At 67.4% G+C, this 56923-nt stretch carries 53 protein-coding genes (1 of these 53 cut by a window edge); 16 read left to right on the top strand and 37 right to left on the bottom strand.

Annotated elements, in window-relative coordinates:
- A protein-coding gene (locus tag BR47_RS0126595) for an ABC-F family ATP-binding cassette domain-containing protein (RefSeq protein WP_029121353.1) crosses the window boundary here: on the top strand, window positions 1-593 show its 3' end. Its footprint begins 1201 nt before the window's first position; 593 of the gene's 1794 nt are visible here — the last part of the coding sequence; the start codon falls outside the window, past its left edge; its stop codon occupies window positions 591-593.
- On the opposite strand, the gene BR47_RS0126590 is transcribed toward BR47_RS0126595, so the two are convergent.
- Genes BR47_RS0126590 through BR47_RS0126575 form a run of 4 tightly spaced genes read right to left on the bottom strand, consistent with a single transcriptional unit; the run spans window position 587 to window position 3285 of the window.
- Complete coding sequence (locus BR47_RS0126590) at window positions 587-952, bottom strand: DsrE family protein (protein WP_020103343.1); 366 nt, start codon at window positions 950-952, stop codon at window positions 587-589. The two genes, BR47_RS0126595 and BR47_RS0126590, sit on opposite strands and share 7 nt — an antisense overlap.
- Window positions 949-1347, bottom strand: a complete 399-nt coding sequence (locus BR47_RS0126585) for a nuclear transport factor 2 family protein (RefSeq protein ID WP_020103342.1) — start codon at window positions 1345-1347, stop codon at window positions 949-951. The genes BR47_RS0126590 and BR47_RS0126585 overlap by 4 nt, the downstream gene beginning before the upstream one ends.
- 52 nt (window positions 1348-1399) lie before the next feature.
- Window positions 1400-2959 carry an HD domain-containing phosphohydrolase gene (locus BR47_RS0126580; protein WP_029121352.1) on the bottom strand — a complete coding sequence of 520 codons (1560 nt, stop codon included), beginning with the start codon at window positions 2957-2959 and terminating at the stop codon, window positions 1400-1402.
- A 26-nt stretch (window positions 2960-2985) separates the two neighbouring features.
- Window positions 2986-3285 carry an HNH endonuclease gene (locus tag BR47_RS0126575; RefSeq protein ID WP_020103340.1) on the bottom strand — a complete coding sequence of 100 codons (300 nt, stop codon included), beginning with the start codon at window positions 3283-3285 and terminating at the stop codon, window positions 2986-2988.
- A gap of 231 nt (window positions 3286-3516) precedes the next feature.
- Between BR47_RS0126575 and BR47_RS33360 the strand changes: the two genes are divergently transcribed.
- A complete protein-coding gene (locus BR47_RS33360; protein ID WP_141772323.1) occupies window positions 3517-4032 on the top strand; it encodes a hypothetical protein in 516 nt (171 codons plus the stop codon).
- On the opposite strand, the gene BR47_RS32315 is transcribed toward BR47_RS33360, so the two are convergent.
- From BR47_RS32315 to BR47_RS0126520, 10 genes are all read right to left on the bottom strand, one after another.
- Window positions 4014-5969 carry a DUF5677 domain-containing protein gene (locus BR47_RS32315; RefSeq protein WP_081831411.1) on the bottom strand — a complete coding sequence of 652 codons (1956 nt, stop codon included), beginning with the start codon at window positions 5967-5969 and terminating at the stop codon, window positions 4014-4016. The genes BR47_RS33360 and BR47_RS32315 overlap by 19 nt on opposite strands.
- 257 nt (window positions 5970-6226) lie before the next feature.
- Window positions 6227-7648 (bottom strand): argininosuccinate lyase, encoded by a 1422-nt coding sequence (gene argH / locus BR47_RS0126560; RefSeq protein WP_029121350.1) that lies wholly within the window; start codon window positions 7646-7648, stop codon window positions 6227-6229.
- 93 nt (window positions 7649-7741) lie between these two features.
- Complete coding sequence (locus tag BR47_RS0126555; RefSeq protein WP_029121349.1) at window positions 7742-8941, bottom strand: argininosuccinate synthase; 1200 nt, start codon at window positions 8939-8941, stop codon at window positions 7742-7744.
- Window positions 8942-8967: 26 nt separating this feature from the next.
- Window positions 8968-9441 (bottom strand): arginine repressor, encoded by a 474-nt coding sequence (locus BR47_RS0126550; RefSeq protein WP_029121348.1) that lies wholly within the window; start codon window positions 9439-9441, stop codon window positions 8968-8970.
- Complete coding sequence (argF, locus tag BR47_RS0126545; RefSeq protein WP_020103336.1) at window positions 9438-10367, bottom strand: ornithine carbamoyltransferase; 930 nt, start codon at window positions 10365-10367, stop codon at window positions 9438-9440. Before argF ends, BR47_RS0126550 begins: the two co-directional genes overlap by 4 nt.
- Window positions 10364-11551, bottom strand: coding sequence for an acetylornithine transaminase (locus tag BR47_RS0126540; RefSeq protein ID WP_029121347.1), 1188 nt, complete (start codon window positions 11549-11551; stop codon window positions 10364-10366). Before BR47_RS0126540 ends, argF begins: the two co-directional genes overlap by 4 nt.
- Entirely contained in the window at window positions 11548-12432 is an 885-nt protein-coding gene (gene argB, locus BR47_RS0126535) for an acetylglutamate kinase (RefSeq protein ID WP_029121346.1), read from the bottom strand. Before argB ends, BR47_RS0126540 begins: the two co-directional genes overlap by 4 nt.
- The gene (gene argJ / locus BR47_RS0126530) at window positions 12429-13643 is read right to left on the bottom strand and encodes a bifunctional glutamate N-acetyltransferase/amino-acid acetyltransferase ArgJ (RefSeq protein ID WP_029121345.1); all 1215 of its coding nucleotides are present in this window, start codon (window positions 13641-13643) and stop codon (window positions 12429-12431) included. The genes argB and argJ overlap by 4 nt, the downstream gene beginning before the upstream one ends.
- On the bottom strand, window positions 13640-14689 hold the full coding sequence (argC, locus tag BR47_RS0126525) for an N-acetyl-gamma-glutamyl-phosphate reductase (protein WP_177127435.1): 1050 nt from the start codon (window positions 14687-14689) through the stop codon (window positions 13640-13642). Before argC ends, argJ begins: the two co-directional genes overlap by 4 nt.
- Before the next feature lie 25 nt (window positions 14690-14714).
- Window positions 14715-15392: a TIGR03086 family metal-binding protein gene (locus tag BR47_RS0126520; protein WP_231506790.1), complete on the bottom strand. Its 678-nt coding sequence runs from the start codon at window positions 15390-15392 to the stop codon at window positions 14715-14717.
- 174 nt (window positions 15393-15566) lie between these two features.
- On the opposite strand from BR47_RS0126520, the gene BR47_RS0126515 reads away from it, so the two are divergent.
- Window positions 15567-16595, top strand: coding sequence for an alcohol dehydrogenase (locus BR47_RS0126515; protein ID WP_029121342.1), 1029 nt, complete (start codon window positions 15567-15569; stop codon window positions 16593-16595).
- Between the two features lie 43 nt (window positions 16596-16638).
- On the opposite strand, the gene BR47_RS0126510 is transcribed toward BR47_RS0126515, so the two are convergent.
- Genes BR47_RS0126510 through BR47_RS0126490 form a run of 5 tightly spaced genes read right to left on the bottom strand, consistent with a single transcriptional unit; the run spans window position 16639 to window position 21410 of the window.
- Window positions 16639-18051: a dihydrolipoyl dehydrogenase family protein gene (locus BR47_RS0126510; protein ID WP_036427837.1), complete on the bottom strand. Its 1413-nt coding sequence runs from the start codon at window positions 18049-18051 to the stop codon at window positions 16639-16641.
- Complete coding sequence (locus BR47_RS0126505; protein ID WP_225433779.1) at window positions 18048-18971, bottom strand: NADP-dependent oxidoreductase; 924 nt, start codon at window positions 18969-18971, stop codon at window positions 18048-18050. The genes BR47_RS0126510 and BR47_RS0126505 overlap by 4 nt, the downstream gene beginning before the upstream one ends.
- Window positions 18972-18976: 5 nt before the next feature.
- Window positions 18977-19807 (bottom strand): alpha/beta fold hydrolase, encoded by an 831-nt coding sequence (locus BR47_RS0126500; protein WP_029121339.1) that lies wholly within the window; start codon window positions 19805-19807, stop codon window positions 18977-18979.
- A 10-nt stretch (window positions 19808-19817) separates the two neighbouring features.
- Window positions 19818-20537: a hypothetical protein gene (locus tag BR47_RS0126495; RefSeq protein WP_029121338.1), complete on the bottom strand. Its 720-nt coding sequence runs from the start codon at window positions 20535-20537 to the stop codon at window positions 19818-19820.
- Window positions 20538-20546: 9 nt separating this feature from the next.
- Window positions 20547-21410 (bottom strand): alpha/beta fold hydrolase, encoded by an 864-nt coding sequence (locus BR47_RS0126490; protein ID WP_051635028.1) that lies wholly within the window; start codon window positions 21408-21410, stop codon window positions 20547-20549.
- Between the two features lie 160 nt (window positions 21411-21570).
- Between BR47_RS0126490 and BR47_RS0126485 the strand changes: the two genes are divergently transcribed.
- On the top strand, window positions 21571-22392 hold the full coding sequence (locus tag BR47_RS0126485) for an alpha/beta fold hydrolase (RefSeq protein WP_029121336.1): 822 nt from the start codon (window positions 21571-21573) through the stop codon (window positions 22390-22392).
- Here the strand turns inward: BR47_RS0126485 and BR47_RS0126480 are convergent.
- Entirely contained in the window at window positions 22379-22834 is a 456-nt protein-coding gene (locus tag BR47_RS0126480) for a winged helix-turn-helix transcriptional regulator (protein ID WP_029121335.1), read from the bottom strand. The genes BR47_RS0126485 and BR47_RS0126480 overlap by 14 nt on opposite strands.
- Window positions 22835-22888: 54 nt before the next feature.
- On the opposite strand from BR47_RS0126480, the gene BR47_RS0126475 reads away from it, so the two are divergent.
- The gene (locus tag BR47_RS0126475) at window positions 22889-25600 is read left to right on the top strand and encodes an ATP-binding protein (RefSeq protein WP_231506789.1); all 2712 of its coding nucleotides are present in this window, start codon (window positions 22889-22891) and stop codon (window positions 25598-25600) included.
- A gap of 24 nt (window positions 25601-25624) precedes the next feature.
- Here BR47_RS0126475 and pheT read toward each other — a convergent pair whose 3' ends face one another.
- From pheT to BR47_RS0126460, 3 genes are read right to left on the bottom strand one after another with little or no spacing between them, the layout of a single operon-like run.
- Window positions 25625-28111, bottom strand: a complete 2487-nt coding sequence (pheT, locus tag BR47_RS0126470) for a phenylalanine--tRNA ligase subunit beta (RefSeq protein WP_029121333.1) — start codon at window positions 28109-28111, stop codon at window positions 25625-25627.
- Complete coding sequence (gene pheS, locus BR47_RS0126465) at window positions 28111-29154, bottom strand: phenylalanine--tRNA ligase subunit alpha (RefSeq protein ID WP_029121332.1); 1044 nt, start codon at window positions 29152-29154, stop codon at window positions 28111-28113. Before pheS ends, pheT begins: the two co-directional genes overlap by 1 nt.
- Before the next feature lie 57 nt (window positions 29155-29211).
- Window positions 29212-30114 carry an adenylate/guanylate cyclase domain-containing protein gene (locus BR47_RS0126460; RefSeq protein ID WP_029121331.1) on the bottom strand — a complete coding sequence of 301 codons (903 nt, stop codon included), beginning with the start codon at window positions 30112-30114 and terminating at the stop codon, window positions 29212-29214.
- A 203-nt stretch (window positions 30115-30317) separates the two neighbouring features.
- Between BR47_RS0126460 and BR47_RS0126455 the strand changes: the two genes are divergently transcribed.
- Together BR47_RS0126455 and BR47_RS0126450 are read left to right on the top strand one after the other, a co-directional pair.
- Window positions 30318-31346, top strand: coding sequence for an oxygenase MpaB family protein (locus BR47_RS0126455; protein WP_029121330.1), 1029 nt, complete (start codon window positions 30318-30320; stop codon window positions 31344-31346).
- A gap of 4 nt (window positions 31347-31350) precedes the next feature.
- Complete coding sequence (locus tag BR47_RS0126450) at window positions 31351-32592, top strand: acyl-CoA dehydrogenase family protein (protein ID WP_020103315.1); 1242 nt, start codon at window positions 31351-31353, stop codon at window positions 32590-32592.
- 1 nt (window position 32593) lies between these two features.
- On the opposite strand, the gene BR47_RS0126445 is transcribed toward BR47_RS0126450, so the two are convergent.
- Window positions 32594-33211: a TetR/AcrR family transcriptional regulator gene (locus tag BR47_RS0126445; protein ID WP_029121329.1), complete on the bottom strand. Its 618-nt coding sequence runs from the start codon at window positions 33209-33211 to the stop codon at window positions 32594-32596.
- Between the two features lie 148 nt (window positions 33212-33359).
- Between BR47_RS0126445 and BR47_RS0126440 the strand changes: the two genes are divergently transcribed.
- A complete protein-coding gene (locus BR47_RS0126440; RefSeq protein ID WP_029121328.1) occupies window positions 33360-34394 on the top strand; it encodes an aldo/keto reductase in 1035 nt (344 codons plus the stop codon).
- Window positions 34391-35257 (top strand): LLM class flavin-dependent oxidoreductase, encoded by an 867-nt coding sequence (locus tag BR47_RS0126435; RefSeq protein ID WP_029121327.1) that lies wholly within the window; start codon window positions 34391-34393, stop codon window positions 35255-35257. Before BR47_RS0126440 ends, BR47_RS0126435 begins: the two co-directional genes overlap by 4 nt.
- Window positions 35258-35261: 4 nt before the next feature.
- On the opposite strand, the gene BR47_RS0126430 is transcribed toward BR47_RS0126435, so the two are convergent.
- From BR47_RS0126430 to infC, 4 genes are all read right to left on the bottom strand, one after another.
- A complete protein-coding gene (locus tag BR47_RS0126430) occupies window positions 35262-36032 on the bottom strand; it encodes a TrmH family RNA methyltransferase (protein ID WP_029121326.1) in 771 nt (256 codons plus the stop codon).
- Window positions 36029-36418, bottom strand: a complete 390-nt coding sequence (gene rplT, locus BR47_RS0126425; RefSeq protein WP_029121325.1) for a 50S ribosomal protein L20 — start codon at window positions 36416-36418, stop codon at window positions 36029-36031. The genes BR47_RS0126430 and rplT overlap by 4 nt, the downstream gene beginning before the upstream one ends.
- A 42-nt stretch (window positions 36419-36460) precedes the next feature.
- Complete coding sequence (gene rpmI, locus BR47_RS0126420; RefSeq protein WP_020103309.1) at window positions 36461-36655, bottom strand: 50S ribosomal protein L35; 195 nt, start codon at window positions 36653-36655, stop codon at window positions 36461-36463.
- A gap of 70 nt (window positions 36656-36725) precedes the next feature.
- Entirely contained in the window at window positions 36726-37325 is a 600-nt protein-coding gene (gene infC, locus BR47_RS0126415; RefSeq protein WP_081633522.1) for a translation initiation factor IF-3, read from the bottom strand.
- Window positions 37326-37585: 260 nt separating this feature from the next.
- On the opposite strand from infC, the gene BR47_RS0126410 reads away from it, so the two are divergent.
- The 3 genes from BR47_RS0126410 to BR47_RS0126400 all read left to right on the top strand — a co-directional run bounded on the left by BR47_RS0126410 (window position 37586) and on the right by BR47_RS0126400 (window position 42827).
- On the top strand, window positions 37586-37957 hold the full coding sequence (locus BR47_RS0126410; RefSeq protein WP_020103307.1) for a DUF1844 domain-containing protein: 372 nt from the start codon (window positions 37586-37588) through the stop codon (window positions 37955-37957).
- 51 nt (window positions 37958-38008) lie between these two features.
- A complete protein-coding gene (gene lysX / locus BR47_RS0126405; protein ID WP_029121324.1) occupies window positions 38009-41341 on the top strand; it encodes a bifunctional lysylphosphatidylglycerol synthetase/lysine--tRNA ligase LysX in 3333 nt (1110 codons plus the stop codon).
- 109 nt (window positions 41342-41450) lie between these two features.
- Window positions 41451-42827: an alpha/beta hydrolase gene (locus tag BR47_RS0126400; RefSeq protein ID WP_051635023.1), complete on the top strand. Its 1377-nt coding sequence runs from the start codon at window positions 41451-41453 to the stop codon at window positions 42825-42827.
- 1 nt (window position 42828) lies between these two features.
- Here BR47_RS0126400 and BR47_RS0126395 read toward each other — a convergent pair whose 3' ends face one another.
- The 5 genes from BR47_RS0126395 to BR47_RS0126375 form a co-directional block, all read right to left on the bottom strand.
- Window positions 42829-43899, bottom strand: coding sequence for a hypothetical protein (locus tag BR47_RS0126395; RefSeq protein ID WP_029121322.1), 1071 nt, complete (start codon window positions 43897-43899; stop codon window positions 42829-42831).
- Complete coding sequence (locus BR47_RS0126390) at window positions 43896-45188, bottom strand: hypothetical protein (protein ID WP_051635020.1); 1293 nt, start codon at window positions 45186-45188, stop codon at window positions 43896-43898. Before BR47_RS0126390 ends, BR47_RS0126395 begins: the two co-directional genes overlap by 4 nt.
- On the bottom strand, window positions 45188-46390 hold the full coding sequence (locus BR47_RS0126385; protein ID WP_029121320.1) for a CHAT domain-containing protein: 1203 nt from the start codon (window positions 46388-46390) through the stop codon (window positions 45188-45190). The genes BR47_RS0126390 and BR47_RS0126385 overlap by 1 nt, the downstream gene beginning before the upstream one ends.
- On the bottom strand, window positions 46372-48096 hold the full coding sequence (locus BR47_RS0126380; RefSeq protein ID WP_029121319.1) for a hypothetical protein: 1725 nt from the start codon (window positions 48094-48096) through the stop codon (window positions 46372-46374). The genes BR47_RS0126385 and BR47_RS0126380 overlap by 19 nt, the downstream gene beginning before the upstream one ends.
- A 66-nt stretch (window positions 48097-48162) precedes the next feature.
- Entirely contained in the window at window positions 48163-48648 is a 486-nt protein-coding gene (locus tag BR47_RS0126375; RefSeq protein WP_090563030.1) for a lipoprotein LpqH, read from the bottom strand.
- A gap of 112 nt (window positions 48649-48760) precedes the next feature.
- On the opposite strand from BR47_RS0126375, the gene BR47_RS0126370 reads away from it, so the two are divergent.
- Window positions 48761-49048 (top strand): hypothetical protein, encoded by a 288-nt coding sequence (locus BR47_RS0126370; protein WP_029121317.1) that lies wholly within the window; start codon window positions 48761-48763, stop codon window positions 49046-49048.
- Between the two features lies 1 nt (window position 49049).
- The gene (locus BR47_RS0126365; RefSeq protein WP_029121316.1) at window positions 49050-50225 is read left to right on the top strand and encodes a winged helix DNA-binding domain-containing protein; all 1176 of its coding nucleotides are present in this window, start codon (window positions 49050-49052) and stop codon (window positions 50223-50225) included.
- Window position 50226: 1 nt separating this feature from the next.
- Here the strand turns inward: BR47_RS0126365 and uvrA are convergent, their stop codons facing one another.
- Entirely contained in the window at window positions 50227-53127 is a 2901-nt protein-coding gene (gene uvrA, locus BR47_RS0126360) for an excinuclease ABC subunit UvrA (RefSeq protein WP_029121315.1), read from the bottom strand.
- 86 nt (window positions 53128-53213) lie between these two features.
- Here uvrA and BR47_RS0126355 point away from each other — a divergent pair, with 86 nt between their 5' ends.
- Window positions 53214-53888, top strand: coding sequence for an MBL fold metallo-hydrolase (locus BR47_RS0126355; RefSeq protein ID WP_029121314.1), 675 nt, complete (start codon window positions 53214-53216; stop codon window positions 53886-53888).
- Window position 53889: 1 nt separating this feature from the next.
- On the opposite strand, the gene BR47_RS31550 is transcribed toward BR47_RS0126355, so the two are convergent.
- From BR47_RS31550 to BR47_RS0126340, 3 genes are all read right to left on the bottom strand, one after another.
- Window positions 53890-54681, bottom strand: coding sequence for a MarP family serine protease (locus tag BR47_RS31550; protein WP_286154356.1), 792 nt, complete (start codon window positions 54679-54681; stop codon window positions 53890-53892).
- A 71-nt stretch (window positions 54682-54752) separates the two neighbouring features.
- Window positions 54753-55196, bottom strand: coding sequence for a universal stress protein (locus BR47_RS0126345; protein ID WP_020103294.1), 444 nt, complete (start codon window positions 55194-55196; stop codon window positions 54753-54755).
- Window positions 55197-55436: 240 nt separating this feature from the next.
- On the bottom strand, window positions 55437-56297 hold the full coding sequence (locus BR47_RS0126340; RefSeq protein WP_036427835.1) for an acyl-CoA thioesterase: 861 nt from the start codon (window positions 56295-56297) through the stop codon (window positions 55437-55439).
- Window positions 56298-56432: 135 nt separating this feature from the next.
- On the opposite strand from BR47_RS0126340, the gene BR47_RS31545 reads away from it, so the two are divergent.
- Window positions 56433-56923, top strand: a 491-nt coding sequence (locus BR47_RS31545) for a DUF222 domain-containing protein (protein WP_036427833.1), incomplete at its 3' end; no start/stop codon positions are given.

Genomic DNA, 56923 nt, shown 5'->3' with positions numbered 1-56923 from the left:
GCTTCGCCAGCGCGCAGCTGTCCACGCCGGTGCAGGATCTGTCCGGCGGGCAGCAGCGCCGGCTGCAGCTGCTCCTGATCCTGCTCGAACAGCCCAACGTGCTGATCCTCGACGAGCCGACCAACGACCTGGACACCGACATGCTGGCGGCCATGGAGGACCTGCTGGACTCCTGGCCGGGAACGCTGATCGTGGTCAGCCACGACCGGTACTTCCTGGAGCGCGTCACCGATCAGCAGTTCGGCATCCTCGGTGGCCGGTTGCGGCACCTGCCCGGCGGTGTCGACGAGTACCTGCGCCTGCGGGCGACGCACGCGGCCCAAACCGGTACCGCCGCAGCCAAACCCGCCGCGGCGGCGCCTGAGGGGTTGTCTGGTGCCGAGCTGCGCGCGGCGCAGAAGGAACTCACCGCCATCGAACGCCGGCTGGAAAAGCTCGCCGGCCAGATCGACACCGCACACCAGCGTCTCGCCGAGCACGACCAGGGCGACTACGAAGCTCTGCAACGTCTTACCGGCTCGCTGCGCGAGCTCGAAAGCGAAGTCACCGAGCTGGAGGAACGCTGGATGGAACTGTCCGAAGAAGTTCAGTAGCTGAACGTGGTGGCCGGCTCGTCGCCGATCCACTGCCACAGCGGGATGGTGCCGCCCAGCTCGGCATTGGCGAGGATTTGTTCTGCGTCAAGGGCTTTGGCGTTGAAGCAGATCGGGCAGATAAGGAACCTGCCGCCGGCGGCTTCGTAGCGGGCCATGAGGTCCGGCAGCGGCGGGCAGCCGTCGCAGGCGACGCCGAGCGCGAATCCGGGCTGGCCCAGCCGCACGGCTTCTTTGGCCAGGAACATCATCGTCGGATGTCCCTGTTCGGCTGCGCCGACCGCCATCAGCAGGGCGATGGTGACCTTCTCGGCGTCCTCCAGACCGGTAGTGAGGCTGATCGCCACTTTCGAGCTCATGAGCGGTTCTCCTTCGGTTCGGACTGAAATCCTGAGCACAGCAAGTCGATTGAATGGATGCGGTCATCGGCGGCGGCGAACATGCGTTGCTCGACGATCTTGACGGCGGTCGGGTCACCGGGCGGCGAGGTGCGGACCCGCCAACTCAACGCGACGCGGTCTCCCACGCGGCCGACGGAGGCGTCGACCAGTTCGAAGTTGTCGGCACCGAACCAGTGCCGGAAGCGGCCGACGGTGTCGTCGGCCCCGGTCACGTCGACGAGGCCGGGCGGAATCAGGGCGCGGAAATGTACGTCGGGATCAAGGCATTCGGCCAGCGAGGCGAAATCCTGGCCGGCGAAGGCCTCCAGGAATGCGCCCGCCACTGCCCATCCTGTGCCGGTGTCGTTGTTCATGTATCGGTTCTACGGCCCGCCGACACCGGGGCGCATCGGGTGAATACCCGATCTATTCAGCCGCGCTGACCAGCCCGTGGCGCATGGCGAACATGGCGGCGGCGCCGCGGGTCGACACCCCGATCTTGGTGTAGATGTGTTCGACGTGGGTGCCGACGGTGCGCGGCGTGATCGAAAGGTGTTGGGCGATCTGCCGATTCGACGACCCACGGACCAGTAGCTCGAGCACCTCGAGTTCGCGGCCGGTCAGGCCGGCGACCAGCCGGGGACGGCGACCCGGCCGGCAGCCCGCGGCGGCGAGCACGGCGGCGACGGCTTCGGCATCGAGCCGTCCTGCCGTCACCTCGGCATGCATGGCCGCGGTGCGGTCGGCCGGTGCGAACGCCGTCCGGTGCGGGCGATCCTCGCCGAGCGCCTGGTAGACCGCGGCGGCGGCCAGCAGCCGCGCGGGCGCGGGAATGGCCGTGCCGGTCAGCCCGCGTGGGTAGCCGCTGCCGTCCATGCGTTCGTAGCCGGCCGCGGCGACCGCGCCGATTTCGCACAGCCGCGGTTGGCGGCACAGCACCCGTTCGGTGAGATAGGGGACGGTGCGGACGCGTTCGCGTTCGGCGACGGTCAAGGGCCCCGGCTTGTTCCAGATGCCCGTCGAGACGCCAATGGCTCCGATGCGATGCACCAGCGCCGCACGCTCAGCGAGGGCGACGTCGTCAGCACCGAGGCCGGCCGCTGTGGCCGCCGCCGCGGTGAGTTCGGCGACGCGGCGTGAATAGCCGAGGAACCAGGGCGATTTCAGGTCGGCATAGTCGGCGAAGACCCGCAGGACCGCGGTCAACTCAGCCTCCGGGACAGTGCGATCCAGCGGTGTGCAACCCCGGATCACCGAACCCCAGGCGTCGACGGTGTCGAGTCCCCCGAAGATCTCGTCCGGACGGCTGCAACACATGTCGACGAGTTCCGGGTCGAATTCGGTCCCCCGGCGGCTGCGCAGCATCTCCAGTGCCCCGTCGACACCGGCGGCGCGGTGGTGCACTTCGGCGTCGTCCGCGATGTGGACGACGCGCATCACCGGTTGGATCTCCGCACCCCGCGCCCGCCCCGGCACGCCCTTGCCGTCCCAGCGCTCGAAGGCGTCCAGCAGCGCGGTGCGCACCTCGGGCGGCAGGTCCAGGCGGTCGGCGATGTCGCTGGCCGTCTGACAGTGGCTGACAAAGAGTTTCGGCATATCGGCGACGCCCTGGGCCAGGAAGCGCCCGACCATGGTGATGCGCTGCAACGCCGGCTGCCCCTGTGCGAGGTGCCCGAGCAGAAACCGCGCCATGCCGGGGCCCGCCTTGTCCACTTGGTAGCTGTCGGCACGCATCTGGAGGTCGTCGGCGAACCAGTGCGCCAGCTCGTGCGAGTCGGCGACGCATCCCATCCAGGCCAGCAGCGACACGTAGAAGGCCGCGGCCTGATGCTCGGGTGCCATGCCTGCCGCGGCGGCCAGGCGCGTCGCGATGACCGTCTGGCGCAACACGTGCTCCTGCGGCTGCCCCAGTCCGAGATCGGTGGCCAGCGAGAGCGAGGCAATGAGCTCCGCCAGGCGCACTTCGGGCGTCTGGGTACCGGCCATCGGCTCAGCGTAGGTGCCGGGCGGCGTCAGGATCCGGTGTATTGCGCCAGTTCCCTGGCGATGGTGGCCTTCCTGAGCAGAAACCTGCCCTCATCCAACTTCTTTCGACGCAGCCAACCCGTCACCTCGGCGTTGCACTTGCTGGCATTGCAGGACCGGCAGGCGGGCACCACATTGTCGAGCGTGTACCGACCGCCGCGGGAAATGGGCTGCACGCAGTCCTTCTGCAGATCGGCGTCGTCCGCGCCGCAGTAGGCGCAGCCGCCCCAAATCTCTTGCAGGACAGCCCACTGCTGCGTCGTCAGGTCGTGGTCGACCTTCGCCATCCGACGTTTGCGACGTCTGGCGTAGACCGCGGCACGGCTTCGGGCAGGCACCGCCCGAGCCTAAGGCCGCCGACGGCCTCAGCCCTGCAGGCGGGCCCGCAAGCGGTCGGCGGTGTCGCGCACGGTGACGAGCTGCTCGGCAGCCCGAGCCAGTCCTCGAATGGAGCTTCCTACGTCCCGGAACAAGCAAACATCAAGCGGGGCGTGAGTACTCAGGACAACAATGGACCCATGGCTGACTTTGAGCCCCCAATGACGCTTCACGCGATGCGTGAACGGCTTGCGGCACAATCCCGCTGGGCCTCGGTGCACCAATCAATCGTGCTCCGCCGACAAGCTGATACCTCCTACTCCCATATCGTCGAGCGAAGGTCGGACGGAAGCCGTGTCCTCTCTTGGGATCCGAAGAGCAGCTTTGGAGAGGAGTTTTCTGAGGCGTGGAAGCACGCCGAACGCAAATTCGAAGAACGATTCGGCCGGAAGCCCGGACCAGACGATCCGATTCTCCCCTCGCCGTCCGCGGTAGAACCCGAGCCGATGTCAATCGATGAGTTGGACGCCGCCATCGACGAAGTCATCGAGGGCGCTGTGGAGGCCGGCCTCCGGACAGAGCCGCTGCTCGCATGGCGCAAACTCGGCTACATCGTGACGGAGATGAACATGCACCTATTCAGCCCGCAGGAGGTTCGAGATTTCCTAGACGTAGTGCAGCAGTTTGAGGCTGAGAACTACTCGAACCCGGAGTGACCAAAAGCCCTTTCATTGACGAGTCCATGCATTGCGGTCACCGCTAGCGTCTGCACCTCCAACCAATAGAGGACTTCCGGGTCTCCACTCGACCGGTATACCGCACGCAAGAACGTCTCCGCCACTTCATGTACGTCCCAAAGACAGTCAGTAGCAGGCTCCGCAAATCCGACCGGTCGGGGACCGAGAACGAGGTGCCCTGGAGTGTCCGTAGCGAGCGACTTGACAGTGCCAAGGTGCACCGCATGAACGTAGTGGCTGGCGGATCTATAGCGCCACTTGCGTTCGGTCTCATTGACACGTTCTTCGATCTCAGCGAATGTGATTGCCTTCCGTTTCCGCGGACGACCGCCTTCTTGATTGGCAAAGGCAGGCCAGGCCCAACCATTGACGAAACCCATTTCTTCACCGTGAGTTGCGATAACGCGAGCGTGTCGGCGGTCGAGTTCCGACCACAGAGCGCGGACCTCAGGATCTAGTTCATCGATCCGGTCGGCGCGTTCCTCGTCCTGACGTCGATGCATCTCGACGATGTGACTGAGCAGATAGCGTTGAGCGAGCGCGGCCGGACCTGCGGCGATGAACTTCGCGACGATCCCGAGTTCGTAGAGGGTCCGAGAGAGCGCCTGCGCTCCTGCGGGGTAGCCAGAAAACAGCAAGGTGAACACCTCATCGGCAACAAGCAGACTCCGCGCATGGATCTGCGCAAGCGCCTCGACGATCACCTTCGGGCGACCGCGGCGTCGCCACTTACCGATCGCGAAATTATTCACCTGCACGCCAACGGCGATGTACCCCTGCAGGATAGGAGCAAGCTCCTGGAAATTTCGCTGCACCGTCTCGATGATCGGTCGAGTGGCAGAATTCCGCGCAAATCCGAGCTGGAAAATATCCTCGAGCAATCCCTCATGCCGGCGGACAACGAACTGCTCCAGAGCCGGAACCGGATCGTCACGAAAGCCCGGGAATCGCTGCTCATAAGCAAGACTTCCAGTAATTCGCCGTCCGATACGTCGGAGGATCTCATTCTCGGACGCCTCCGAATCGACCCTATCCTTGCCATCTCCCGTCGGTTCCTCATCGGATTGCGCAGGGTAGTCACGATGCGTCTCAGAGCCTGGCCCTGATTCTCCATGAACTGGCTCTCCACGATGCCATTGGCTGTTAGCGAAGCAGGACACGATCCACGTCGCCTCCTCCATGTTGAGGATGATGCTGTCATTGAGCAGTGGCACGTTCTCCAGGAGTTCGTGAGGAATCAGCTCCTCATGTCGCTGGCTGCCGGGCAGCGCGAGGGATTCCATAGTGATCTCGATCGGGTACGGCTCGAGATCTTCGTGGATCAGCAGCGCGTGATCGGCACCGAACGGCTGGATGAACGCCATCCGCTCGCCAAAGATGTTCGGTGCATAGGCGACGTAGTCTCTCGGACCGATCGCGATGCCAGCCAATTCTTCAATGGCGTTGTGGATGTCCCGAGAACCATCGATGTAGCCCCGCATCTCCGCAACGAAGATCGGCAGGCTCGCTTCATTCAGCGGCGATTCATTTGAGACCGCAATCGAGCGAATCTCCTGCATCGTCAGCTTTGCATGACGGAGCTGCTTGCTCGCGTTGGCCCAGAAAAACGACCGCCTCTCTGGGTCATGAACGACGCATGCGACCGGAAGATTGCTCTCGACCCAGTTACTGCCGTGATGCCCCACAGGAACTCGATATCCGTGTGCGCTGCGAAGCGAACGTCCGCTCTTGACCTGGATAGAGACGATGTAGCCGGTGCGTTCCCGTCCATTGCCTAGTGTTACGCGCAGGTCTTCACCGAAGTCGCTGGCGCCGGGAACCTCTTCCACGATGTGCCCGTGTTCCTCGAGCAGTAGCCGGAGTGAGTTCACAGCATTACGGGACTTAACGTGCGAGGCGGAGATGCGGGGGTTCATCCGTCACATCTTCATTTATGCGGGCGCCCAACAGACCGCGATCAGGAATGCTGTCTGGCGCACCGGCGGAGAGCTGTCCGACAAAGTCGGTAGCTGGCGCTACGGCATTTCTCCTCGACCGACGACTATCGGTCGGCCACCGCGCCGAAAGAGAAGTTTGTCGTTGATATTTCGTGCTTTCGGATCAGCAGACGCCACATTCAACACAGGTAAGCAGCAGGCTACGAGGCCGCCCGAGCCTAAGGCCGCCGACGGCCTCAGCCCTGCAGGCGGGCCCGCAAGCGGTCGGCGGTGTCGCGCACGGTGACGAGCTGCTCGGCAACCCGAGCCGGCGACGTGCCGCCACGGGCATCACGCGAGTCGACCGAACCGGCGATGGTCAGCACGTCCCGCACCTCGGCGGTGAGTCCCGGATGGATGCCGGCCAGCTCGTCGGCGGCGAGTTCTTCCAGCCCGACTCCCCTGGCCTCGGCGGCCTTGACCGCCGCACCCGCTGCCTCATGCGCGACGCGGAACGGAATACCTTGGCGCACCATCCATTCCGCGATGTCGGTGGCCAGGGTGTAGCCGAGCGGCGCCAGCGCGGCCATCCGGTCAGTGTCGAAGGTCAGGGTGCCGACCAGGCCGGCCATTGCCGGCAGCAACAGCTGGAGCTGGGCGACCGAATCGAAGACCGGCTCCTTGTCCTCCTGCAGATCCCGGTTGTAGGCCAGCGGCTGGGCCTTGAGGGTGGCCAGCAGGCCGGCCAGGTTGCCGATCAGGCGGCCGGACTTGCCGCGGGCCAGTTCGGCGATGTCGGGATTCTTCTTCTGCGGCATGATCGAACTGCCGGTCGACCACGAGTCGTGCAGCTTGACATAGCCGAATTCCGTTGTGCTCCAAAGGATGATGTCCTCGGACAGCCGGGACAAATCCACGGCGATCATCGCGAACACGAACGCCGCCTCGGCGGCGAAGTCACGCGACGAAGTGGCGTCGATCGAATTGTCCGCAGCCGCAGCGAACCCCAGATCTGCCGCGATGGCATCGGGGTCCAGGCCCAGCGAGCTACCGGCGAGCGCGCCGGATCCGTACGGCGACACCGCCGCCCGCTTGTCCAGATCGAGCAGCCGGTCGGCGTCGCGCAGCAGCGGGTGCGCGTGCGCGAGAAGGTGGTGGGCCAACAGCACGGGTTGCGCCGACTGCAGGTGCGTCTTGCCGGGCATGATCGCCGTCGGGTACGCCGCAGCCTGGCCGGCCAGCGCGGCCGCCACATCGAGCACGCCGTTGCCGACGGCCTTGATGGCGTCGCGCAGCCACATGCGGAACAGCGTCGCCACCTGGTCGTTGCGAGACCGGCCCGCGCGCAGCCGACCACCGAGGTCCTCACCGACACGGTCGATCAGGCCGCGCTCCAGCGCACCGTGCACGTCCTCGTCCGTCGGCAGCGGCCCGAAGGACCCGTCGGCGACGTCGTTCCCCAGGCTGTCGAGCCCGGCCAACAGCCCATCGCGCTGCTCGTCGGTGAGCAGCCCGGCGTTGTGCAGCACGCGAGCGTGCGCCTTGGATGCCGTGACGTCATATGGCGCCAGCGCCCAGTCGAAGTGCGTCGACTTGCTCAGTGCGGCAAGCGCGTCGGACGGGCCGGAGGCAAACCGGCCACCCCACAGCGAACCTTCGTTGGTCCCACCGGTGCTCATTAACGTGCCCCTCGTCGAGTGCGAGCGGCCGCTTTTGTACAGCTGAACACGGTGTGTCGGTGTACAAACACGGCCGCTCGCGGGAAGTGGTTGTTACAGGCCCAGATCGCGCTTGGCGGAGATCTTGGAGCTCAGGCCGTGCAGCTGGACGAAGCCCTTGGCGGCGCTCTGGTCGAAGCTGTCGCCCTCGTCGTAGGTGGCGAGGTTGAAGTCGTAGAGCGACTCAGCCGAGCGACGGCCGTTGACGGTGATGTGACCGCCGTGCAGGACCAGGCGGATGTCGCCGGAGACGTGCTGCTGGGTGTGCTCGACGAACGCCTCCAACGAGGCCTTCAGCGGGCTGTACCAGAGACCGTCGTAGGTGAGCTCGCCCCACTTGCGGTCGACGCCGCGCTTGTAGCGGCCGAGCTCGCGCTCCAGGGTGACGTGCTCGAGCTCGGTGTGCGCGGTGATGAGCACCATGGCGCCCGGGGCCTCGTAGATTTCGCGAGACTTGATGCCGACGAGGCGATCCTCGACGACGTCCAGGCGGCCGACGCCCTGCGCACCGGCGCGGCTGTTGAGCTCCTGGATGATCTGCAGCACGCTCAGCGGGCGGCCGTCGATGGCGACCGGGCGGCCCTTGTCGAAGCTGATGATCAGCTCGTCGGGGGTGTTGAAGTGGACCGTCGGGTCCTCGGTGTAGTCGTAGACGTCCTTGGTCGGGGCGTTCCACAGGTCCTCGAGGAAGCCGGTCTCGACGGCGCGGCCCCACACGTTCTGGTCGATCGAGAACGGCGACTTCTTGGTGACGTTGATCGGGATGTCGTTCTCCTGCGCGAAGGCGATGGCCTTCTCGCGGGTCCAGGCGTAGTCGCGGACCGGAGCGATGACCTCCAGCTCGGGGGCCAGGGTGTTGAAGCCGACCTCGAAGCGGACCTGGTCGTTGCCCTTGCCGGTGCAGCCGTGCGCGACGACGGTGCCGCCGTGGCTGCGGGCGGCCTCGACGAGGTGCTTGACGATCAGCGGCCGCGAGATGGCCGACACCAGCGGGTACCGGTCCATGTACAGCGCGTTGGCCTTGATGGTCGGCAGGCAGTACTCGTCGGCGAACTCGTCGCGGGCGTCGACCACGACGGCCTCGACGGCGCCGCAGTCAATGGCACGCTGCCGGACAACCTCCATGTCCTCGCCGCCCTGGCCCAGGTCGATGGCCACGGCAACGACTTCCTTGCCGGTCTCCTTGCCGATCCAGCTGATCGCGACCGAAGTGTCCAGACCGCCGGAATACGCCAGGATGACGCGCTCGGACATGTGTCAATCTCCTTGTTCTCGTACTGCTACAGGTTCTCGAAGGTGGCGGCGAGCTCAGCGCCGCTCATCGGTTCGCGGGCGACGACGAAAATGGTGTCATCACCGGCAATCGTGCCCACAACATAAGGCAGAGCCGCCCGATCTATTGCACTGGCCAGGTACTGCGCCGCCCCAGGTGGCGTACGTAACACCGCCAGGTTGGCGCTGGCGTCGGTGGACACCAGCAACTCGCCCAGCAGCCGAGACAACCGCTCGGTGCCGCCGGACACGCCTTTGACGGGACTGCCGTCCTCGGGGACGACGTAGACGCCGGTGCCGCCGTCGGCGCCCCTAAGCTTGACCGCACCCAGTTCCTCCAGGTCGCGCGACAGCGTGGCCTGGGTGACCTCGATGCCCTCGGCGGCGAGCAGGGCCGCGAGTTCGGTCTGGCTGCGCACCGGGTTCGACGACAGCAGCGCCACGATGCGCGACTGCCGTCCGGCCCGGGTCGGCGCTGTCATCGGCCGTTACGTTCCAGCAGCCACACCAACATGGCCTTCTGGGCGTGCAGGCGGTTCTCGGCCTCGTCGAACACCGCGCTCTGCGGGCCGTCGATCACCTCGTCGGTGATCTCGTCCCCACGGTGCGCCGGCAGGCAGTGCAGCACGACGGCGTCGTCTGCCGCCCGGCCGAGCAGCGCGGTGTTGACCTGGAACGGACGGAACGGCCGCACGCGGTCCAGGCCGTCGTTCTCCTGGCCCATCGAGGTCCAGGTGTCGGTGACGAGGACGTCGGCGCCGTCGGCCGCGGCCTGCGGGTCCGTGGTGACGGTGACGGTCGCGCCCGTCTCCGCCGCGCGCTTCTTGGCCGCCTCGACGAACTGCGGGTCGGGCTCGAACCCCTTCGGCGCGGCGATGGTCACGTTGATGCCCGCGGTCACGCCGCCGACCATCAGCGAGTGCGCCATGTTGTTGGCGCCGTCGCCGAGGTACGACATGTTGAGCCCGGCCAGCTTGCCCTTGCGCTCGGCGATGGTCTGCAGATCGGCCAGCACCTGGCAGGGGTGGAACTCGTCGGACAACGCATTGACGATCGGGACGGTCGCGCCCGACGCCATGGCGGTCAGGCGTTCCTGCGCGAAGGTACGCCAGACGATGCCGTCGACGTAGCGCGACAACACGGCACCGGTGTCCTCGAGCGTCTCCTCGCGACCCAGCTGGGTACTGCGGCCGTCGACGACGACGGCGTGCCCGCCGAGCTGGGCGATACCCATCTCGAACGAGAAGCGGGTGCGGGTGGAGTTCTTCTCGAAGATGACGGCGATGCCCCGCGGACCCTCGAGCGGCCGACGGCTGAACGGCGCCTTCTTGAGTTCGGCGGCGAGCGCCAGGACCTCGGCCTGCTCCTCGGGGGTCAGGTCGTCGTCACGGAGGAAATGGCGGATCACTGGGACTCCCCTGCTGCGGTGTCGAGAACGGTGGGTAGAGCGGTCAGGAACGCGTCGATCTGCGCGTCGGTGATGACCAGCGGCGGTGCGAGCCGCACGACGTCCGCGGCCGCGGCGTTGACGAGGAAACCCGCGTCGCGCGCGGCGTTTTCGACGGCCTTGGCCTGCGGCGCGGTCAGGACGACGCCGAGCAGCAGCCCGCGGCCCCGCACGTGATCGACCAGTGGGTGGCCCAGTTCCTCGATGCCGTGCGCCAGCGTCTTGCCCGCGGCGTCGGCGCGGTGCACGAGATCGTCGTCGGCCAGCGTCTTGACGACCGCCAGGCCCGCGGCGGTGCACACCGGGTTACCGCCGAAGGTGCTGCCGTGCATGCCCGGCTGCAGCAGGTCGGCTGCCGCCCCGATGGCGATGCAGGCGCCGATGGGCAGGCCGCCGCCGAGCCCCTTGGCCAGCGTGATGACGTCGGGCGTGATGCCGTCGTGCTGATGGGCGTAGAAGGCGCCCGTCCGGCCGATGCCGGTCTGCACCTCGTCGAGCACCAGCAGCGCACCGTGTTTCGCGGTGAGCTCCCGCGCCTTGGCCAGGTAGCCGGCGGGCGGGGTGACGACGCCGCCCTCGCCCATGATCGGTTCGAGGAACACGGCCGCGGTCTCGTCGGTGACGGCCGCTTCGAGCGCGTCGACGTCGCCGTACGGCACGTGGGTGACATCACCGGGCAGCGGCAGGAACGGCTCCTGCTTGCCGGGCTGGCCCGTCAGCGCCAGCGACCCCATGGTGCGGCCGTGGAAGGCACCTTGGGCCGCAACGATTTTGGTGCGGCCGGTGAGCCGGCTGATTTTGAAAGCGGCTTCGTTGGCCTCGGCACCGGAGTTGCAGAAGAACACCCGGGCCGGGGCACCCAACTGCGCCACGAGGGCCTCGGCGAGCGCGATACCCGGTTCGGTGGCATACAGATTCGAAGTGTGCCCCAACGTGTTCAGCTGGGTGGTGACCGCCTCGATCACCGCGGGATGCCGGTGGCCCAGCACGTTGACCGCGATGCCGGCCAGGAAGTCGACGTAGCTCTTGCCGTCGGCGTCGGTCACCACGGCGCCGTCGCCGCTGACCAGGGCGACCGGCGGCGTGCCGTAGTTGTTGGTCATCACTGCCTGCCAACGGGCTTGCATTGCTTCGGTTTCCTTCATGCGGGTGATACGACCTTGGTTCCGGTGCCCTCGTCGGTGAACAGTTCGACGAGGACGCAGTGTTCGACGCGGCCGTCGATGACGTGCGCGCTCGGGACGCCGTTCTGCACGGCGCGCAGGCATGCCTCGATCTTGGGCACCATGCCGGATTCGAGCTTGGGCAGCAGTTGCGCCAGTGCGGCCGTGTCGATTTCGGTGACCAGCGAGTTGCGGTCCGGCCAGTCGGTGTACAGGCCTTCGACGTCGGTGAGCATCAGCAGCTTCTCGGCGCCGAGCGCCTCGGCCACGGCGGCAGCGGCGGTGTCGGCGTTGATGTTGTGCACCACGCCGTCGGCGTCGGGAGCGATGGTGGACACCACCGGAATCCGGCCCGCATCAATGAGATCCAGGATGGCGTCGGCGTTGACGTGCTCGACGTCGCCGACCAGTCCGATGTCGGTGGGAACCCCGTCGACCGTCACGCTGCGCCGCACCGCGGTGAACAGCTGCGCGTCCTCACCGGTGATGCCGACGGCGTAGGGGCCGTGGGCGTTGATCAGCCCGACCAGCTCGCGGCCGACCTGCCCGAACAGCACCATGCGCGCGACCTCGAGGACCTCCGGTGTGGTGACCCGGAAGCCGCCCTTGAAATCACCTTCGATACCAAGGTGTTTCAGCATGGCGCTGATCTGCGGACCGCCGCCGTGCACGACGACGGGCTGGATGCCGCAGTTGCGCAGGAACGCCATGTCGGCGGCGAAGGCCGCCTTGAGGGTGTCGTCGGTCATGGCGTTGCCGCCGTACTTCACCACGACGATCTTGCCGTGCAGTTGCTTGAGCCACGGCAGGGCCTCGGCAAGGACTGCGGCTTTGACTGCAGTGGTGAGCCCGGCGGTGCTCACGAGCTGTACGCCGAGTTCTCTTCGACGTACGCGTGTGACAGGTCGGTGGTCCGGATGGTCGCCTCGTGCTCGCCGATCTTCAGGTCGACAATGACCTCGATGTCGGCGCCCGACAGGTCGACGTCGCGGGCACCCGGCGCACCGGCGCCGTCGATGCACACCGCGGAACCGTTGAACGACACGCTGATTCGGTCGGCGATCAGTTCGATGGGCGCGATGCCGATCGCGGCCAGGACCCGGCCCCAGTTGGGGTCGGACCCGAACAGCGCGGTCTTCACGAGGCTGTCGCGCGCGAGCGCCCGCGCACCCACGAGGGCGTCGTCCTCAGTGGCCGCGCCCTTGACGGTGATCGCGATGCGCTTGGTGACGCCCTCGGCGTCGGCCTGCAGTTGCGCGCACAGATCGTCGCAAACCGCCAGGACGGCCTCGTCCAATTCGCTCTGGCTGGGCCGGATTTCACTGGCCCCGGACGACAGCAGCAGCACGGTGTCGTTGGTGGAGCAGCTGCCGTCGATGTCGAGCCGGTCGAACGTCTTGCCGGCGGCGTTCTTCAGTGCCAGTTTGAGCGCCTCGGCGTCCGCGACGGCATCGGTGGTGATGACCACCAGCATGGTCGCGAGCGACGGGGCCATCATGCCGGCACCCTTGGCCATGGCACCGACGGTCCACTTGCCCGGATGGTGCAGCGCAACCTGTTTCGGCACCGTGTCGGTGGTCATGATGGCCCGCGCGGCCTCGTCACCGCCGGAGAGGCCACCGGCCATCTCGTGCACGATCTCGGTGACGCCGGCGAGCACCTTGTCCATCGGGAGCCGGTCACCGATCAGCCCGGTCGAGCACACCGCGACCTCGATGGCACCGGTCTCGGTACCCCAGTCGCTGAGTGCCGCGGCGACGGCCTCGGCCGTCTGGTGCGTGTCCTGGAAACCGCCCGGACCGGTACAGGCATTGGCGCCACCGGAATTCAGGATCACCGTCCGCAACCGGCCGGACTTGAGAACCTGCTCGCTCCACTGCACGGGGGCGGCCCGCACCTTGTTGCGGGTGAACACCCCGGCCGCCGACAGATCGGGGCCTTCGTTGAAAACCAGGGCCAGGTCCGGTTTCCCGGAAGCCTTGATGCCGGCGGCGATTCCGGCTGCCCGGAAGCCTTCGGGCGCGGTGACGCCCTGGTTGCGATGCAGGGACGGGGTCGGCGAGGTTGAAGTCACGGTGCTACTCCCACGGTGGATAGTCCTTCGGTTTCCGGCCAGCCGAGCGCGATGTTCATGGACTGTACTGCCGCGCCGCCGGTGCCCTTGGTCAGGTTGTCGATGGCGCACAGGGCGACGAGAGTCCTCGCATCCTCGTCGACGGCGACGGCGATCTGCGCGGCGTTGCTGCCGATGACCGAACCGGTCTTGGGCAGCTGCCCTTCCGGCAACAGGTAGATGAACGGCTCACTGGCGTAGGCCTTTTCGTACGCGGCCCGGATCTCCTCGACGGTCGCGGTGGTGCGCGCGGTGCAGGTGGCCAGGATGCCGCGCGACGTGGGGATCAGCACCGGGGTGAACGACACCGTCACGTCCTTGTCGGTGACGGCACGCAGGCCCTGCGCGATCTCCGGGGTGTGCCGGTGCGCGCCGCCGACGTTGTAGGCCCGGGCCGAGCCGATGACCTCGGCAGCCGACAGGTCGACCTTGGCCGACTTGCCGGCACCCGAGGTGCCACTGACCGCCACCACGGTGACGTTGGGTTCGACGAGCCCAGCGGCGACGGCAGGCACCAAGGCCAGCAGGGCCGAGGTCGGGTAACAGCCCGGTACCGCAATACGTTTCGTGCCGACCAGCTTGTCGCGACCGCCGGGCAGCTCGGGCAGACCGTACGGCCAGCTGCCGGCGTGCTCGGAGCCGTAGAACTTCTCCCACGCGGCGGCATCGGTGAGCCGGAAGTCGGCGCCGCAGTCGACGATCAGGGTGTCCGGGCCGAGTTGCTGCGCGAGCGCGGCCGAATGTCCGTGCGGCAGACCCAGAAACACGACGTCATGCCCGGCGAGGACGTCGACCTCGGTGGGCTGCAGCACCTGCTGCGCGATAGGCAGCAGGTGCGGGTGGTGGTCACCGACCGTGGTTCCGGCATTACCCGCGGCGGTCAGGGCACCGATGGTGAGGCGACCGTCCGCATAGGCCGGATGGCCCAGCAGAAGCCGCAGAATCTCGCCGCCGGCATACCCACTGGCGCCGGCCACTGCCACAGAAGTCATGACCCGATTCTGCATGGTTATGCATCAACTTGCAAACCAATTAGCGTTGCGGGTGGCGTCCGGTGAACGCGACCAAACGATCCATCGCTTCGGCGTCGGTGGTGATCGCCACCGGCTGTTCGAATCCCGCAGTACGCCGGCTGTCCGGGGTAATGATGCGATGCGCAAGAGAGAGCACGAAGTCGGCGTGCGCAGCTGTGATCGGCAGCGGGCGCGCCAGGGCCTGCGCGAAGTCCCAACCGTGTACCACCAACTCGACCGACAACACACCCAACGCAAGATGCGCGGGCATGACCCTGCCGGCGAACACCGCGTCGCCACTCGTGCCTCGTCTGCGCCAGGCCTCGATCACCGAAGTCGCAGCCTGCGAGATGCGCGCCTCGACGTCCAGGTTCGGGCTGACGAACACGTGCGCGCCGGCGGCGTCGCCCACCATCGTCACAGTCCCCACCAGGTGGTCCGCCAGCTCGGCGACATCGAATCCCGGGCACGGAGTCGGCAAACGCAGGTTCTCGCCGACAGCGGCGGCAAGTACCGGGCCAACTGCGTTCAATGCCGTTTCAGCGCTCGACAGCTCGTTCACAAGAGGCGATTCTTGCCTTGCCTCGCTGCGCCCGGCATCAGCAATCTGACTGCGGGTCCACGCTGCCGGCCCGCGTCGACCTGGACAATTCACCTGGAGGCGCGTCGCGTCGGTGGCGCGCCAAACGACGGTCACCGTGCGGATACCGCAAACCGGGCCGAGTTGGTGTCCTGATTCGGTGACGACGTATCGGGCGCCGGCAGGTCGGCGACCGCGTCGGCCGGATGAGGTCTGGGCGCGCCCGGTTTCGCGTGGTGCTCGATATCGCCACCCCCGCGTAATCCGCTCTACAGAAAGGGAAATTCATCCATGTTCGCCACCTACCGCAGCGTCGAGGTCACTGAGCCCGGCGGTGCAATCACACTCACGGATCGGCCGGTGCTCGAGCCCGCCGACGGCGAGGTGCGAGTCCGTGTCGAAGCCTGCGGCGTGTGTCATTCCGACTCGCAGATCGCCGCGGGTTACCTGCCCGGCACGGTCTTTCCGGTGACGCCAGGCCACGAGGTCGCCGGCCACATCGAGGCGGTCGGCCCCGGAGTGCTCGACTGGCAGGTCGGCGACCGAGTCACGGTCGGCTGGTTCGGGTACTACTGCGGGAGCTGTTTCCGCTGTCGGCGTGGCGATTTCGTGCACTGTGTGCGCTCGAAGGTGACCGGGGCCGGGTTTCCCGGCGGCTACGCCGAAATGCTGCTCGTGCACCAGTCCGGACTGGCGCGCATTCCAGACGCCCTCACCGCCGTCGACGCTGCCCCACTCGCGTGTGCCGGAGTGACGATGTTCAATTCGCTGCGCCACAGCGGCGCACGCCCCGGCGATGTGGTGGCCGTGTTGGGTATCGGCGGACTGGGTCACCTGGGCGTGCAGTTCGCCGCCCACATGGGATTCCGGACGGTGGCCATAGCGCGCGGTGCCGAAAAGGCCGATATGGCTTACCAATTGGGCGCCCACCATTACATCGACTCGACCGCCACCGACGTGGCCGCCGAACTGCGCAAGCTCGGTGGTGCGCGGGTGGTGGCGGCGACGGCCACCAATCGGGCCGCGATCAGCGTCGCCGGCGACGGCCTCGCTCCACACGGTGAGGTACTCACGCTTGCCGTGCTCGCTGAACCACTCGACATCACACCGCTGCAACTGATCAACAGTTCGGGCACGATTCACGGACATCCCGCCGGCACCTCAGCAGATACTGAAGACACCCTGGAATTCGCTGCCCTGCACGGTATCCGGCCGTGGGTTGAACCGATGCCGTTGCGGGAAGCGGCCACCGGATACGACCGGATGATGCGCAACGAAGCGCGTTTTCGGGTGGTCCTGACGATGACCGACGCTGAATAAGCGGTCGCGGCGACGCCTCAGGTGGTCGTCCGGAAAAATGCGCTCAGGCCAATAGTCCCAGCAGTTGGTTGAAGCACTCCGACATCGAAGGGTGGGTGTAGATCTCGTCGCGCAGTGCGCCTGCGGTGATACCGTGCCGCATCGCCAATGCGACGATGTTGATCACTTCGTGGGCGTCATGGCACCACAGTGTGGCGCCGAGGATCTCGTCGGTGGTGGCGTCAACGACAACCTTCATCATTCCCTCGGCCTGTTCGACTATGCGTGCACGGGCCACGGTTGCGAGATTTGCCACCGGACTTGCGGCGACGAGTACGTCGTAACCCGCACTGCGCGCCTGCGACTCAGTCAAACCCACCCGTGCCAGCGGCGGGGTGAGGAAAAGACAGGTGGGTACCGCCGTGCGTTGCGACGCCCGTCGCGGCTCATCGACCCCGGACAGTTGGTCGGCGACGATGCGATAGTCATCGAGTGAGATATAGGTGAACTGCGGCCCCCCGGTGACGTCACCGACGGCGAAGATGTGGGGCACGCTGGTGCGACGGTGGTCATCGACGACCACGGCACCCTTGTCGGTGGTCTGTACGCCCGCCCGGTCGAGGCGCAGGGCGCTCGTGTTCGGCATGCGGCCGAGCGCGACCAAGACCGTGTCGGCGTCCACACTGACCGATTGTCCATCGCTCAGGTACTGGACGCGAGCCATCGGCGCGGCTCCGGGACGGAGGACCGTCTGCACGTCAACGACGTCGGCACCGGTTTGGATGTCCACGCCGCGCGCGGCCAGCAGTGAGCGTGCCAGGTCCGCGATGTCTGGTTCCTCGCCTGCGAGTACCGCCGGATGCTGCTCAAGTATGGTGACCGAGCAGCCGAACGCGGCATACATCGACGCGAATTCCAGCCCGATGAATCCGCCCCCGAGAACGACCAGGCGTTCGGGGCGTGCGGTCTGGTGCAACAGCTCGACGTTCGTCACAGCGACCGGGCAATCAGCCAGCCCGGGTATGTCTGTGGTGCCGGCGCGTGCCCCGGTTCCGATGACAATCTGGCGGGCGCTGACCGTCACGGCACCTGCATCGCTGCCGACCTGCACCGTGTTGGCATCGAGGAACGTCGCGGTGCCGATGAGCACCGTGACTGACGGAATGCTCTCGAGTGCAGCAAGATTGGCTGAGCGCAGACCTGCAGTCAACCGCTCGGTCGCGGCAACCGCTGCGGCATAAGCCAATTCGCCCGACAGGTGGGGCGCTGTGTGCTTCTCACCCTGATAGACCATCGATTTCGTCGGCACGCAACCGGTGTTGATACAGGTGCCACCGAACATCTGCGCCGACTGTTCGACCAGGACCACCCGTTGTCCTGCCCGGCCGACGTCGCCGGCCAGCGTCTTGCCGCCTTTACCGAAACCAATGACGAGGAGGTCAGCCTCGATCGCTGTGCTTTCCACGATGTGCGTCATGCGAGGGTCAGCACCACCTTGCCGGTCGCGGCGCGGTGGGACTGCGCCTGCCCGGCCTGCTCCAGCGGGAAGGTTGCCCCGATCGTCGGAACCAGCGCGCCGCGGCCGGCCAGCTCGGCCAGGGCTGTCATCCCGAGGCGGTCGGCCTCGACGAGCAACTCGGCCGGCCGAATACCGCGGGCAACGGCATCGGCGGTGACCGCAGTCAGGGACTGCGGTTGCGTCGACACCAGCAAGCCGCCGGGTTTGAGCACCTGCAGCGCCTTCGCCGGATAGTCGTGCCCGATGAGGTCGAACACCACATCCACATCGCTGATAAATGCCGTGAAATCGGTTGTGGTGTAGTCGATCACCTCATCTGCACCGAGGCCGGCGACGATCTCGACCTTGTCGGGTGCCACCAGCCCGATGACGTAAGCGCCGTAGGCTTTGGCGATCTGCACGGCCAGATGCCCCACCCCGCCGGCCGCGGCGGTGATCAGCACCCGACTACTCTCGCCGATACCGGCGGTGTCCACCAGCGCCTGCCAGGCCGTCAGCCCGGCCAGCGGCAACGCGGCAGCCTGAATGTGGTTCAAGTTGACCGGTTTTCGCACGAACACCCGGGTTGGTGCGACGACGTATTCGGCGTAGGCACCATGACCCTGCGGGAACGGCAACAGGCCGAACACGTCGTCACCCGGCTGGTACAGGGTGACACCGGTACCGACGGCCTCGACGGTACCCGACACATCCCAGCCGAGAACGAACGGTGCCGCCCCGACCAAGACCCCGCTCCGACGGTTCATCGCGTCGACCGGGTTCACTCCGGCGGCCTGCACCCGAACCAGGATCTGCCCGATCCCCGGTGTGGGACGGTCGATCTCGACGAGCTGCAGCACCTCGGGGCCGCCGAGTTCGTGCTGGCTGATGGCTCTCATGCCGCTCATCCCAGGAACCGGTTGACGTCGTGCGCGAAATCCGCGATGTGCTGGAATAGGAATCCGTGTCCGGCGGCGCTGTAGAGCACCACCTTGGCGTCCGGCAGCTGCTGCGACATCGCATAGGTGGCATAGGAATTGATCATCACGTCGTGGGCGCCGTTAGCAACCAGCACGGGCAGCTTCAGCTCGGCCAGGCGTGAGTAGTAGCCGCCGAAAGCAGCGATGGCACCCAGTTGCGCGCGGTAAGTGTCTCCCTGCACCGCGGCCCCGGACTGAGCCAGCCGAGTATCCAAGCGCCGCAACGACGCCAGCCCGGCGGCGCGACCCTGATCGGTCTCCGGGAAGAACAGGTACAGGTAGTCCTCATCGTCATTGACGGCATGGCCCAGGACCTCCCCCACCCGCGGTCCGGGCGGCGGCTGGTCCGGCACTCCGGCCGGGGTGCTGCCCGCCACCACCAGGCGACGCACCAGTTCTGGTGCCCGCAGTGCAATGCCTTGGGCCACAATGCCACCCAGAGACCAGCCGAGCACGTCGACCTGCGTGAGACCCAATGCCCCGATGAACGCGATCCCACCATCCGCGAGCCCGTCGATGGAAGTCGGCGCATGGCCACTGGACAGGCTGGTGCCGCGGTTGTCGAACACGATGACCTCCCGCTCGGCGGCCAGCGCATCGAGCAGTTGCGGGTCCCAGTGGTCGACGGTGCCACGCAGACGCATGCACAGCACCAGGGGCACCCCGCCGGTGCTCCCGAATCGGCGGTAATGGAACCGTTCGCCGCCGGGGCCGCCGACGAAGCGGTCCTCGGCCTGATCGGACAGGTATGCCATGGTTTTCCCTTCAGTTGACAGTGATGTCGGTCAGTTCGATGGACACCACGAGTTGCTCTGGGATCGGGTGGTTGTCGGCGTCGCGGACGTAGATCATCCGGGTACGTGGGATCACCAGACCATCGATCTCATCGAAATCCGAGATATAGTGCGCGCCCGGGGATCCCCCGGCAATGTCGACCTGGTAGTCGCGTCGCCGGATCAATCCGTCGGCATCGACGTAGAGGATCTGGTGCGGGCTGTGGGTGGCGATGGTGTCGGGATAATCGACGTGCAGTGTGCGCCACCGCTGCCCGTCCTCGGTCCAGGGTTCGCCCTCCTCGGTATGCACTCCAGGGAAGGTCAGGTTGAACGGTTCGGCGGTGTAGGTCCACATGGCGTATCCGGTGAAGTACGCCAACTGCAATGTGGACCAGGGCGTTTCGAGGCTGTGTCCGGCAAACGAGGCGCGCGGGTCGTCGAGTACCTCCACGACGTCCCCATCTGTCGTCTCGATACCCACCCGCTGCGGGGTGTAGGCGGTCTTCAGATCGGGTGCGGTGAAAGGCCGCAGCGACGTACGTTGGTCTTTGATCCAAACGGTGATCTCGCCGTCGTCGACGATCCCGGGGACGGCCTTGATGTCCCAGATGGCGCCGCCGAACCGCTTGTGCGCGGTGACCGAGCTCAGTTCGCGCCAACGGTCGACTCCGCCGTACGTGTTCAGAACGGTGGTGAGCAGGTCTGTCATGAATTCTCCTTAACGGCCGAGGAATTGGCGGATGTGCTGGCCGAACTCGACCGGGTACTGGTCGAGAAATCCGTGGCCTGCGTCGGGGTAGACGCGCAGCTGGGCACCCCGGATCTTCTCCGCCAGCAGATAGCTGTTCTTGGTGGACATCATGGTGTCGTTGTCGCCGTTGGCGACCAGCGTCGGCTGGGTGATGGCCGAAAGACGTTCCAGTTTTGACGATTCCGGGATACCCCAGGTCATCAGGGCCTGGTACTGCGCATCTCGGCAGGCCAGGGTGGTCTCGGGATCTCGGTCCGTGCTGCGGGCATGTGTGCGGGCCAGGTATTCCCAGCCCCGCTGGACACTCTGTTGCGAGCCGGAGAAGAACAGCGCGATGAATCCCTCAGCGGTGATCTCGTCGGCGCACGCGTAGGTGTAAACGTCTTCGGACCAGCGGTGCAGATCGGGAGCACCCTGCGGGGCCGTGCCGGCGAGCACCAGCCTGCGCGGCAACCGTGGACGCACCAGAGCGATCTCCTGGGCGATGTGGCCGCCCAGCGAAAACCCCAGCAGGTCAACGGATGTGAGCCCGAGGGCATCGATGAACTGCAGGGCGTCGCGCGCCATATCCGTGACGTTGTCGGGGGTGGTCCCGGTGGAGCCACCGACTCCACGCAGGTCGACGGTGAGCACCTCACGGTCGGCCGCCAGAACGTCGAGCAGTGCCGGGTCCCAGTAGTCCAGGTTGCCGCGAAAATGCTGCAGCAACACCAACGGGGGCAGGGTGACTGATGGGTTACCAATGCGCCGGTAGGCGAACCGTTCGCCGGCGACCTCGATTTCGAGATTGGCGGCGCGCGCTGCGTCCGCCACGGTGACGACCTCCGTCATGTGTTGCCTCTCCGCTGTTGTCGATGGCACCAGCCTGCGATCTCGACCGGTCCCCGGGGTATCCGTCAATTGACTACGGAGCCATGCGGACGCCGCTGGCGGGTCGCAATGGTCGTTTGACGGATGGCCCGATCCGGCACCTGAGGTCAAACTGGCAGCCATGCCGTATATGGAGGGCTCCGACGGGGCGCAGCTGTACTACAAGGACTGGGGCAGCGGGCCGGCGGTGGTCTTCAGTCATGGCTGGCCGCTCAGTGCCGACGCCTGGGATGTGGAGCTGAAACTGCTTGCCGACAACGGTTTCCGTGCCATCGCTCATGACCGGCGGGGGCATGGCCGGTCCGAGCAGACGTGGTCGGGCAACGACATGGACACCTACGCCGCAGACCTGGCGGCTCTGATCGACGGACTCGGATTGTCCGATGTCGTCGTGGTGGGGCACTCCACCGGAGGTGGCGAGGTGGTGCGGTACGCAGCGCGCCACCGCACGGGCCGGGTGCGCAAGGTGATCACTGTCGGCGCGGTACCACCGGTGATGCTGGCATCAGCGGAAAACCCTGAGGGCACACCGCTGTCGGTGTTCGACGACATCCGGGCCCGGGTCCTGGCCGACCGGTCCGCGTATTGGCGGGAACTCGCGGTGGCGTTCTACGGTTTCAACCGGGACGGTGCCGCTGTCTCACAGGGATTGATCGACCATTTCTGGCTGCAGGGCATGCAGGCAGGGCTGGCATCGGCGTACGACTGTGTCAAAGCGTTCTCGGAGACCGACCTGGCCGAGGACCTTCGAGCCCTCGATGTGCCGATCCTGATTGCCCACGGTGACGATGATCAGATCGTCCCGATCCACGATGCAGCGTCGAAGGCGATCGAGCTGGTGCGGTACGGCACCCTACGCGTGTATCCGGGTGCCTCGCACGGGATTCACGGTGACTATCAGCAGCAGTTGGGTCGCGACCTGCTGGACTTCATCCGGAGTTGAGCGTGTCGATGAGGGTGACGTCCCGGGTGGTTACGCCGACGCCGTCACGCCGCCGGAATACCACCAGTGCATGCTCACCGGTGGATTTCTCGATGAACCGGTAGCTGCGGCGTTTGGTGGTGGCCCGGTGTTTGTGACCCCACTGCCCCATCGCGGCGAGCACCGGCACCAGATCATGCCCGGCGTCGGTGAGCACGTAGCGACTGCGCGTTCGCTCGCCGGGCTCCCGGTAATCCTCGACCGCCAGGATGCCGGCGTCCACCAGCTCGGCCAGTCGCGCGCTCAGCACATCAGAGGCCACCCCCAGCCGTTCCCGGAACTCGGAGAACCGGGACCGGCCCAGCAATGCCTCACGGATGATCAGGATGGCCCACCGCTGCCCCAGCACCGCCATGGTGCGGGCGATCGGGCAGGCGTCGTCGGACCACGGGTCGGTGCGCATCCTCACACTCTACCTGGGTTGGCAATGCCAATTCAGCCTGCTAACTTGGCGAGGGTGATAATCGGTCGGTCAGCCGAGTTGGCCAGCGTCACCGACACGCTCGCCACGATCTCCACCACCGGCACAGCGCTGGTCGTCGATGGTGAGGCCGGCATCGGCAAGTCCACGTTGCTATCGGCGATCGCCGACTGGGCGGTGGCCAACGGCTACCGCAGACTTGGCTGTTCGGGCCTGCAAAGCCAGAGCGAGGTGGGCTTCGCCGGCGTCCACGAACTCATCCACCCGGTGCTCGACCACACCGCAGCACTGCCACCCCGCCAACGCACGGCCCTGCTGACCGCCTTCGGGCTGGACGACGGTCCGACACCGGACCGGCTGCTGGTCAGTCTCGCGGTGCTCGGTCTCCTCGAAGAAGCCGCCAGCCGACGCCGAATCATCCTGATCATCGATGACGTGCAGTGGCTGGACCAATCCTCACTGGAGGTTCTGGCGTTCGTCGCGCGCCGACTCGGTAACGCACCGCTGATGATGTTGTGTGCCGAACGCACGGGACTCGACGGCGCCGCACCGTATCTGGACGGTCTACCTCGATTGTCACTGGGCCCACTGGCTCCCGAACACGCCCGACAACTGTTGAACACCACCGCACAGCACGCGGACACCTTGCTGCAGCAGCGGGTGCTCGACCAGGCGGGTGGCAACCCGCTGGCAGTCATCGAGCTGTCCGGCGCCGCCGACGAGCGCGGCAACAGCGCGGTTTTCTCCGGTGAGCCGCTGCCCACCACCCGCCGGGTCGAACGGGCCTTCCTGTCCCAGCTCGACGGGCTGACCGACAACAGTCGCCTGCTGCTGTTACTGATCGCGTCCAGTGATGGGCAGCTGCGTGACATCGACGTCGCAACCGATCTTCTCGGCCTGGCACTCACCGATGAACTGGCCCCACTGGAGCGGGCGGGTCTGATCACAGCGAGCGGCGGCCGGCTCCACATGCGCCATCCGCTGATTCGGTCGACGGTCTATGGCTCGGCCCCACTGGCCGCGAGGACCGTCGTTCACCGGGCACTCGCCGATGCGACGGTCGACCCGGTCCGTGCAGCGTGGCACCGCGCCGAAGCCACCTTCGGCACCGACGAGCAGGTGGCCACGGACCTCGAAGCCGCCGCCCGCCAGGCCCACGCGCGCGGTGCAGGCGCCGAATCCGCCGCCGCCCTGCGCCGGGCAGCCGTATTGTCCCCCGATCCCGCCGCCCGGGTGCGGCGGTTGGCCGAAGCTGCCGAGATCGCCCGTAGCTCCGGGCTGACCGCCGAGTCCATCAGCATTCTCGGCGAAGCCGAGAGTCTGGGTGACCAGCATTGCAGCACAGGGCAATTGGTGCTCACCCGATTCGTCCTCAACGTCACCGCCGCGATACCGGGCCAGTCGGCCACCGAACTCGTCGCGCTCGCCGGCAAGTTCAGTGACGGCGACATCGAACAGCGTCGGTTGCTGTGGGCTGCAGCCATCGAGTGCCGCCTGCACGGCCTCGCCGAGGAACCCCGTCGCGACGTCGTTGCGGCCCTTCGCCACCTCGATGACGGCGCAGACGATCCGGTGGTGCGCATGGCATTGGCGTTGGTGGACGACACCGGCGCCGGTCAGGACCTGCGCACACGCCTGCCCCGGCTGATCGACGAAGTTGCCGACGACCCCCTGTTGCTGATGGCGCTGGGGTTCGCCGCCGAGGCGGTCGCCGACCGCATACATGCGCTGCAGTGCTGGAACCGCGTGCAGAGCTTATCCAGGACATCAGGGTCAGCTGCCGACGAATGCGAAAGTCAACGCGGTGCAGCGCAACTGCTGTTGGGAGAAGGCCGCATCCAGGCCGCGGCAATCGCTGCCGAGAATGCGCTGCGGCTGGCTCAGGACATCAACCTGCCGATGACCGCGGCCTCGGCGGCGGCCACTCTCGCCCGGGTGCAGGTATGGCAGGGCCGGTTCGATCAGGCCCGCGAGACGGTTGCCACGGCGCGCCGACTGCTGGCGCCCGACCCGGCGATCCTGTGGCATGACGACGTGCACTGGGCGGCGGGCCTGCTGGCGCTTTGCACCGCCGACCCAGCCGACGCATTGGGACATCTGTTGAAGATGACTGGGCACCGGACCTCACGGCGGTGGGCCATCGCCGATCTCGCCGAGGCTGCGGCCGGCAATGACCGCGCCGACCTGGTGCGACCGCTGCTCGCTGACATCGAAGACCAGGCCCGTCAGCTCGGAACAGGTCTGGAGTTGATGCTCGCACATCGCGCACACGCGCTCCTGGCACAGACTGCTGCCGAAGCGCACGAGCATTTCTTGGCAGCCCTGGCCGCCGGCGATGACGCGGATGCCGAACTCGAAACGGCCCGAACACATCTGGCATACGGGCAGTGGCTGCGTAGGCAGCGCCGGATCACCGAGGCACGCACCCACCTGTCATCTGCGCTGGCCGTGTTCGACGCCGCCGGTGCAGCGCCGTTCGCCGACCGGGCCGCCGCCGAACTGCGTGCCGCAGGCGTGGCCACCCCTGCCGGGACACCCCGTCACGGGCCGGTTTCCGAGCTGACCTCCCAGGAACTTCAGATCGCCCAACTGGCCGCCGCCGGCCTGACCAACCGGGAGATCGCCGACCGCATCTACGTTTCCCACCGCACCGTCGCGGCCCACCTTTACAAGATGTTCCCCAAGCTGGGCATCACCAACCGCAATCAACTGCACACCGTCTTGGACGACCGAACAGTAGTCATTTGACCGATAGTCGTCCTCAGCGCAGATCTACCTGCGATGGATCGCTCCGACGCGGTCCGCAGCAGCCGCGATCGCCGCGTCGCGGGCCGCGCTGGCCTCGTCCTCGGTCAGCGTCCGGTCGGGCGCCCGGAACCGCAGGGCCAGGGTCAGGGACTTGCGGCCCTCCCCGATCTGCGGGCCGGTGTAGACGTCGAACAGCCGTGCGCCCTCCAGCAGGTCGCCGGCACCTTCACGCACGACGTCGACCACGGCCTGGGCCGCCACGTCGTCGGCGACGATCAGGCTGACGTCCTGGAAGACCGCCGGGTACGGCGACACCGACGGCACGATGGCGCGCTCGACGACCGGGATGGCATCGAGGTTCAGCTCGACGGCGCACGTGCCCTTCGGCAGGCCGGTGCGCTCGATGACGGCCGGGTGCAGCTGGCCGGCGTAGCCGACAACGGTGTCACCGACCAACACCTCGGCGCAGCGCCCCGGATGCCACGGCAGCTCCTGGGCCGCGCGCAGCGTCACCTCGACGCCGCAGGCCCGGGCGATGATCCGCACGGTCTCCAAGGCGTCCGTGGCCTCGACCGCACGACCCGCGCCCCACGGCCCGGCAGGTTCGCGAAGGCCGGTGAGCACCGCGGCGACGTGCAGCGGCTGATACGGCAGGGCCTGGTCGATCTCGGCCAGCTCAGCCTCGGTCGGACGACGATCCACCGGGATCGGCGCGAGGGCCTTGGTCTGCGGTGTCGCCTGCACGACCTGCTCGATACCGAACAGCGCGACGTCGGCCGCGCCGCGAGACACGTTGCGCACCAACGCTTCCAGCAGTCCCGGCAGCAGCGTGGTGGCCAACGCCGGCCGGTCGGCTTCGAGCGGGTTGAGCACCGAGATGGTGGCGCGCCGCGGGTCGTCGGCCGGCAGGTCCCAGGCGTCGAGCACCCCAGCAGGCAGGAACGGCGTCGGCAGCACCTCGACGAAACCATTGAGTGCCAACGACTTACCGATGGCACGGCGACGCTGCTGGGCTGCCGTCAGGCCGCGGCCGGCCGGCGCCTGTGGCAGCACCGACGGGATGGCGTCGAGGCCTTCGAGCCGCAGCACCTCCTCGACCAGATCGGCGGGCTGCTTCATGTCGGGACGCCAGCTCGGCGGAACGACCGTGGCGTTCGCACCCGACACCGTGACATCGGCACCGATCTGCGTGAGGCGACGGGCCGTGGTGCCGGCGGGGTAGCTGACGCCGGCGACGCGGTCGGGCAGGTCGACGGCGATGGTCACCGGCGGCTGCGACCAGTCCGGCGCGGTGTGCTCGGCGCGCCAGTCGGTGAGCGTGGGTTCGACGGTGCCACCGGCGATTTCGGCCAGCAGCACGGCGCAGCGGTCCAGCGCGGCGCGAGAGATCGCCGGGTCGACAGACCTCTCGTACCTGCGGCTGGCCTCGCTGACCAGGTGCAGGCGGCGCTGAGTGCGTGACACTGCGGCCGGATCCCAGACCGCCGCTTCGAGCAGCACGTCGGTGGTGGTGTCGCGGACCTCGGTCGTGCCGGCACCCATTACGCCGCCGATGGCCGCGGTGGCCACGTCGTCGACGATCAGCACGTCGCCCGGATCCAGTTTGCGCTCGACGTCGTCGAGGGTGACGACAGTCTCCCCCGGCTTCGCGAAACGCACGTCGAATCCGCCGGTGATCAGCTTGCGATCGTGGGCGTGCATCGGGTGGCCGAGCTCGAGCATCACGTAGTTGGTGACGTCGACGGCCGGCGAGATGGCGCGGATGCCGGACAGCAGCAGGCGGCGCTGCAGCCACCACGGCGACACCGCGGCCGGGTCGATGCCGACGACCGGGCGCAGCCCGAAACGCTGCACGCCGGTGCCCGGCTGGACCGTCAGCGGCCAGGCCTCACCCTCGGCGGGCAGCGGCGGCACGTCGGCGGGGTCGACGAAATCCAGGTCGAAGGCGCAGGCGATCTCGCGCGCCATGCCGCGGATCGACAGGCAGTAGCCGCGGTCCGGGGTGATGGCGAGGTCGAACACCACGTCGTCCAGCCCCAGCACCTCGGCGCCCGAGGCACCCGGCTCGGCAGTGCCCGGCGGCAGCACGATGATGCCGGAATGGTCGGAGCCGAAGTTCAATTCGGCCGCCGAGCAGATCATGCCGTCGGAGACCCGGCCGTACGTCTTGCGGGTCGCGATCTTGAAGTCACCGGGCAGCACGGTGCCGGGCAGGGCCGCGACAACGAGGTCGCCGACGGCGAAGTTCCGCGCCCCGCAGACGATGTCGCGCGGCTCGGCTTCACCCACGTCGACCTTGCAGGCGCGGATGGGCTTCTTGAACTCGGTCAGTTCCTCGATCTCGACGACGCGGCCCACCGTCAGCGGACCGGTGACCGGTCCGGCGGCGATGACGTCCTCGACCTCGTGGCCGATCCGGATGAAGGCCTGTTCCAGTTCCTCCGGAGACACGTCCCAGCCGGGGGCACCGGCCTGGACGGCTTCCCGCAGCCAGCTGTAGGGAATACGCATCAGGCACCCACCCCGAACGGCAGGGAGAAGCGCACGTCGCCCTCCACCATGTCGCGCATGTCGGGAATTCCGTTCCGGAACTGCAGGGTTCGCTCCAATCCCATGCCGAAGGCAAATCCGGAGTATTCGTCGGGGTCGATGCCGCAGGCCCGCAGCACGTTCGGGTTGACCATGCCGCAGCCGCCCCATTCCACCCAGCCGGGGCCGCCCTTCTTGTCCGGGAACCAGACGTCGACCTCGGCCGACGGCTCGGTGAACGGGAAGAAGTGCGGACGGAACCGGGTGCGGCCCTCGGGGCCGAACTGGGCACGCGCCAGCGCATCCAGGGTGCCGCGCAGATTGGCCATGGTCAGGCCTTTGTCGACGGCCAGTCCCTCGACCTGGTGGAACACCGGGGTGTGGGTGGCGTCGAGTTCATCGGTGCGGAAGGTGCGGCCGATCGACACGATGTAGACGGGCAGTTCGCGTTCCAGCAGGGCGCGGATCTGCACCGGCGACGTGTGGGTGCGCAGCACCTGACGCGACCCGTCGGGCGCGATGTGGAAGGTGTCCTGCTCGCTGCGCGCGGGATGGTCCGGCGGGAAGTTCAGGGCGTCGAAGTTGAACTGTTCGGTCTCGACCTCGGGACCTTCGGCCAGTTCCCAGCCCATCGCCACGAAGGTGTCGGCGACGTTCTCGGCCAGGATCGTGATGGGGTGCCGGGCACCGATGGGTTGCCGCGTAGTCGGCAGCGTCACGTCGATGCGCTCGGCCACCAGGGCGGCGGCGTCGCGCTCGGCCCGCAGGACCACGATGCGGTCGTCGTACGCCTGCTGCGCGGCGCTGCGCGCGACATTGACGCGCTTGCCGGCGTCGGCCCGGTCTTCCTTGGCCAGGGTGCCCAGTGCCTGACGGGCCAGCGCGATGGGCGCCTTGTCGCCGAGGTGCTCGGTCTTGGCGCGAGCCAGGGCGTCGAGGTCAGCGGCCTGGTCGAAGGCGAGACGGGCGGCCTCGACCGCCGCGGTCAGTGCTGCTTCCGATAGTTCTTCACCCTGCTCAGCCACCCGGAGATCATAGCGACGGGCGTCGCGCCCACCGCACTCGCAGGGACCCGGCAGACCCTAGGCTTCGGCGAGCTCCCCGTCATCGGGTTCGGTTCCGGCGTCCTTGCGCGGCCTGATCCAGTACATCGCCAGGTCCTCGGGCACGCCGGATGCCTTCGGGCCGAACAACTGCTTGCGCACCTTCTTGGGGGTCACGCCGAGGGCGTCGAGGTACTGCTGGTCGATCCGGTCGAGCGTGGACTGCGAGATGATCAGCCCGCCCTTCGTGGCCCGCTCCATGACGCGCGCCGCGATGTTGACGTCGACGCCGAGCAGGTCCGACCCGATGCGCTGCGGCCGCCCGGTGTGGATGCCGGCGCGCATCTTGGGGTGATACCCGTCGATCTCGACCTCTTTGAGGGCATCGAGCGCGCGGATGACGGACCGCAGGGCTGTCACCGGGTTGCTGAACACGGCCATGGACCCGTCGCCCATGCGTTTGACGATGTGGCCGCCCGATTCCAGCAGCGGCGGTTCGAACACCTGGGCCACGCGGCGCAGCAGCCGGAGCGTGGTCTCGTCACCCACGCTCAGTGACCATTTGGAGAAGCCGACTAGATCGGTGAAGACGATGGTCACTTCGGGATTCGCGGGCCGGCCCGACACGCGCTCGGTCAGGGCCTGCCACACCTGCAGGCCGGCGAGGCTCACCTCGTGGGACGCCCCGCCGCGCGACAGCAGCCGATCGGCGGCCCGGGCCGCGGCGCTAGGCCCGCCCACGCCGGCCACCGACAGCGGGTCACCGAACTCCGGGTCCCCCGGCAGGGCACGGCGCGCCCGCCTGATGAATCCGATTACAGCCGGGCTGTGATTGGTGTTCTGCAACCACCCCAACGGTCCACTTGATCCTGGCCCCGCGTGTGACGCCGGGCCGATCTCTCCCACACCGTCGGATCGTTCTTCGAACGATTCGACTTCCACGACGCCACCCTAGGTGGCGGCCCGCGGCACCGGCAACGACAACCCCGGTCCGGCGCAAAAGTGGCTGGTCACCGAGTTGTGGCGGGCTGATAGCCGCTCTGTAACGGTCGCCGCGACACTGGCGTCAAACCGTGGACAACATACGTTGTCACGATTATCGTGGCGACACAGAACCCTCGGTATCAACGTTGAGCGAGGACACCATGACCCCACGAACGACGCCCGCCGCCGAACCGCTCGGCCCGGATTCGCTGACCTGGAAGTACTTCGGCGACTTGCGCACCGGCATCCTCGGCGTGTGGATCGGTGCGATCCAGAACATGTATCCCGAACTCGGGGCCGGCGTGGAGGATCATTCGATCCTGCTGAGGGAGCCGTTGCAGCGCGTCGCGCGCTCGGTGTACCCGATCATGGGCGTGGTCTACGACGGCGACCGCGCCGCCGACACCGGCGCCCAGATCCGTGGCTATCACCAGACCATCAAGGGCGTCGACCACGACGGCCGGCGCTATCACGCGCTCAATCCCGAGACGTTCTACTGGGCACACGCGACGTTCTTCATGCTGATCCTCAAGACCGCCGAGTACTTCTGCGGCGGGCTGACCGAGGCCGAGAAGCGCCAGTTATTCGACGAGCACGTGCAGTGGTACCGGATGTACGGCATGAGCATGCGGCCGGTCCCGGAAACCTGGGAGGACTTCCAAACCTATTGGGAGCACAAATGCTCCGAGGAGCTGGAGATCAACCGGGCCACGCTCGACATCTTCACCATCCGCATCCCCAAGCCGTGGTTCGTGCTGATGCCCACCCCGGTGTGGGACCAGATGTTCCGGCCGCTGGTGGCCGGGCAGCGCTGGGTCGCCGCCGGTGTGTTCGACCCCGCCGTCCGGGAACGGGCCGGCATGCGCTGGACGCCCGGCGATGAAGTGGTGCTGCGGCTGCTGGGCAAGGCCGTCGAACTGGCCTTCCTCGCCGTCCCCGATGAAATCCGTTTGCACCCAAGGGCATTGGCGGCATACCGCCGGGCCGCCGGACGCGTGCCGGCCGATGCACCACTGGTCGAGGCGCCGGGATTCATGGCCCCGCCGAAAGACCGCTGGGGCCTGCCGATGCATTATGTGCCACGTCACAAGTCGTTGATGGAACGCGCCGGATCACTGGTGCACACCACGTTCTCGTTGGCCGGTTTGCGTCCGCGCGCGGGCCGCTCAGTGTCCGGAAAGGCTGCCTGAATACATGCTTGATTGGTCCGACGTCGATATTGCCGTGCGCGACGCCGTTCGCGAGTTCGTGGACAAGGAAATCCGCCCGCACCTCGACGAGCTCGAGGGCGGCGACATGGAGCCCTACCCCATCATCCGAAAGCTGTTCGCCACCTTCGGCATCGACGTCATGGCGCGGGAGGCACTGGAGCGGCGGCTGTCCCGGCTGCGGTCCGGCGAAGTCTCGGACGGCAAGCCACGGGCGTCCGGCGGGATGTTCGGCGGCGGACCGGACCAGGCCGGCATGGGCATGGTGCTGATCAGCGAATTGTGCCGGGTCAGTTCAGGTCTGGTGACGGGCGTGGGCGTCAGCCTCGGCCTCACGGTGCCCACCATCCAGAGCCGCGGCACCCTGGCCCAACAGGAGCGCTGGCTGCCCGGCCTGGTGACGTACGAGAAGGTCGGCGCGTGGGCCATCACCGAACCCGACTCGGGCTCGGACGCGTTCGGTGGCATGAAGTCGTACGTCGTGCGTGACGGCGACGACTACATCCTCAACGGCCAGAAGACCTTCATCACCAACGGCCCCGACGCCGACGTCGTCGTCGTGTACGCCAAGCTGGACGAGGGCGACGGGGCCGACAAGCGCGACCGCAAGGTGCTGACCTTCGTGCTCGACCGCGGCATGGAGGGCTTCGTCCAGTCGAAGCCGTTCCGCAAGATGGGCATTCACTCGTCACGCACCGGCGAGCTGTTCTTCAATAACGTCCGGCTCGGCCGCGACCGGCTGCTCGGCGAGACCGAGGAGAACAAGGCCGGCGACGGCCGCGACAGCGCCCGGTCGAGCTTCTCGGCCGAACGCGTCGGCGTTGTGTCCATGTCGCTGGGCATCATCGAGGAATGTCTGCGGCTGTGTATCGACTACGCCAAGACGCGCACGTTGTGGGGCAAGGAGATCGGCCAGTTCCAGCTGATCCAGCTCAAGCTGGCCAGCATGGAGGTGGCGCGAATGAATGTGCGCAACATGCTGTTCCGCGTCATCGAGTCCGGCCAGGCCGGCCGCCAGATTCCGCTGGCCGAGGCGTCGGCCATGAAGTGGTACTGCTCGCAGGCCGCCACCGACGTCGCGATGGATGCCATCCAGTTGTTCGGCGGCAACGGCTACATGACCGAGTACCGCGTCGAGCAGCTCGCGCGTGACGCCAAGTCGTTGATGATCTACGCCGGCAGCAACGAGGTGCAGATCACCCACGTCGCCAAGGGGCTCTTGGCCTGATTCATGAATGCGCAGTGCCCGGGCGATAAAGTCCGTCGACGAACACCGCCACCAGACGTTGGTTGTAGGTGAGCGCCTCACCTGGAACGGGCTGACACAGCAGTGCGACGGTGTGGATGAGGTCCCTGGCACAGAGGTCGTCACGGACCTCACCGGTCGCCGTTGCAGCGGACAGCAATGCGTCAAGGGCCGGTTCGAGCTTCGAGGTGAGGTAGCTCGGTAAGGCATCGAAAGCCGGGTCGCCCGAGTGCAGCGCAGAAGCAAGCCCGCGCTTGGTGCCGACGAACTCGGTGAATCGGTACAACCACCTCTCGAGCGCCTGACCTGGTTCGTGGTGCCGAGCCAATACCGTTGCAGCCTCGGCACACGCGTCGACCTCGTGTTGCAGAACAGCCACGATCAGGTCAGATCGGCGCGGGAAATGCCGGTACAGGGTGCCGACTCCAACTCCCGCCAGGTCGGTGATCTCCTTGGCGGGCGCATCGACCCCCGCAGCCGCGAACACGGTTTTCGCCGCTTCGAGCAGCGCGCCGACGTTGCGCTGCGCATCGGTACGCTGCCGACGCTGCCGTGGTGACGATGCGGGCGAGTCGCCCGACTCCGACGGGCCTGCCGCCATTGAGTGCTCCGTCCCTTGCAAAATTTAACGGAAAAACTTTCCGGATAAGGTTGCGTTCCGGAAACGCGTTCCATATGTTAGCGGAATAGCTTTCCGAATAACTGGGGATCGGTGCCACCGCCGCCTCAGTCGCAACCACGGAGCCCACATGCGATACCGCACTCTCGGCCGAACCGGCATCAAGGTCAGTCCATACGGACTCGGAACACTGCTGCTGGGCGCAAAAATCGGCAACCCGGACCACAACGACTCGATCCGCCTGATCCACCGGGCGCTCGACGCGGGTATCAATCTGATCGACACCGCCGACGCATATTCGATACCACCGGCCGGGGCCTCCGAGATCGTTGTCGGCAAGGCGCTCAAGGGGCGGCGCGACAAAGTCGTACTCGCAACCAAATTCGGTCGGCCCATGAGCGGCGATCCCAATCAGCGCGGCACCTCACGGCGCTGGATCATGACCGCCGTCGATGACTCCTTGCGACGCCTCCAGACCGACTACATCGACCTTTACCAAATCCACCGACTCGACCCCGAGACCGACATGGCAGAGACCTTGTCCGCGCTCTCAGACCTGATCCGCAGCGGGAAGGTGCGCGCCATCGGCTCGTCCAATACCCCCGGCACCGACATCGTCGAGGCCCAATGGGTTGCGGACCGGCGTGGGCTAGAACGTTTCCACACTGAACAGCCGCCGTACTCGATGCTCAATCGCGGCATCGAGGCCGAGATACTGCCCGTCACACAGCGTTACGGCATGGGTGTGCTGGTGTGGGGTCCCCTGGGCCAGGGCATGCTCACCGGCCGCGTGCGCAGAGGCGCCCACACCGACCTCGTCCGGGCGGGTCTGTTGAAAGTCTTCGCCGATGAACGCCGCGTCGACACCGTCGAGCAATTGATCACCCTGGCAGACGAGGCGGCCCTGTCCATTACCCACCTGGCGATGGCGTTCGCCATCGCACATCCAGGGGTGACAAGTGCGCTGCTCGGACCGCGGACCGCCGAACAACTCGATGATCTACTGGCCGGCGTCGACATCACACTCGGCGACGAAATCCTTGATCGCATCGACGATATCGTCCGGCCAGGTACCGATATCGGTACCCTCGATCAGGCCTACACCCCACCCGCCATCGAGAAGACCAACCTTCGTCGGCTGCCGGTCGGCGAGCGCGCCGCATGACGAATACACGGTTCGGCATCATGACGGCCCCGTCGCAAGTGAGCTACGACGACATCCTCCGGGTCTGGCAGGAAGCCGACGCCATAGGCGAGATCGAACACGCGTGGCTCTATGACCACCTGATGCCGATATTCGGCGATCCGTCCGGTCCGACATTCGAAGGCTGGACACTGCTGTCGGCGCTGGCTGCCCAGACCCGTCGGCTGCGCCTAGGACTCTTGGTAACCAGCAACAGATTTCGGCCGCCGGCGATGCTGGCCAAGATAGCCGCCACCGTCGACATCGTCTCGGCCGGGCGCCTGGATTTCGGTATCGGCGCGGGCTCGCGGCCCGGATTGCCAATGGCCAGGCGCGAATACGAAGCACACGGTCTGCCCTATGACGACTTTGCCGATTCAGTGAACGGTCTCAACGAGGCCCTCACCGTCATCCGCCGGCTGTGGACCGAGTTCGAGCCGTTCGACTTCTCCGGCACCCACGTCCGGCTCACCGGTGCCGTCGGCAACCCCAAGCCAATCCAGCAACCGCACCCACCGATACTGATCGGCGGCCGCTCGGCCAGGTTGTTGCGCGTCGCCGCAGAACACGCCCAATTGTGGAACGTGCCCGGAGCCGACCTCGATGACGCGATCGCCCGCAACGACCTGCTGAATCGTTATTGCACCGAAATCGGCCGTGAGCCAAGCACTCTGGTCCGGTCGATTTATCTACCGGTGTCCTATGAACAGCCCGGGGCCACCCGGGACGCCGTCGGCCGCGCCATCGACGCCGGCTTCGAGCACCTCGTCCTCGGACTGTCTTCGCCCTACCCCAGCGGAGTCGCCGAATGGGTTGCAGAACAATTCATCTCGCCACTGCGATAGGACGTCAGGACTGGGCGCGGAAGCTCTCGTACAGGCAGATCGACGCGGCGGCTGCCACGTTGAGGCTCTCGGCGCTCCCCCGCATCGGGATGTGCACGCGCTGCGACGCCAGCGCCATGACCTCGGGCGGCAGGCCGTGCGCCTCGGGTCCGAACAGCCACGCAGTGCGCGCCGACAGATCGGTGGCGCGGATGTCGACGGAGGCGTCCAGCGCGGTCGCGAGCACCTCGATGCCGCTGTCCCGGATCGCCGAAACCACCGCGGCCGCATCGGGATCCACCACCACCGGCAGTGAGAAGATGCTGCCCGCCGAGGACCGCAGGCACTTGCCGTTGTAGGGGTCGACGCTGTGGCCGGCGAACACCACGGCGTCGGCGCCCATGGCGTCGGCGATGCGGATCAGGGTGCCGGCGTTTCCGGGTTCCGACATGCCGACCGGCACCGCCAACAAGCGTGGCTCGGACGCCAGTACGCCCTCCAGCGACACCGAGGGCAGCGTGCACACCGCGATGAGCCCGACGGGAGTCACGGTCTCCGACAACGCCTTTGCGGCCTTCTCGGTGATCACCGACACCGGGGCACCATTCAACAGCGCGCCGAACCGTTCGAGGGCGCCGATGGTCGCAAAGACCTCAGAAACGACACCACGCCGCAGCGCTGCCTCGACGAGGTTGGGACCTTCGGCGAGAAAGCGTGCGGCGTGGCGACGTCCAGCGGGACGCTGCAGCTTGAGAGCCGCAGCTACCCGATTGGAGCGTTCCGTGAGGGGTGTCAGGCGGCTTCGCCCGACGGAGCGTTGACGTCAGCAGGCAGAGCGGCCTTGGCCACCTCGACCAGCGCGGTGAACGCGGCGGGATCGCTGATCGCGATCTCCGACAGGTTCTTGCGGTCGACCTCGACGCCGGCCAGCTTCAGGCCCTGGATGAGGCGGTTGTAGGTGACGCCGTTCTCGCGGGCCGCAGCGTTGATACGCGTGATCCACAGCTTCCGGAAGTCACCCTTGCGGGCGCGACGGTCGCGGTAGGCGTAGGTCAACGAATGGAGCTGCTGCTCCTTGGCCTTGCGGTAGAGCCGCGAGCGCTGCCCGCGGTAACCCTTCGAGGCCTTCAGTACTGTGCGCCGCTTCTTCTGAGCGTTCAGTGCGCGCTTCACGCGTGCCATGAGATTTCCTATCCTTCGATGTTCAGAGGGGAGCAGGCGGTACTAGCCGGCCAGCATCTTGGCGACACGCGCGGTGTCGTTGGCAGCAACCACGGCGCGACCGTCGAGACGACGGGTGCGCTTGGTGGCCTTGTGCTCCATCAGGTGGCGGCGGTTGGCCTTCTGGCGCACGATCTTGCCGGTTCCGGTCTTGCGGAACCGCTTCGATGCGCCACTGTGGGTCTTGGCCTTGGGCATGTGTCCTCAGTTTCTTTCCATGCGGTTGCTCGCGGCGGCTGGAGGCCGCTGCGGGCAATCGCGACTGCTGTTACGCGGTTGCGTCAGATTCAGGTGCCGCGGGGGCCGGCCGTCCGGCCGGTGCGTCGGCGTCGTGCGCCGCCTTGGCGCGAGTCTTCGCGCCGCGGTGCGGAGCCAGCACCATCGTCATGTTGCGGCCGTCCTGCTTGGCGGACGTCTCGATGAAGCCGTATTCGGCGACGTCGGCGCCCAGCCGCTGCAGGAGTCGGTAGCCCAGTTCGGGCCGCGACTGCTCACGTCCGCGGAACATGATGGTCACCTTGACCTTCGACCCTGCTTCGAGGAAGCGGACGACGTGACCCTTCTTGGTCTCGTAGTCGTGGTCGTCGATCTTGGGACGCAGCTTCTGTTCCTTGACGACGGTCTGCTGCTGGTTCTTGCGAGACTCACGTGCCTTCTGAGCCGTCTCGTACTTGTACTTGCCGTAGTCCATGATCTTGCAGACCGGCGGCTTGGCGCCTGGCGCAACTTCGACAAGGTCGAGATCGGCGTCCGCGGCGACGCGGAGGGCATCTTCGATGCGCACGATGCCTACCTGCTCGCCGTTCGGTCCGATCAACCGAACTTCAGGTACTCGAATGCGCTCGTTGACGCGTGTCTCAGTGCTGATGGGGCCTCCCGGGTTGTTCCATTACTTGTTCAGTAGAGGTCACACCCGGCTCAGCCATCTGTTCGCATGAACAGAAAAGCCCTGCATATAGCAGGGCCCAATGCCGACCGATCACGGCTCACGCCGCCTGCGCACAACGCAGAACAGGCACAATGTGCCTGTGACCGGACCGCCAAGCCGTGAGGCCGACGGTGGGAGGTGGGACTCCACTTGCTGTCCTGACGTAAGCCAGGACGGTCGCGCATGACACTCTAGCAGTCATGACCGACCCGAACCTAACCAGTGACGCCACGACAACAGCTGAGGAAGCCCAGGTACGCGAGCTGGCCGAGATTCCCGCCGTCGAGGTGATCACCCGCGCCGCCGTCATGCTCATGAGCGCGGCCGCCGAGAAGCTCGGACTGGCCGACGCCGATCCCGACGAGAGCCCGCACCGCGACCTCGACGAGGCCCGGCGCCTCATCACCGCGCTGGCCGGCCTGGTTCAGGCCTCGGCCGAGTATCTGGGATTGCACGCCGGCCCGGTCCGGGACGGCCTCAAGAGCCTGCAGCTGGCGTTCCGCGAGGCGAGCGTCGCACCGGACGAGCCCGGGCACGGTCCGGGCGAGAAGTACACCGGCCCCGTCTGGTAGCCCAGGGGCCCTGCAGACACTTCCCGGTTTCACCGCATATTGTCCGAACTTATGACGTTGACGCCGAGCAGACAGCAGCAGCGCCCGACGACATTGGGGTGGGTTCCGGCCGCGGCCGGCTGGACCGTCGGTGTCGTCGCGACGCTGTCGCTGTTCGCCAGCCTGTCGCCACTGATCCGGTGGATGATCCACATCCCCCGCGAGTTCGTCAACGACTACCTGTTCAACTTCCCGGACACCAGCTTCGCCTGGTCGTTCGTGCTGATCCTGCTTGCCGCGGCACTCGCGGCACGCAAGCGGATCGCCTGGTGGGTCCTGCTGATCTACATGGTCGGGCACATCGGCTGGAACGTCTACGGACTGCTGTCCGACAACTTCCCGGACGGCGACCTGACCTTCGTGGAGGACTTCGGCGAGGCAGTGGGCCTGGTGTTCCACATCGGCGTCATCGTCGTGCTGCTGCTGTCGCGGAACCAGTTCTGGGCCAAGGTCCGCCGCGGGGCGCTGCTCAAGGCGGCCCTGACCCTGGTCGCCGGCATGGCTGTCGGCATCCTGGCGGCCTGGGGCCTGCTGGAGATGTTCCCCGGCCGGCCGCCGCTGGACCCCGACTACCGGCTGGCCTACGCGGTGAACCGGGTCAGCGGTTTCGCCGCGGTCGGCAAGGAAGCGTTCGAGGGTGGCCATCCGCATGCGTTCCTCAACGCGCTGTTCGGCCTGTTCGGCGCACTGGCGCTGATCGTGGCGGCGATCGTGCTGTTCCAGTCCCAGCGCGCCGAGAACGCCCTCACCGGCGAGGACGAATCCGCGATCCGTGGCCTGCTCGAGCTGTGGGGCAAGAACGACTCGCTGGGTTACTTCGCCACCCGCCGCGACAAGGCCGTGGTCTTCGCACCCAACGGCCGTGCCGCCATCACCTACCGCGTCGAGGTGGGCGTCTGCCTGGCCAGCGGTGATCCCGTCGGCGACCCGCGGGCCTGGCCGGCCGCCATCGACGCGTGGCTGGCGCTGTGCCAGACCTACGGCTGGGCACCGGGCGTCATGGGCGCCAGCTCGACGGGAGCGGAGGCTTATCGTCAGGGCGGTTTGAACGCCCTGCAGCTCGGCGACGAGGCCATCCTGCATCCGCAGAACTTCCGGCTCTCGGGTCCTGACATGCGGGCCGTCCGCCAGGCCGTCACCCGCGCCCGTCGAGCGGGGCTGACGGTACGGATGCGCCGGCACCGCGACATCAGCGCCGACGAGATGGCTCAGGTCATCGCGCATGCCGACGCCTGGCGCGACACCGAAACCGAGCGCGGCTTCTCGATGGCGCTGGGACGGCTCGGTGACGCCGCCGACGGGGACTGCCTGCTGGTGGAGGCCGTGCAGGGCGACGGTCAGGTGGTGGCGATGCTGTCGTTGGTGCCGTGGGGCAACAACGGGGTGTCGCTGGACCTGATGCGCCGCTCCCCCGCGTCCCCCAACGGCACCATCGAGCTGATGGTGAGCGAGCTGTGCCAGCGCTCGGAAGAGATTGGCGTTACCCGGATTTCGCTGAACTTCGCGATGTTCCGCTCGGCTTTCGAGCAGGGTTCGCAGCTGGGCGCCGGCCCGATCCTGCGGCTGTGGCGCGCGCTGCTGATCTTCTTCTCCCGGTGGTGGCAGCTCGAGACGCTGTACCGCTCCAACATGAAATACCTGCCCGAATGGGTGCCGCGCTACGCCTGCTACGAAGACGCGCGGCTGATCCCGCGCGTCGGCGTCGCCTCGGTGATCGCCGAGGGCTTCCTGGTGCTGCCGTTCTCCCGGCGCGACGAACAGCCCCACACCGGCCACCACACCGCGGCCCCCAAGAACCTGATCGATTCTGGACGACTGCACCCCGACGGCAGCGCACCCGATGTGGCCGATCTCGCGGCCGGGGCAGCCGAGGCCGCCGAGGCTCGGCGCCTGCCCGACCAGGTCCGGGTTCGGATGGCCAAGCTGCAGGCGTTGCAGGCGGAAGGCATCGACGCCTACCCGGTGGGTCAGGCGCCCAGCCACACGGTCACCGAGGCAGTCGAGTCGGCCGCCGACACCGCGGTCTGCGTCGCCGGACGCGTGCTGCGGCTCCGCGACTACGGCGGCGTACTGTTCGCCCAGCTGCGCGACTGGTCCGGCGAAGTCCAACTGCTGCTGGACAATTCGCTCCTGACCGGCAGCACCGTCACCGAATTCACCGGCGCCATCGACCTCGGCGACCTGATCGAGGTCTCCGGCGTCATGGGCGCCAGCCGCAACGGCACGGTGTCGGTGCTGGTGCACGACTGGCGCCTGATCGGCAAGTGCCTGCGGCCGCTGCCCGACAAGTGGAAGGGCCTGACCGACCCCGAGGCCCGCGTCCGCACTCGCTACTTGGACCTCGCCATCAACACCGAGTCGCGGGAGCTGATCACCGCCCGCAGCCGGGTGCTGCACGCCATCCGGGAAACCTTGGTGGGCAAGGGTTTCCTGGAGGTCGAGACGCCGATCCTGCAGCAGATCCACGGCGGCGCGAACGCCCGGCCGTTCGAGACCCACATCAACGCCTACGACCTGGACCTGTACCTGCGCATCGCCCCCGAGCTGTACCTGAAGCGGCTGTGTGTGGGCGGTGTCGAGCGCGTCTTCGAGCTGGGCCGCGCGTTCCGCAACGAAGGCGTGGACTTCAGCCACAACCCCGAGTTCACCCTGCTGGAGGCGTACCAGGCGCACGCCGACTACAACGTCTGGATCGACGGCTGCCGCGAGATCATCCAGAACGCCGCGGCGGCCGCCAACGGCGCGCAGGTGGTCATGCGCCCAGGGCCCGACGGAAGCCTTACGCCCGTTGACATCTCGGGCATCTGGCCCGTCAAGACGGTGCACGACGCGGTATCCGAGGCACTGGGCGAGCACGTCACCCCGGAGACCGACGTGGCGACGCTGCGCAAGCTGTGCGACGGCGCGACGATCCCGTACCGGACCCACTGGGACGCCGGCGCGATCGTGCTGGAGCTGTACGAGCACCTCGTCGAAGACCGCACCGAGGCACCGACGTTCTACAAGGACTTCCCCACCTCCGTGTCGCCACTGACCCGCCCGCACCGCAGCATCCCGGGCGTTGCCGAACGGTGGGACCTGGTGGCCTGGGGTGTCGAACTCGGGACCGCCTACAGCGAGCTCACCGATCCGGTGGAACAGCGCCGGCGGCTCGAAGAGCAGTCGCTGCTGGCGTCCGGCGGCGATCCCGAGGCCATGGAGTTGGACGAGGACTTCCTGCAAGCCATGGAATACGCGATGCCGCCGACCGGCGGTCTGGGCATGGGGGTCGACCGCGTGGTCATGCTGATCACCGGTCGCAGCATCCGCGAGACGCTGCCGTTCCCCCTCGCGAAGCCTCGGTGAACAACGGTCGAATCTTCGGTTCGGATGTTTGCTGGAACCGCCAGGTGAGGGCCATCGGGACCTAGCGCGCACACAGGAGCCTCCCAGGTTTGGGCGGCACCCTGGCGTCGTGACGATCGGGGCGACGAACGCCGGGCTCTATGGCGAGCAACATGTTTCGTTGACGCACGGCTGGCTACCCTTCACCGTCCAGGCCCTCGCGGTGGCGGTGCTGATCGTCGCGGTGGGCTGGCGTAACAGCCGGTGGCGCGCCGTGTGGCTGCCCGTCGCCGCCATATCCGGCTTGCTGGTGACGGCCGCCGCACGCTGGGTCGTGGCATCACAGGGCTGGTCCGACGATCCCGCGCCGACCCGGCTGTGGATCTGGACCGCGGTGACCGGCGCCGCGGTGGTTCTGCTGATCGTCGGCTGGCACGCCACCCGCTGGTGGCGCCGCGGGCTCGCGGTGCTGTCGGTGCCGCTGTGCGTGCTGTCCACGGGGCTGACGCTCAATGCCTGGGTCGGGTACTTCCCGAATCTCGACACCGCGTGGGAACAGGCCAACTCGGCGCCGCTGCCCAACCAGACGCGACCCGAGACCGTGGTCGCGATGCAGAAGGCGCGGCGGATACCGAGCAAGGGCAGTGTCGTCGAGGTCCAAACAGGTTCGGCGGCATCGGGATTCAAGCACCGCGACGAATACGTGTACCTGCCGCCGGCGTGGTTCGCCAGCAATCCGCCGCCGCAGCTGCCGATGGTGATGATGATCGGCGGTGAGTTCAACACCCCCGCCGACTGGCTGCGGGCCGGTAACGCGATCACGACGGTCGACGACTTCGCCGCCGCGCATCATGGCAACGCCCCGGTGCTGGTGTTCGTCGACCCCGGTGGTTCGTTCAACAACGACACCGAATGCGTCAACGGGCCCCGCGGCAACTCCGCCGACCACCTGATCAAGGACGTGCTCCCCTACATGAGCGCCAATTACGGTGTGAGTACCGACCGGCGGCACCGCGGCATCGTCGGCTGGTCCATGGGTGGCACCTGCGCGGTCGATCTGACGGTGATGCATCCCGATCTGTTCAGCGCCTTCCAGGACATCGCCGGGGACATCGCGCCGAATGCCGGTGACCGGCCACAGACCGTTCAGCGACTGTTCGGTGGCAGCACCGCCAAATACGCCGACTGGGACCCGATGACGGTGATGTCCCGTCGCACTTACGACGACATCGCGGCCTGGTACGACATCAACGGACCCGAGCTCTCCCGCAGCCCGCTGCCCGCGCAAACGATTGCGGCACATACGCTCTGCGGCGTCGGCAGCACCCGTGGCATCCGGTGCGCCGTCGTGGAACGGCCGGGCAAGCACGACTGGCCGTTCGCCGCGCAGGCATTCAGCGCGGCGTTGCCGTGGCTGGCCGGCCAACTCGGAACACCGGGTGTGTCGCCGCTGCCGTTGCCTGCTGCGACGGCACCGGCCATGCCGGTCGAAGCCGCGCGCCGGTGACCTAGTAGTCGGCTTCGGCGGCCAGGATCTCGGCGAGGAACGCATCGGGGCCGGGCGCCGCGAGCCGGGCCCGCACGTAGCGCCGGACCCGGTCCCGGACCGCTTCCGTCTCGCCGGCCCCGGCGCCCACCGTCACGGTGGTGTCGGTCCAATCATGGCCCCACGCTTGGTTTTCCGTGGCCGGCAGCGGCAGGGTGGCGTTTCCGTCGACGTCGAGCGTGCCGCCGCTGGTGATCGAACCCGAGTCCAGCCGCACCGGGATACCGTCCGCCGGACCGATGGTGGCCACCCGGATGTCGGCGACGACCGCTCCGTCACGGGCCCGCACAGACCAGTCGATGGTGTGCTCGGCCGCGTCGAACGTCCGCGGTGGCACGGCGGTCCACGAGACCGATGCGACGCCGTTCGCGATGGCACCGTCGCCGCCGGCACCGGGTTGCCCGGCGGCGAGCGCATAGTCGTCCTGCCGCGGCGGTCCCTGCGCCGCAAGGACTTCCGACCAGTCCCCCAGCCCGGCTTGTTCGGCGATGTCGACGCAACTGCGGATCAGGTCGACAATCCTGGGGTCTCCGGAGGCCGTTGTGCTCGCCAAGGCCTGACGATGCGGTGCCAGCAGCCCGGCGATGTCCGAATCCAGGGTGTCCTCGGTGAAGTAGTCCTGCAGCGCCGCCGTCGACAGTGCCACCTCGGCGTCCAGCACGACGGCGTCCAGCGGGTTGATGCCGTCGCGGGCGCTGGCGGGCCACCATCGCCGTAGCCAGTGTCCGACGGCCAGACGGCGAAGCGCGGCAAGGGGTTCGGGCCGCGGCAGGACGTCGGCGAGGCCGAGATCGGCGCCGGTTTCCACGGCGGCTTCGGCGGCGGCGACCACCGCGACGTGGCCGAACTCGCCGACCAGCCGCCACAACCAGTCGGCCGCAGCCAGATCCGTGAACGTGATCCGGACCGCCTGCGCTGGGTCCTGGATCGTCCACGCCAGGACTGCGCCGCTCACCTCGAGCACCGCCACCTCCGGCGGTGCCGCGACCTCGGATCCCAAGGCCCACAATCCGGAATCGACAGTGAGTTTCATCCTGCCGCCTCCAATTCCAGCATCGCCTTGATGCGCTGGCGATGATCAAGGCTCACCGATCGGGCGACCCCGTCCAGCAGGCCGCGCACCTCGCCGGCGTCGTCGCAGGATTCCTGCCAGACGTCGCGTCCGTGCAGCCGTGCCCACAGCCGCGAGACATAGGGGCGGACGAACGTCGCGAGGTCGTCGACGACTTGCTGCTGCCGTGGGTGGACCGGGCCACCGTCGGTCAGATACCGGCGGGCGTGCAGCACGTACGCCTCTTTGCGGAGCCGCGCCTGAATCTGGCCCGAAAGGTGGTAGCGCGTGCGGTGATTCACCTCGAGCGGCGCCAGGTCCACCCCCACCTCGATGCCGGCGACCAGCGTGGCCTGGTTGTCCTCGGCGAGGAGACCCCACGGTGCGGCCGCGCGGTCGGCCTCTTCGGCGCACAGGGTCGGCAGGTCCGGCAGTTCGTCGCGGTCGAGGGCACGGCGCAGCGTCGCCCGGACCCGGTCGATGATGCTGCGGTCGAGGGGACGTTCGGCCGCGCGGGAGCCGGCGACCGCCGGCTTCGATTGCGGTGCGGCGGCGGACAACCCGATCTGGTCGACCGACCACGGCGCGGTGGCCCCGGCGTCACGCATCCGGGCGCCGAAGTTGTACGGGGTGGTGTCCCCGATCAGTGCGGTCCAGACCCGTTGCCGCGCGGCGTCGGCGTTGTGACCGCCGTCCGGGCCGAGGACCGTCGTCAGCCCGGCGAGAAACGGCTCGCACGGCGCGTCGCCCACCCTGACGTCGTCCCAACCGGCATCAAGCTGACGCGACAACGTCTCCAGCACAGCGGGATCGGCGAGGTACTCGTGCAGCCGCTCCACCGCGGTGCGGTCCCGGTCGCCGTGCACGTCACGCAACGCCTCCGCGACGACGCGCGAATCATCCTGTCCCGGTTCGCCTCTGGTCGCGGCCAGTTCGAAACACACCGGGAAGTAGAGCTCCTGGGCGTTGCCGGTGGTGATCCGGTCGCGCCGGCGCTGCGCCTTCAAGAGCGCGAACCACTGTGCCGCGGCACGCAACTGAACTGCGTGGTCGACGATCACCTGGCGCATCTCGTCCGCGATATCGGCGGCGACGACGGGCGCCGAGTATTCGGGGTGTGCCCGCAGCCGGAGCACCAGCGGGTCGATGATGCGCTTCACCGCGCGGCTCAGCGGGCCGCCGTCAGGGCTGCTGAGCAGTTCGAGACCGGGCCCGATCTCGCGCCACGCCGCGTCGATGACGGCGCGACGTGGCTGTGGCCCAGTAGTCATCAGCGCGCTCCATCGACGGTGAAGGTCATCATGGCAGCCCAGTAGACGGGGCTCAATTCGGCGTTGCCGGTTCGCCAGCGGCGCAGGCACTGTCGCTGCCAGTGATTCACGGCACGAGCCGGTGTCGTCGCCTCGTGTGCGGTGTCGACGGCGATGATCGCCTCCGACATCGGGTCGGCAGTGCCGGCGGTGGCCGCTCGGTAGCCGGCGGTTGTCGGGAGCGACCAGAGGGTGGCGGTAACCACCTGTGCGCCACCGAGAATCATCGCCGCAACCAGGCCGGTGGCCTCGTCGAACCGGTAGTCGGCGCCGGATGCGCAGGCCAGCAACGCGACCCGGGGCGGAACCGCCAAGTCCATCACCATGATGTCGGCGGCGGTCAGCGGCTCGGGCTCCGCCAGGTGCAAAGCCGCCTGGTCGGCCGAGCCGTCCCGGTCCGGGGCGGCACTGGCGTGCCCGACATACACCAGCCGTGACGGCTGCTGCGTCAACTGGTCCGCCAGCCAGTGCCGGTCGGCGTCGGCTCTACGGAAGAGCTCCACTGGGGCGCTGACCGCCGGGAGCGCGGGGCGCTCGCCGAAGTACCGGGCCAGCACGGTGTCCGGCGCGGGTCGGCCCAGCACCGAACCGAGCGCTGAGTCCGGCCGCTGCCCGGGCACTTTCGGGTCCAGCAGCAGCAGCGGCGGCCCGTCGACCGGTGGCGATTGTCGGCGCGGCGCGTTCGCGATGTTCGGTGGCACCGCCAGCACGAGGTCGGCGAGCTCGATCAGGCGCTGGTCATCGGTGCCGTTGGGCTGCGCGAGCAGGCCCCACGGAACCCGGCTCAGGCGGGCGCTCGGCGATACGAACAGCACCGGCAGCTCCGGGTCATCGGTGTACTGCCGCAGCAGATCCCATGCTTCGTCAGGGAGCAGGGCGCCGAGCAGCCGGGCGAGCTCCCGTTCGCGTGCCACAGCGGCGAACGGACCGGTGGCCAATGACCGGGTCAATGCCTCGGGAAGTTGTTCGCCGTCAAGCGGATCCGGCAATGCCTCCGCCAGTGCCGCGGTGACCGCGAGAACAACGTCCTCGGCGACGACCGAGGTGACCAGCCGCTCGGGTGCGCCGACGACCCGGAGGCTGACGTACGTCGCGATGCCGATGTCGGCGAAGCGGAGCACCAACGTCGTTGTGGTGTCCTGAGTTACGGGCATGTCGACCATGCCTCCTGGTCCGCGGTGACCGCGCGGCCGTAACGCCTCTGGGCCAGTTCGCGGTAGCGCGCCAGCACCGGCTCGCCGCCGGGCTCCATCTGCAGCGGCGGCAGCGGCCCGAGCCGGATGAGGCCGGCCGCACCGACCGCGACCGGGCCGGACGCGACCGACGCGAGTTCGTCGACGTCGAGAACCGGCGCGGCCGTCGTGGTGGCCCGGGCCCACTCAAGCGGGCCGCTCGCCGCGGCATCGACGCTGAACGCCCCTCGGGCGCTGTGATATTCGATCAGTTCGCCGACCAGTGCCGGGTTCTGCGATTCCCATGCCACCGCGAAGGCACCGGCAAGCAACGGTGCCGCCACCCCGGTGGCCCATCGCGAGCGCGCGTCGGCGTCGGTGATCGAGTACCGCACCGAGTCGACGGCCAGCGCTGCGGGCAACTTCAGGTCGGCAGCAGCGGCCAATTTGTCCATGCCGGAACGGTATTGGTCGGTGCCGGGTTCGGCGGACCACGTCCCGAGCCCGCCGCGGTAGCGGGCTTCGGCCTGCGCCCACGTGTCGGCGGGATTGCCTGCGGCATCGAAGCCGAGCTCCGCCAGTCCCTCGGCGCGCCAGACGGTGCCGAGTTGGTCATCCAACCGTGCGTACTGCAGCCAACTGCTGCGCGGTGAGGAATCCAGGCACGCCCGGGCCTGATCGATCAATGCCCGGGCCTCGTCGTATCGGCCCCGGAAGATGGCGATCCAGCTGCGCTGCAACAAGATGCGGTGTACGTGCAGGGGCTTGCCGAGCTCACGCCAGTGCCGTTCGGCGTGCCCCCAGCATTCGTCGGCGGCCTGCAGGGCACCCGCAGCCAGGCGGGTCAGCCCGAAGTACAGCCAGCAGCGGGACACTTCGTGAGCCCGCGCCTGCCGCGCGATCTCGGGATACGCCGCGGTGACGAGTGCCTCAGTATCCTGCTGGTCGCCGGCCAGCCAGCTCACCGCAGCCCGCTCCAATTGTGCTCGGGCGGTGGCCAATTCCCAGCCGCGAGCCTGTGCCCGGGCCTCCGCGCGCCGCAGCCACGGCACTGCCTCTTCCACCTTGCCGGTTTCGATGCAGAACCGCGCGTAGCCGAGCGCGCCGGTGACCCAGAGATATTCACGTTCCAGAGTGTCGGCCGGCGTCGCGATCGCGGCCAGCACGTCCTCCCACAGCGGCACCGAGCGGACGTGCAGATCGTCGTCGCAGAGCGCGAGCGCGCACAGGATGCGGGCGTGGGTCAACAGGTAGGTGTGTTCGTCCTGCAGATCGGCGTACGAGGGCTTGGCATCGAGTGCGGTCAGGGACTGCGCCGCCCCTTCGTGGTCGCCGATGGCAGCGGACAGGCCGGTCCGCAGAAAGGTGGCCCGGCGGCGGTAGCGGCTGAGCATGTGATCCGCGTCCTCCGGGGTCATGGTCATCTGCGCGACGATCTCGGCCGGCGCGCGGCCGGCCAGGATCGATGCGTAGATGTCGAGGCAGTCGTCGATGCGCCGAATGCACTCGCGCACCCCGTCCAGGGCGCTGCGGATCAGATAGATCTCGCCGAGCTGGGCGAAGACCTCGAGCATCAGGTCATCACGGTCGGCGGCTTCGATGGCGGGCATCAGCGACAGCAGCAGTTCCTTGGCTGTCACCTCGTCGGCGGCGAACATCAGCGCGCGGGCGCGGGCGAGTTCGCCGGTGGTCGACACGGCCGCATCATAAGTCGAGCGGCGGATGCATTGTCTGCACCCGCCGCTCGGGCAGCCCCGGGCATGTCAGCCGCAGGACACCTTGATCTCGAAGTTCTTCGAGATCATCCCCGCCATGGGGTTCTTCATGTCGGCACCGGCGGCCTGCCCGGTGATGGTGTACGTGCTGCCGTCGACCTTGACGTCAGCGGAGCCGGTCTTCATGCCGCCCATCTCCGACACCGCGAGCGCGTTGCCGTCGACAACCAGGCCCAGGGACTGCACCTTCGGCGGCGAAGCGTCGGTCATGACCACGCCCAGGCCCTGCGCGCCACCGCCGATGGGTGCGCTGGCGATGTTGATGCTGCCGCCCTGCTTCACGCAGGTCACCGACTTCAGGTCCAGGCCGGCCAGGTCCTGGCCCTCGACCTTGACGACGGTGTTGCCGCTGTTCGTCACCGAACCCGGGCCGGACGCCTTCGGGCCGTCCGCCTTGTCGGTGGAGCAGCCGATGAGAGTGGCGCCCACGGCCAGCAAGCCGACACCAGCGGCCAGAGTGCGATTGATGTTCATGGCAGAGGGTTTCCCTTCCTCGTTACGCCGCCCCAGTGGCGTCGTCGTGCCGTAAGTACACGCGGACGCCGCGGCTACCGATCCCAAGTTTGTGGCGCGGTACGGTGAAGCCATGGCCGACGAAACCGAGCCCATCGACGCCGAGGTCGTGCCATTGGATCCGGCGCCCGCGCCGGTGCCGGTGTCCCCGCCTGTCGATCCGGGCTACACCCCCGACGGTGTCCCGACCTTCGAGTCGGTGCGCGAGAAGATCGAGAACCGGTACGGCACCGCGATCGGCTCGGCCGAGCTGGCCGCGGACACCCCCGAGGGCCGGTCGGTCGAGGAACAGTACGAAGCGCGCCAGAAGGCCGCCGCGGAACGCCTCGAGCAGATCCGCCGCTCGATGCACGACGGCTGACTTGCGCACCTTCACCATCGCCGAGCGCCGCAATCGCTTGGCGCAACGCCATTTCCTGAGCGATTCGGCGTCGACCCCCGCCGAGGTGACCCGGGCGCTGGTGGGCCTGCACGGCACCGATCCCGCCACCCCGTACCTGTCCCTGTGGGCCCGACTGTCCGGTTTCACCGTGGACGATCTCGACGCAGCGCTGTACCGGGGCCGGCATCTGGTCAAGCACATGGCCATGCGCCGGACGCTGTGGGTCGTGCACACCGCCGACCTGCCCGCGGTTCAGGCCGCGGCCAGCCACCGCGTGGCCGCCACCGAGCGCAAACGACTGATCGGCGACGTCGAGAAAGCCGGTATCGCGGCCGACGGCGCGGCGTGGCTGGAGCTGGCATCGGCTGCGGTGCGTCAGCACCTGGAAGCGGGTTCGACGGCCGGCACCGCCGCGCTCCGGGCCGAGCTGCCCGAGTTGGCCGGCAGCTGGAACCCCGCGCCCGGAAAGAGCTGGGGCGCAACCACTCCCGTCGCGCCACGGGTGATGACGGTGCTGTCCGCACAGGGGCACATCCTGCGCGGCCCCAACGACGGCATGTGGACGACATCGCGGCCGCTGTGGGCCGCGGCGTCGCACTGGCTGGCTGAACCGATCGCGGCGACGGACCCTGATGCCGCACGCGACACATTGCTGCGTACCTGGTTGCGCACGTTCGGGCCGGCAACGGCCACCGACATCAAGTGGTGGTTCGGTCACACGCTGACCTGGGCCCGTGCGGGACTTCGCTCGATCGAGGCAGTGGAAGTGGCGCTGGAGGGCAGCGATGACGTCGGGTTCGTCCTGCCCGACGATCTCGACGACACTCCCCCGGTTTCCCCGTGGGGCGCGCTGCTGCCCGGGTTGGACGCGACCGTCATGGGCTGGCAGGCCCGTTCCTGGTACCTCGGCCCGTACGCGGGACAGCTGTTCGACCGTTCCGGCAACGCCGGTCCCACGGTGTGGTGGGACGGCCGCGTCGTCGGCGCCTGGGGTCAGGACCCCGACGGCCGGGTGCAGCTGTCGTTTGTCGAGGACGTCGGCGCGTCAGCTCGGAAGGTCCTGCAGCGCAAGGCTTCCGAGCTGACGGCCTGGCTCGACGGCGTGCGCGTCAAGCCGCGCTTCCCGTCACCGCTGAGCCAGGCCCTCTACCGCTGACCTAGGCACTCACCTTGCGCCGCCTGGTCTTCGGCGGATCCGGTACGACAGCCGGCAACAGCTCGGCGAGGAACTGCCCGGTGTAGCTGTCGGGGTGGGCTGCGACGTCTTCCGGCGTGCCGGACACCACGACGGTGCCGCCACCGGCGCCACCTTCGGGACCCATATCCACGATCCAGTCCGAGGTCTTGATCACGTCGAGGTTGTGCTCGATGACAATGACGGTGTTGCCCTTGTCGACCAGGCCGTTGATCACCTTGAGTAGCTTGCGGATGTCCTCGAAGTGCAGGCCGGTGGTCGGCTCGTCGAGGATGTAGACGGTGCGCCCGGTCGACCGCTTCTGCAGCTCGGCGGCCAGCTTAACGCGCTGCGCCTCACCACCGGACAGCGTCGGGGCGGGCTGGCCCAGCCGCACGTAGCCGAGGCCGACGTCGACCAGCGTCTTGAGGTATCGGTGGATCGAGCTGATGGGCTCGAAGAACTCGGTGGCCTCCTCGATGGGCATGTCGAGGACCTCCGAGATGGTCTTGCCCTTGTAGTGCACCTCGAGCGTCTCCCGGTTGTACCGGGCGCCCTGGCACACCTCGCACGGGACGTACACGTCCGGCAGGAAGTTCATCTCGATCTTGATGGTGCCGTCACCTGAACACGCCTCGCAGCGGCCACCTTTCACGTTGAACGAGAACCGGCCCGGCTGGTAGCCGCGGACCTTCGCCTCGGTCGTGGCCGCGAACAGCGTGCGGATCTTGTCGAACACCCCGGTGTAGGTGGCCGGGTTGGACCGCGGGGTGCGGCCGATCGGCGACTGGTCGACGCGCACCAGCTTGTCCAGTTGGTCGAGCCCGTTGATCCGAGTGTGGCGTCCCGGCACCTGCCGGGCACCGTTGAGTTTGTTGGCCATGACGGTCGCGAGGATGTCGTTGACCAACGTCGACTTGCCCGAGCCCGAGACTCCCGTGACCGAGGTCAGCACACCCAGTGGGAAAGCGACGTCGACCTCTTTGAGGTTGTGTTCCCGCGCGCCGACGACCGTGATCTGCCGCTTGCGGTCGACCGGACGGCGGATGGGCGGCACCTCGATCTGCTCCCGTCCCGAAAGATAGGCGCCGGTAAGCGATTTGGTGTTCTTCAGGAGCTCCTTGTAGGTGCCGCTGTGCACGATCTGGCCACCATGCTCACCGGCCGCGGGACCGATGTCGACGACCCAGTCGGCGTGCGCGATGGTGTCGAGGTCGTGCTCGACGACGATCAGCGTATTGCCGAGGTCGCGCAGCCGCACCAGGGTGTCGATGAGCCGGCGGTTGTCCCGCTGGTGCAGGCCGATGGACGGCTCGTCGAGCACGTAGAGGACACCGACGAGGCCGGAGCCGATCTGCGTGGCCAGCCGGATGCGCTGCGCCTCACCGCCGGACAGCGTGCCGGCGGCCCGCGACAGGGTCAGATAGTCGAGGCCGACGTCGAGCAGGAAGCCCAGCCGCGACTGCACCTCTTTGAGCACCTGGCCGGCGATGGCCTGCTCGCGCGGGCCGAGGGTCAGCGCGTTGAGGAACGTCGAGCAGTCCGAGATGGACAGATCACACACCTGCGCAATGGATTTCGCGTCGTCGTCCGCGGACAGCGTGACGGCCAGGATCTCCGGCTTGAGTCGGGTGCCGGCGCACTCGGGGCACGGGATGTCCCGCATGAAGCCCTCGTAGCGTTCCTTCATCTGCTCGGATTCGGTCTGCTCCATACGGCGCTGCAGGAACGCGAGCACGCCTTCGAAGTCGGCATAGTACGAGCGCGTGCGGCCGTACCGGTTCTTGTACCGGACGTGCACCTGGTGGTCGGAGCCTTCCAGAATGGCCTTGCGCGCCTTGGCCGGAAGCTTCTTCCACGGGGTGTCGATGTCGAAGCCCAGCTCCTCACCGAGCCCGGCCATCATGCGGGTGAAGTAGTCGGAGTTGTGGCCCATGGACCACGGCGCCACCGCACCCTCGGCGAGCGTCAGCTCCGGGTCCGGCACGACGAGCTCGGGGTCGACTTCCTTCTTGATGCCCAGACCGGTGCACTCCGGGCAGGCGCCGTACGGCGAATTGAACGAGAACGACCGCGGCTCAAGGTCATCGACGGCCAGCGGGTGCGCGTTGGGGCAGGCCAGCTTCTCCGAGAAGCGCTGCTCCCGCTGCGGGTGGTTGTCGTCACGGTCGACGAACTCGAGGACGACGATGCCGTCCGCGAGACCGAGCGCGGTCTCGACCGAATCGGTCAGACGTTGTTTGGCGCTGGCCTTGACGGTGAGGCGGTCGACGACCACCTCGATGTCGTGCTTCTCCTGCTTCTTGAGCTTCGGCGGGTCGGTCAGCGAGTGCACGACGCCGTCGACCCGCACGCGGCTGTAGCCCTGACCGTTGAGCTTGTCGAAGAGGTCGACGAACTCGCCCTTACGGGTGCGCACCACCGGGGCGAGCACCTGGAAGCGGATGCCCTCATCCATCGCGAGGACCTGGTCGACGATCTGCTGCGGCGTCTGCCGGGCGATGCGCTCACCACACACCGGGCAGTGCGGTGTGCCGGCGCGCGCGTAGAGCAGGCGCAGGTAGTCATAGACCTCGGTGATGGTGCCGACGGTCGAACGCGGGTTCCGGTTGGTCGACTTCTGGTCGATGGACACCGCGGGCGACAGGCCCTCGATGAAGTCCACGTCCGGCTTGTCCATCTGACCCAGGAACTGGCGGGCGTACGCCGACAGCGACTCGACGTAGCGGCGCTGCCCCTCGGCGAAGATGGTGTCGAACGCCAGCGAGCTCTTACCCGAACCCGACAGGCCCGTGAACACGATCAGCGAGTCTCTGGGCAGGTCAAGGTCGATTCCCCGCAGGTTGTGCTCGCGCGCACCTTTGACGATCAGACGGTCCGACACACGTATCCCTTCACCAGTCTGGGCAATCCAGACACCACATCGCCATGCTAGGTGTCCCCACCGACAAGTCCGGATACGGTGGCGTCATGACAGTCGTCAATGACACGTACACCGGCCACGTCGACGCGGGCACCGCGGCCCGTCGCACCCTTCCCGCCGCGACGATCGTCAAGGCATCTGTCGGGCCGATGGACAACAACGCGTACCTCATCACGTGCTCCGCGACCGGAAAAACGCTGCTCATCGATGCCGCGAACGACGGACCGGCACTCGTGGAGCTGATCAGGTCGCAGGCGCCGGACGTCGAACTCATCGTCACCAGCCACCAGCACTTCGACCACTGGCAGGCCCTGGCGGAAGTGGCCGAGGCCACAGGTGCGCCCACCGCCGCGCACGCGCTGGACGCCGAGCCGCTGCCGGTGAAGCCCGACCGGATCCTCGCCGACGGCGACACCATCACGATCGGCAACCTGACCTTCGACGTCATCCATCTGCAGGGTCACACCGAGGGTTCGGTGGCGTTGGCGCTGCGCGGCGCCGACGGCGAGGTCACCCACCTGTTCACCGGTGACTGCCTGTTTCCCGGCGGCGTCGGCAAGACATGGCAAGAGGGAGACTTCGAGCGGCTGCTCGGCGACGTCACCCGCAAGGTCTTCGACGTCTACCCCGATTCGACGGTCATCTACCCCGGCCACGGCGACGACACCACACTCGGCACCGAACGGCCGCATCTCGAGGAGTGGCGGGCGCGCGGCTGGTAGGTCAGCCCACGCACTGACCCGTCGGGACGGGTTGGGTATTGCCGACCAGTGCCAGCTGGGGTCCAACTTCCTTCGCCGTCAACGCGAAACTTGTGTCGGGGTCGTCCTGCGCCGCCCCGAAGACCACCCCGCGCACCCGGCCGTCCAGGTCGATCACCGGGCCGCCTGAATTTCCTTGCTGTACAGCACCTCTGAGTGCATACACCTCGCGCGTCACCGTGCCGGTGCGGAAGATGTCCGGCCCCTGGAGCTTGATGACCTCACGGACCCGCACCGGTTTGGCCTCGTACGGGCCGCCGTGCGGGAAGCCGAGTGCGGCCGCGTCGGCACCGCTGACGGCAGGCGCCTCGGAGAACATCAACGGGGCCGTCGGCAGGTCCGGCACCGCGAGGATCGAGATGTCCATGTTCGGGTCGAACGACACCACCTGGCCGTTGTACTTGGCGCCGCCGACTTCGACGGACACTTCGTCGGTCCCCGCGACGCCGTGTGCCGTCGTCATCACACGCTTGGGGCCGACCACAAACCCGGTGCCCTCCAACCGCTTTCGGCAGCTGTGGGCGATGCCGTGGACCCGCACCACACTCGCCTGCGCGGCAGTCACCGCGGGGTTGTTGGCCACATTGGGGTCAGGAGGCGCGACAGCCGGGATCGTCGATTCGGTCTCCGACGCGATCGCGGACGTCGTCGGCGTAGGTGCCGCGGGCTGGTTCTTACCCGCGCAGCCGGCGACCAGTGTGGCGGCCAATGACAACGTCACCCATGACGCACGGACGAGACTTCTTCGAGCCATGGCCCGAACTTTACGGGCACGAAAAAACTGAGGCCCCCGGCAGTACGCCGAGGGCCTCAGGAAATCGAACCTTACGAGGTGTGGACGATCAGCACGTCGACCTTGGCGCGGCGGGCCACGTTGGCCGGCACCGAGCCCAGCAGGCGGCCGGCGATGGTGCTCAGACCGACGTTACCGACGACCAGCAGGTCAGCGTTGGAATTCTCGGCCAGGTCGACGAGAGCGTCGACGGGAGCCCCGACGATGGCCTTCTCCTCGACCTGGGTCGCACCAGCAGCCTCGGCACGGTCGCGGGCCTCACGCAGGATCGCGTAGATCGGCGCATCGCCGTGCACCTTGTAACCCTCGTCCTTCAGGACATCGGCCGCACGCTGATCATCGGCGTGCGGGAAGTAGGCGGTTGCCACGACCAACTTCGCATTGGCCCCCGCGGCGATCTGGGCAGCGCGCTCCACGGCGCGCAGTGACGAATCCGATCCGTCCGTACCGACGACCACGGTCTGGTAGCCGCTCATCAATGGCCTCCCGTTATCCAGGTTTGTGTATCCGGCGTTCTGTCCGGCATCCCCGCAGACAGTAGCCGCTGAAACGTGGCCATTGGTGCGGTTTCACCACACAAGTTCGCCGGCGACACGGTGAAAAATGTGCTTTACCGGCACCGATGTTAGCGGCAGGAGCCGCAACGAGCTTGCCAATAGTGACCAAACGACTGGGTGTTTCGTCCCGTGAGGTAGAACGCTTCCGACCCGTGATCGTTAGCCACGACCGAAATACAGCTCCTGCGTGGCAACGCACACCAATTGCCCGGCACGGTTGTACATCGTCCCGCTGGCCAGTCCGCGGCCCCCGATTCCACTCGGCGAGGTCTGGTCGGACAGCACCCAATCACTCAGATCGACCGGCCGGTGAAACCACAGCGCATGGTCGATCAGCGCGGAGAAGGTGTGGGCCGGCAGCGCACCGCGCGGGATCATCGCCGCCTCCAGCATGGTGGTGCCGGTTAGATATGCCAGCAGCCCGGCGTGCAGGGCCGGGTCGTCGGGGATCGCGTCGGTCGGGCGCCACCACATCCGCAGGTGCGGTGCCGAATCCGACGAGTCCTTGGCCAGCCGCGGGTGCGGATCGATGTAGCGCAGCTCGAACGGTTGGTCACGGACCCAGAAGCCGTCTGATTCGTCGGCGTAGCCGGCGAGCTGTTCGGCCATTGTCGGTACCGAAAGCGGTTCCGGCACATCAGGAATCGTCGCCTGGTAGTCGAGAGCGTCGACCGGGGTGCTGAACGACGCCAGCGCCTCGAGCAGGATCTCGCCGTCCTGAAGGGCGGTGATGCGGCGCGTAGCGAGCGTGCCGCCGTCGCGCGCGGCGTCGACCTGGACCTCGACCGGCTTTCGCGCGTCACCGGCACGCAGGTAGTAGACGTGCAGGCTGTGCGCGGCGCGTCCGGGCGCGGTCCGGCTCGCCGCCACCAGCACCTGACCGGCGAGATGACCGCCAGCGATGTGGTGGCTGGGATTGTCGAGCTGGGTGGCCACGAAGTGGTGGTCGTCGGTCTGATCCACCAGCAGCGTGCTCACGAGGTCAGACAAGGTCGGCGAACTGTACGTCACCCGAGGCATCTTGCCCGAGGTGTTGACACACCTATTCGTCGGTAGCGCTGATCGCCGCGGTGACTGACGTCACCGTCGGAGATTTATCCACAAGCTCATCGAATTCTGTTGTGGCGCGTCAGATCGACAGGTAGACTCGAACACATGTTCGAACATGTGGGTGTCGATGGCACGGGAGTTCTCGTGCACGACGTCTCCGTGGTCGACTCCATGATCCATTTCGCGCGGGTGTCGAATATCGCCGAGTCCGGGAAGTTCACGGCCATTGCCGACCTGGCGATGTTGCGTGTCGACGATCAAGATGGCCGGCAGTGGTGGGCGTGCGATGGCTGGGATGCCGCCGTCGCCGAAGTCGGAGCCGCGCTGGGCCTGGGGAAGCGCGAAGCCTCGGGACAGTTGTCGATCGCGGTCGCGTTGCGCTTCCGGCTACCGAAGGTGGCGGCGGTGTTCGCCGACGGCGGAGTGTCGACGCGGACGGTATCGCTGATCTGCTGGCGCACCCGACTGGTGGAGGACCCGAACACGCTCGCTGTCATCGATGCCGCGTTGGCGGGGGCGTTGTGTGAGTGGGCGGGGTTGTCGCGCAAGAAGATTGAACGCAAGATCGACGGCTGGGTGCAGAAGTTCGATCCGGC

The organism is Mycobacterium sp. UNC410CL29Cvi84 (assembly GCF_000686745.1).
GTDB classification, from domain to species: Bacteria; Actinomycetota; Actinomycetes; order Mycobacteriales; family Mycobacteriaceae; genus Mycobacterium; species Mycobacterium mucogenicum_B.
The sequence above is the reverse complement of the archived record's forward strand: the minus strand, read 5'-3'. Positions and strand labels throughout refer to the sequence as shown.

What these genes read in the sequence shown, in the direction of transcription:
- BR47_RS33360 (WP_141772323.1), top strand. Translation starts at nt 3,517, where the DNA reads ATGGCTGACTTTGAGCCCCCAATGACGCTTCACGCGATGCGTGAACGG.
- BR47_RS0126555 (WP_029121349.1), bottom strand. Translation starts at nt 8,941, where the DNA reads ATGTCCGAGCGCGTCATCCTGGCGTATTCCGGCGGTCTGGACACTTCG.
- BR47_RS0126500 (WP_029121339.1), bottom strand. Translation starts at nt 19,807, where the DNA reads ATGGCATACCTGTCCGATCAGGCCGAGGACCGCTTCGTCGGCGGCCCC.
- BR47_RS0126445 (WP_029121329.1), bottom strand. Translation starts at nt 33,211, where the DNA reads ATGGCGGCAGGCCCGTCGGAGTCGGGCGACTCGCCCGCATCGTCACCA.
- BR47_RS0126345 (WP_020103294.1), bottom strand. Translation starts at nt 55,196, where the DNA reads ATGAGCGGCTACCAGACCGTGGTCGTCGGTACGGACGGATCGGATTCG.
- BR47_RS0126375 (WP_090563030.1), bottom strand. Translation starts at nt 48,648, where the DNA reads ATGAACATCAATCGCACTCTGGCCGCTGGTGTCGGCTTGCTGGCCGTG.
- BR47_RS0126395 (WP_029121322.1), bottom strand. Translation starts at nt 43,899, where the DNA reads ATGAAACTCACTGTCGATTCCGGATTGTGGGCCTTGGGATCCGAGGTC.
- lysX (WP_029121324.1), top strand. Translation starts at nt 38,009, where the DNA reads ATGACGTTGACGCCGAGCAGACAGCAGCAGCGCCCGACGACATTGGGG.
- BR47_RS0126385 (WP_029121320.1), bottom strand. Translation starts at nt 46,390, where the DNA reads ATGGTCGACATGCCCGTAACTCAGGACACCACAACGACGTTGGTGCTC.
- BR47_RS0126435 (WP_029121327.1), top strand. Translation starts at nt 34,391, where the DNA reads ATGACGAATACACGGTTCGGCATCATGACGGCCCCGTCGCAAGTGAGC.
- BR47_RS0126505 (WP_225433779.1), bottom strand. Translation starts at nt 18,971, where the DNA reads ATGAGAGCCATCAGCCAGCACGAACTCGGCGGCCCCGAGGTGCTGCAG.
- BR47_RS0126580 (WP_029121352.1), bottom strand. Translation starts at nt 2,959, where the DNA reads ATGGCCGGTACCCAGACGCCCGAAGTGCGCCTGGCGGAGCTCATTGCC.
- pheT (WP_029121333.1), bottom strand. Translation starts at nt 28,111, where the DNA reads ATGCGTATTCCCTACAGCTGGCTGCGGGAAGCCGTCCAGGCCGGTGCC.
- argC (WP_177127435.1), bottom strand. Translation starts at nt 14,689, where the DNA reads ATGCAGAATCGGGTCATGACTTCTGTGGCAGTGGCCGGCGCCAGTGGG.
- BR47_RS0126340 (WP_036427835.1), bottom strand. Translation starts at nt 56,297, where the DNA reads ATGCCTCGGGTGACGTACAGTTCGCCGACCTTGTCTGACCTCGTGAGC.
- rplT (WP_029121325.1), bottom strand. Translation starts at nt 36,418, where the DNA reads ATGGCACGCGTGAAGCGCGCACTGAACGCTCAGAAGAAGCGGCGCACA.
- BR47_RS0126440 (WP_029121328.1), top strand. Translation starts at nt 33,360, where the DNA reads ATGCGATACCGCACTCTCGGCCGAACCGGCATCAAGGTCAGTCCATAC.
- BR47_RS0126495 (WP_029121338.1), bottom strand. Translation starts at nt 20,537, where the DNA reads ATGACAGACCTGCTCACCACCGTTCTGAACACGTACGGCGGAGTCGAC.
- BR47_RS0126410 (WP_020103307.1), top strand. Translation starts at nt 37,586, where the DNA reads ATGACCGACCCGAACCTAACCAGTGACGCCACGACAACAGCTGAGGAA.
- BR47_RS0126515 (WP_029121342.1), top strand. Translation starts at nt 15,567, where the DNA reads ATGTTCGCCACCTACCGCAGCGTCGAGGTCACTGAGCCCGGCGGTGCA.
- rpmI (WP_020103309.1), bottom strand. Translation starts at nt 36,655, where the DNA reads ATGCCCAAGGCCAAGACCCACAGTGGCGCATCGAAGCGGTTCCGCAAG.
- argH (WP_029121350.1), bottom strand. Translation starts at nt 7,648, where the DNA reads ATGAGCACCGGTGGGACCAACGAAGGTTCGCTGTGGGGTGGCCGGTTT.
- BR47_RS0126590 (WP_020103343.1), bottom strand. Translation starts at nt 952, where the DNA reads ATGAGCTCGAAAGTGGCGATCAGCCTCACTACCGGTCTGGAGGACGCC.
- BR47_RS31550 (WP_286154356.1), bottom strand. Translation starts at nt 54,681, where the DNA reads ATGGCTCGAAGAAGTCTCGTCCGTGCGTCATGGGTGACGTTGTCATTG.
- BR47_RS0126540 (WP_029121347.1), bottom strand. Translation starts at nt 11,551, where the DNA reads ATGAAGGAAACCGAAGCAATGCAAGCCCGTTGGCAGGCAGTGATGACC.
- BR47_RS0126575 (WP_020103340.1), bottom strand. Translation starts at nt 3,285, where the DNA reads ATGGCGAAGGTCGACCACGACCTGACGACGCAGCAGTGGGCTGTCCTG.
- BR47_RS0126550 (WP_029121348.1), bottom strand. Translation starts at nt 9,441, where the DNA reads ATGACAGCGCCGACCCGGGCCGGACGGCAGTCGCGCATCGTGGCGCTG.
- BR47_RS0126455 (WP_029121330.1), top strand. Translation starts at nt 30,318, where the DNA reads ATGACCCCACGAACGACGCCCGCCGCCGAACCGCTCGGCCCGGATTCG.
- BR47_RS0126450 (WP_020103315.1), top strand. Translation starts at nt 31,351, where the DNA reads ATGCTTGATTGGTCCGACGTCGATATTGCCGTGCGCGACGCCGTTCGC.
- BR47_RS0126485 (WP_029121336.1), top strand. Translation starts at nt 21,571, where the DNA reads ATGCCGTATATGGAGGGCTCCGACGGGGCGCAGCTGTACTACAAGGAC.
- BR47_RS32315 (WP_081831411.1), bottom strand. Translation starts at nt 5,969, where the DNA reads ATGAACCCCCGCATCTCCGCCTCGCACGTTAAGTCCCGTAATGCTGTG.
- BR47_RS0126355 (WP_029121314.1), top strand. Translation starts at nt 53,214, where the DNA reads ATGACAGTCGTCAATGACACGTACACCGGCCACGTCGACGCGGGCACC.
- BR47_RS0126370 (WP_029121317.1), top strand. Translation starts at nt 48,761, where the DNA reads ATGGCCGACGAAACCGAGCCCATCGACGCCGAGGTCGTGCCATTGGAT.
- BR47_RS0126480 (WP_029121335.1), bottom strand. Translation starts at nt 22,834, where the DNA reads ATGCGCACCGACCCGTGGTCCGACGACGCCTGCCCGATCGCCCGCACC.
- BR47_RS0126510 (WP_036427837.1), bottom strand. Translation starts at nt 18,051, where the DNA reads ATGACGCACATCGTGGAAAGCACAGCGATCGAGGCTGACCTCCTCGTC.
- BR47_RS0126490 (WP_051635028.1), bottom strand. Translation starts at nt 21,410, where the DNA reads ATGACGGAGGTCGTCACCGTGGCGGACGCAGCGCGCGCCGCCAATCTC.
- BR47_RS0126390 (WP_051635020.1), bottom strand. Translation starts at nt 45,188, where the DNA reads ATGACTACTGGGCCACAGCCACGTCGCGCCGTCATCGACGCGGCGTGG.
- BR47_RS0126585 (WP_020103342.1), bottom strand. Translation starts at nt 1,347, where the DNA reads ATGAACAACGACACCGGCACAGGATGGGCAGTGGCGGGCGCATTCCTG.